Raw genomic sequence first — 55398 nt, forward strand, 5'->3', positions numbered from 1 at the left:
GGTGATCACCGGCGGCGGAGGCAGCGCCGTGTGACGGGGAGACGATGGACCACCGGATCGAGCGGATCGGACGCGAGGACTGGCAGCGCCTGCGGAAGGTACGGCTGGCCCAACTCCTCGACACGCCCCTGGCGTTCGGCGAGACCCACGAGTACGCGAGCCACCAGGGCGAGGGCAACTGGCGGGCCCGCTGCAACTGGGTCAACGAGCCCGACAAGCTCGGCCTGGTCGCGGTGGACGCCACGGGGGAGTGGGTCGCCACCATGCTGTCCGTCCCGAACCGGGAGCAGCCCGGCGCGCTCGACCTGATCGGCGTCTGGGTGGACCCGGCGCACCGCGGCCGCGGGCACGGCGTCGCCGACGCCCTGCTGGACGCGGTGCTCGCCTGGGCGCGGGTCCGCGGCGCCGGGCGGATGCTGCTCGGGGTGCACGAGGCCAACCCCCGCGCCGCCGCCTTCTACCTGCGGCGCGGGTTCGTCCACACCGGCGGGTCCACGCCGTACGTGCTGGACCCCTCGGCGCGGATCCTGGAGATGGCCCTCCCGCTGGACTGACCGGCCCGGCGGGAGGGCCCCGGCTCCGCGCAGGCGCGGCGCGGAGTCGGTACGGCTCAGCCCAGGTACCGGGCCAGCGCCTCGCCGGTCAGCGTGGAGCGAGCGGCGACCAGCTCGGCCGGGGTGCCCTCGAAGACCACCCGACCGCCGTCGTGGCCGGCACCCGGCCCGAGGTCGATGATCCAGTCGGCGTGCGCCATCACCGCCGGGTGGTGCTCGATCACGATGACCGACTTGCCGGACTCGACCAGCCGGTCCAGCAGCCCCAGCAACTGCTCGACGTCGGCCAGGTGCAGGCCGGTGGTCGGCTCGTCCAGCACGTAGACGCCGCCCTTGTCCGCCATGTGGGTGGCCAGCTTGAGCCGCTGCCGCTCGCCGCCGGAGAGCGTGGTCAGCGGCTGGCCGAGGCTCAGGTAGCCGAGCCCGACGTCGGCCAGCCGCTCCAGGATCCGGTGCGCGGCCGGGAGCTTCGCCTCGCCCGAGCCGAAGAACTCCTCCGCCTCGGTCACCGACATCGCCAGCACCTCGGCGATGTCCCGCCCGCCCAGGTGGTACTCCAGCACCGCCGGCTGGTAGCGCTTGCCCTCGCAGTCCTCGCAGGTGGTGGCCACCCCGGCCATCATCGCCAGGTCGGTGTAGACCACCCCGGCGCCGTTGCAGGTCGGGCAGGCGCCCTCGGAGTTGGCGCTGAACAGGGCCGGCTTCACGCCGTTGGCCTTGGCGAAGGCCTTGCGGACGGGTTCGAGCAGCCCGGTGTAGGTGGCCGGGTTGCTGCGCCGGGAGCCCTTGATCGCCCCCTGGTCGACCGAGACCACGCCCTCGTCGGCCGGGATCGAGCCGTGGATCAGCGAGCTCTTGCCGGAGCCCGCCACCCCGGTCACCACCGTGAGCACCCCGAGCGGGACGTCCACGTCCACGTCCCGCAGGTTGTGGGTGCTCGCGCCGCGGATCTCCAGCGCGCCGGTGGGCTTCCGCACGGCCTCGCGCAGCGCCGTCCGGTCGGACAGGTGGCGGCCGGTCACCGTGCCGCCGGCGCGCAGCCCCGCCACGTCGCCCTCGTAGCAGACCGTGCCGCCGGCCGCACCGGCCCCCGGACCGAGGTCGACCACGTGGTCGGCGATCGCGATGGTCTGCGGCTTGTGCTCCACCACCAGCACCGTGTTGCCCTTGTCCCGCAGGCGCAGCAGCAGCCGGTTCATCCGGTCGATGTCGTGCGGGTGCAGGCCGGTGGTGGGCTCGTCGAAGACGTACGTGGTGTCGGTGAGCGAGGAGCCGAGGTGGCGGATCATCTTGACCCGCTGCGCCTCGCCGCCGGACAGCGTGCCGGAGGGGCGGTCCAGCGAGAGGTAGCCGAGGCCGATCTCCACGAAGGAGTCGAGGGCCTGCCGGAGCGTGCCGAGCAGCGGCGCCACCGAGGGCTCGTCGAGGTCGCGGACCCAGGCGGCGAGGTCGCTGATCTGCATCGCGCAGGCGTCGGCGATGCTGATCCCGGCGATCTTCGAGGACCGGGCCGCCGCGCTGAGCCGGGTGCCCTCGCAGTCGGGGCAGGCGGTGAAGGTCACGGCCCGCTCCACGAAGGCCCGGATGTGCGGCTGCAGCGCCTCCTTGTCCTTGGAGAGCATCGACTTCTGGATCTTGGGGATCAGGCCCTCGTAGGTGAGGTTGACGCCGTTGACCTTGACCTTGGTCGGCTCCCGGTACAGGAAGTCCTGCATCTCCTTCTTGGTGAACTTCCGGATCGGCTTGTCCGGGTCGAGGAACCCCGAGTTGGCGTAGACGCCGACCGTCCACCAGCTGTCGGTCTTCCAGCCGGGGATGGTGAACGCGCCCTCGGAGATCGACTTGCTGTCGTCGTACAGCTGGCTGAGGTCGATGTCCGAGACGCTGCCGCGGCCCTCGCAGCGCGGGCACATGCCGCCGGTGATGCTGAAGCTGCGCCGCTCCTTGACCGTCTTGCCGCCGCGCTCGACGGTGACGGCGCCGGCCCCGCTGATCGACGGGACGTTGAAGGAGAAGGCCTTGGGGGAGCCGATGTGCGGGGTGCCGAGGCGGCTGAACAGGATGCGCAGCATCGCGTTGGCGTCGGTGGCGGTGCCGACGGTGGAGCGCGGGTCGGCGCCCATCCGCTGCTGGTCGACGATGATCGCGGTGGTCAGGCCCTCGAGGACGTCCACCTCGGGGCGGGCCAGGGTGGGCATGAAGCCCTGGACGAAGGCGCTGTAGGTCTCGTTGATCAGCCGCTGGGACTCGGCGGCGACGGTGTCGAAGACCAGCGAGCTCTTGCCCGAGCCGGACACCCCGGTGAACACCGTCAGCCGGCGCTTGGGGATGTCGATGCTGACGTCCTTGAGGTTGTTCTCGCGCGCGCCGTGCACGCGGATCAGGTCGTGGCTGTCGGCGACGTGCGGCTGCGCGTCCGTCCGCTTGGGCATCGTTCTCTTCGCTCCCTGGCTCTCGGCGGTCTCTCGGGGGTCTCTCTGAGGCCTCTCCGGGGGAGGGGCCGGCGGGCCCGCCCCGCTGCCGCCGTCGGTGTGCTCGAACCCTTCGATCCAACCATCGATCCGGCCGGGATCGAACGGCTTTCGGGTGCGGCCGACGGCGGGGAGGGCCGGGCCCCGGCGCCCTCGGGCCGGGCCGGGCTTGTCCCGGCCCAGCCGGCTCAGCTCAGCTCGTTGAAGCGGACCATGGTGCCCGCCGGGTCGCGGAAGGCGCAGTCGCGGACGCCGTACGGCTGCCTGGTCGGCTCCTGGACCAGCTCGGCGCCGCCGGACTTCAGCCGGTCGAAGACGCCGTCCAGGTCGCGGGTGCCCAGGACGACCCGGGCGTAGGTGCCCTTGGCCATCATCTCGGTGATGGTCCGCTGCTCCTCCTCGGTGCGGCCCGGGTCGGCGGAGGCCGGCTCCAGCACCAGGGAGACGTCCGGCTGGCCGACCGGGCCGACGGTGATCCAGCGCATCGGGCCGCCGCCGACGTCGCTGCGCACCTCGAAGCCGAGCAGGTCGCGGTAGAAGGCGAGGGAGGCCTCGGGGTCGGTGTGCGGGAGGAAGGTCCAGTGAATGGTGAGGTCGCTCATGACTGCAACGCTAGGCGCGCACCCCGGCCGCGCGCTTCTCGAATCCTGATCGCTTCCCGTCCCTCCCCGCGGCGCTCCCCGCGTCCCTCCCCGGGGCGCTCCTCGGGGAGGAACGACCGCGCCGGCCGCCTCGGGGGAGACGGCCGGCGCGGGGCGGAGGGGGCTTCCTAGCAGTCGGGGATGGTCGTGCCGTTGTTGTCCTTGGCGGTGTCGTTGCCCCAGCGGGAGAGGTAGAACGCGGAGACCCACTGGCCCGTGGGGCCCCCGTCGGCGTCGGTCTTCAGCCACCAGTGGTTGACGCTGCCGCCGTTGGAGACCTCACGGCCCCAGGCCTTGCAGTAGACGTAGTTCGTCCCCTGGTTCAGCGTCCCGGTGGCGTTGGTGGAGGTCGGCGAGGAGTAGACGCTCGCGCTCGCGAAGGTGTCCACCCAGTACTTGCCGGTGGCGGGCGGGGTGCCGCCGCCGGGGCAGGTGGGGATGGTCGTGCCGTTGTTGTCCTTGGCGGTGTCGTTGCCCCAGCGGGACAGGTAGAACGCGGACACCCACTGGCCGCCGGGGCCGGAGTCCGGGTCGGTCTTCAGCCACCAGTGGTTGAAGGCGCTGCCGTTGGAGACCTCGCGGCCCCAGGCCTTGCAGTAGACGTAGTTGGTGCCCTGGTACAGCGTCCCGGTGCTGGTGGTGGAGGTCGGGGAGCCGTACACCGGCGCGTTGGCGAGGGTGTCCACCCAGTACTGGCCGCTGTTCGACGGGGGCGTGGTCGGCGGCGGGGTGGTGGAGCCGGGGCCGTACAGCCGGATGGCGCCGTAGTAGTCGCCGTGCGAGGAGAGCGCCGCCACCTGGACGTAGCCGCCGGAGTAGGGGGCCTCGACTATCCAGCCCTGCCCGAGGTACATCGCGACGTGGTGGATGGTGGAGGCGGTGTTGCCGAAGTACACCAGGTCGCCGGGGAGCAGCGGTGCGGTCCCGTCCGCCCGGTAGTAGCGGGCGACGGCGCGGGAGGTCGGCCACTGGGTCCGGGTGGTGCCGTTGATGACGTCGTCGCCGACCGCCAGGTCGTAGGCGTAGCGGACCATGCCGGAGCAGTCCAGGCCGCGGACGTTGCAGTCGTTGGGGGCGCCGTTGGCGGGGTCGCAGAGGCCGTACGTCGGGCCGGGCTGCGAGCCGTGGCCGCCGCCCCACGAGTACGGGGTGCCGATCAGCCCGCAGGCGGAGCGGACGGCGGCGGTCGCCTGCGGCGCCGCACCGGTGGAGAGCACCCCGCAGGCGGGCGCCGCCTCGGCCGCGCCGGCACCGGCGAAGAACACTCCGACCGACACCAGCAGCGACAGCAGGGCCGCCCACCGCAGCGGGGCGACCAGCCACCGCGACAGAACGTTTACGCGCGTAGTCATGGTCGCGAATACTTCCGGAGCCGCTGACTCCGGGTCAATGGTCCTGTCCCCCATACCTCCTGTGGTCCGCACACTTGCCGGTGTGCAGGTCACGGGCACGACTACCGGCAACAAGGGGGCAGCCCGGCGCGGACGTGCCGCAGCGGCCGCCGGGCCGGGCTGCTCGCCCCCGGGTGGCACCGGGGCGGGCCGTCACACCCCGGCGGCCAGGGCGGGCGTCGGGACGACCCAGAGCTCGGCGGGGCCGTTGATGATGGCGGACTCCAGCCGGGGCGGCGTCGGACGGGACGGGTCCAGGGCGCTGTCGGGGTAGGCGCCGAACAGGCCCTCCAGGGCCACCTCGGTCTCCAGTCGGGCGAGCGGCGCGCCGAGGCAGAAGTGCGGGCCGTAGCCGAAGGCCAGGTGCTCCTTGTCGGGGCGCGTCGGGTCGAAGTCGTCCGGCCGCTCCGGGTGGACCTCCGGGTCCCGGCCGGCCGCGCCGAAGCCGAGCAGGATCGGCTCGCCCCGCCGGATGACCACGCCCTCGCCCAGGTCGACGTCCTCCAGCGGGTAGCGGAGCGGGAGGTGCATCGCCGGGCTCTCGTAGCGCAGGGTCTCCTCGACGACGGCTTCCCAGCCGAGGGTGCCCGCGCGGACCTCGGCCAGGTGGCGGGGGTGGGCGAGGAGGGCCTGGACGGCGCTGGTGATGAGGTTGACCGCGGTCTCGTACCCGGCGCCGAGCATCAGGAAGAGGATGTCGCGGGACTCCTCCTCGCTGCGGCCGGTCCCGTCGCCGGTGTCGACGGCCGCCACGTCGCTGGCGAGGTCCGGGCCGGGGTCGCGCCGCTTGAGCGCCAGCAGCTCGGTCAGCACCACGTTGATCTCCGCGCGGGAGCGCGTCATCTGCTCGTTCGTGGCCGTCGTCGTCAGCAGGGTGTCCATCGCGGTGCCGATGGACGGCCGCATGTCGGCGGGGACGCCGAAGAGGTCGCAGATCACCGTCATGGTCAGCGGACGCGAGAGGGCGTGGCGCAGGTCCACGGCCTCGCCGGGGCCGAGCGTACGGAACGCGCCGACCAGGGCGGCGGTGGTCTTCTCGATGCCGGGCCGCAGCGCGGACACCCGGCGGGGCGCGAACGAGGGCGCCATCCGGCGCCGGGCCGAGCGGTGTTCGCCGCCGTAGAGGTTGAAGAAGTTCTGCTGGAACGCGATCGGCCCCATCGGCCAGCCCTCGGGCACCGAGGCCAGGCCGGGCCAGTGCCTGCGCGGGTCGCGGGAGATCCGCGGATCGCCGGTGAGGGCGCGGATCACCGAGCTGCGGGTCACGGACCAGGCGATGATGCCGCCGGGGAGTTCGACCCGCACGGCGGGTCCGGCGGAGCGGAGCTCGGCGTTCTGTCGGTGCGGGTCCCGGGCGGTCATGTCCAGCACCGGGCAGCGGCTGACGTCTGGATCTGGAGCCATGGTGTTGCTCCTCAGGATCTCTCGGGGTGCCCCGGGCGGGCCGTGCCGGGGCACGGTCCACCGTCTCCGGGGCCTGTGCTCCGTTGTAGAGGGGTACGGCGCGGCCGTCAACGGGGCCGCGGCCCGTCCGTGGCGTTCGGCGCCGGTCGCCGCGCCGGGTCTTTCCCCTTTTCCCGAGCACGGCACGACATCACCGGCGCCCGGGGTGGGCCCGCCCATAAGGCATACGGGCATCGGGAACGCAAATCGGCGATATGCGGAACGGCGGAATGCGTAATGCGCCGTACGGTCGGCCGTCCTGGAATCGGCGGTAAGGCCATGGCTTCACCAGGTAAGTCAAGACTTACCTTCGAGGGGCTTTGACCGTATGGTGTGGCTCGAATCGAAGGAGTCCCCCGTGTCGAATACGAATGATCCCGTTGTCCGCGCGGTTGCGTCGGAGCGGGATTATGTGTCCTCCCTGTATGAATTCCTCACCGAGCGGCTTTCCGAGGCGCGAATGCACCGGGCGGGTCTGCTGAAGGCTCCGGCGGAAAGCGCCGGTGAGGCGTACGAGAGGGAAATCGCCGCCGATCGGCTGGGCAAGGAAATTGGCCGGCTGGCGGGCGCCGAAAAGGGTCTGGTATTCGGGCGGATCGACTGGGCGGACGGCACGGCCCTGCGCATCGGGCGGATCGGACTGCACCGGGAGGAGGACGACCTGCCCCTGCTGGTGGACTGGCGTGCGAACGCGGCGCGGCCGTTCTACGAGGCGACGCCGGTCCACCCGATGGGCCTGCGGCGGCGCCGGCACCTGCGCCTGGAGGAGCGCACGGTCGTCTCGGTGAGCGACGAGCTGCTGGACGGCAGCGCCCCGACCGAGGAGGACGTCGTGGGGGACGGCCCGCTGACCGAGGCGCTGTCGGCACGGCGCACGGGCCGGATGGAGGCGGCCGTCGCCACGCTGCAGGCCGAGCAGGACGAGGTGGTCCGCTCCGCCCACCGCGGGGTGACCGTGGTGCAGGGCGGGCCGGGCACCGGAAAGACGGTGGTCGCCCTGCACCGGGCGGCCTACGTCCTGTACGCGTTCCCGCGCGCCGCGGAGGAGGGCGTCCTGGTGGTGGGCCCGAACGCCCGGTTCCTCGACTACATCTCCCAGGTCCTCCCCTCGCTCGGCGAGAACGACGTCGTCCTGGCGACCTGCCGGGAGCTGGCCGGAGTGTCGCCGGCCGCGGCGGACCGGTTCGACACGGCGCGGCTCAAGGGCGGCGCCGAGCTCGCCGACGCCCTGGCCGGCCTGCTGCGCGCCTACCAGGCCCCCGCCGGCGACTTCACCGTGCGGGTCGGACGGGAGCCGGTCCACCTGTCCGACGAGGAGGTCGCCACGGCACGCGACGCCGCCGCGGCGGCCGTACCGGGGCACAATCCCGCGCGCCAGGTGTTCAAGGAACTCCTGGTCGACGCCGTCACCGACGCGATGCGACGGGACATGGGCGACGTCCTGGAGCAGATCGACGCCGACACCGTCGCGATGACGGGCCTGGACCTCGACCGGTTCACGGGGGCCGGCCGGCACCGCGGCGAGGGCGCGGCCGACACGGGTCCGGCGCACGAGCTGGACCTGGACGCCCTCCGGGCCGATCTCCTCGACGACGCCGGCCTCGACCGGGCGGTCGAGGCGCTGTGGCCGCGGCTGGCACCCGGCGACCTCGTGCGGGCGCTCCTGACGGACGCCGACGCCCTCGCCGAGCAGCTGCCCCGCCTGACCGGGCAGGAGCGGTCCCTGCTGCTGCGCGGTCCGGACGCCCCGTGGACCGACGCCGACGTGCCGCTGCTGGACGAGGCGGCGAGCCTGGTCGACGGCCCCCCGGAGCGGACGTACGGGCACGTCGTCGTCGACGAGGCGCAGGAACTGACCGCCATGCAGTGGCGGATGATCGTCCGCCGCTGCCCGGCGCGGGCGATGACGCTGGTCGGCGACTTCGCCCAGGCGGGCCCGGTCGCGACGGCGCGCGACTGGAAGGAGGCGCTGGCCCCCCACGTCGGACCGCGGTTCAGGCTGCACGACCTGACCGTCAGCTACCGCACCACGCAGGAGATCCTGGAGAGCGTCCGGGGCCTGCTCGCGCGGATCGCCCCGGAGCAGAAGCCCACCCGGTCGCTGCGCGCCGGTGAGAGCCCCCGCACCGTGACCACGCCCCCGGACGGGTTGGCCGCCGCCGTCCTCCGGGAACTCCGGGCCCAGAGCGCCGCACACCCGGGCGAGCTGCTGGGAGTGGTCTGCGCGGACACCAGGGTGGGCGAGCTGACGGCCCGGGGCATCGCCCACCACGCGCGCGTCGTACCGGCCTCCGAGGCGCGCGGCCTGGAGTTCGACGGGGTCCTCGTCGTGGACCCGGAGGAGATCACCGCGGCCCGCCCCGGCGGGGAGCGGGACCTGTACGTGGCCCTGACCAGGGCCACCAAGCGCCTCTGCACGATCACCGTGCAGCCCGCCTGACGCGCCCCGGCGCCCGCGCCGCCGCCGCGGGCGCGCCCGGCGCGGGACGGACACCGGGGCGCGGCGGGGGCGGGGTACACCGGATCGCAGAAAACAAGCAAGCGTGATTGCTTTTTTCTGCGGGCGGTGCCACGCTGCTGGCGGTGGCGCCCGTCGAAGGGTGCGCCCAACTCACCGGCAGGGGAGGCGCATTGGTGCGCGACGGCGCGGTACTGCGGATCGGCAACGCCTCGGGGTTCTACGGGGACCGCTTCGCCGCGGTGCGGGAGATGCTCACCGGCGGGCCCCTGGACGTGCTCACCGGGGACTACCTGGCCGAGCTGACCATGCTGATCCTCGCCCGGGACCGGTTGAAGGACCCGTCGCTGGGCTACGCCCGGACCTTCCTGCGCCAGATGGAGGAGTGCCTCGGCCTGGCCCGCGAGCGCGACGTGAAGATCGTGGTCAACGCGGGCGGCCTCAACCCGGCCCGGCTCGCCGAGGAGCTGCGCGCGCTGGCCCGGCGGCTCGGCGTCGAGGCGGCCGTCGCCCACGTCGAGGGCGACGACCTGCTCCCGCGCCGGGACGAACTCGGCCTGCCGGACGGCCTGTTGGCCGCCAACGCCTACCTCGGCGGGTTCGGCATCGCCGCCTGCCTGAACGGCGGCGCCGACGTGGTGGTGACCGGCCGGGTGACGGACGCGGCGCTGGTCGTCGGCCCCGGGATCGCCCGCTTCGGCTGGACCCCGGAGGACCTGGACGCCCTGGCCGGCGCCGTGGTGGCCGGGCACGTCCTGGAGTGCGGCGCCCAGGCGACCGGCGGCAACTACGCCTTCTTCCACGAGCACGACGTGACCCGCCCCGGCTTCCCGCTGGCCGAACTGCGCGCCGACGGCTCCAGCGTGATCACCAAGCACCCGGGCACCGGCGGCGCCGTCACCACCGGCACCGTCACCGCCCAACTCCTGTACGAGACCGGCGGACCGCGCTACCTCGGCCCGGACGTCACGGCCCGGCTGGACACCGTGCGGCTCACCGAGGAGGGGCCGGACCGGGTCCGGATCGACGGCGTGCGCGGCGAGGCCCCGCCGCCCACCCTGAAGGCGGGCCTCAACCGGCTCGGCGGCCACCTCAACGAGGTGGTGTACGTCCTCACCGGCCTGGACATCGAGGCCAAGGCCGCCCTGGTGCGGCGGCAGTTCGCCGACGCGCTGCCGCCCGCCGCCCGTCCCGCCGAACTGCGCTGGACCCTCGTCCGCACCGACCACCCGGACGCCGCCACCGAGGAGACCGCCTCCGCGCTGCTGCGGCTGACCGCCCGGGACCAGGAGCCGGCCAAGGTCGGGCGCCAACTAGGCAAGGCCGCGGTCGAATCGGGGCTGTCCGGGTACCCGGGCTTCCACCTCACCGCCCCGCCCGGACCGGGCACGCCGTACGGGGTGTTCAGCGCCGTGTCCGTCGACCCGAAGGCCGTCGAGCACACCGCCGTCCTGCCGGACGGCCGCCGGATCGCCGTCCCGCCGGCGCCCGTCACCGGCCACACGGCCCAACCCGACCGGCCCGAAGCCGAGTTGCCCGAACCGCTCCCCGAGGGCCCGACCCGGCGGGCCCCGCTCGGCCTGGTGGTCGGCGCCCGCAGCGGCGACAAGGGCGGGGACGCCAACCTCGGCGTCTGGGCCCGCTCGGAGGACGGCTGGCGCTGGCTGGCGCACGTCTTCACCGTGGAGAAGCTGCGCGAACTCCTGCCCGAGACCGAGGAGTTGCCCGTCGCCAGGCACCTGCTGCCGAACCTGCGGGCGGTCAACTTCACCCTCACCGGCCTGCTCGGCGAGGGCGTCGCCGCCCGGCACCGCTTCGACCCGCAGGCCAAGGCCCTCGGGGAGTGGCTGCGCGCCCGCCACCTCGACATCCCGGAGGTCCTGCTGTGACCGTCCTGCCCACCCGCGTCGACCCGGCCGGGCCCGAGTACGCCGGGCACCGCGCCGCGATGGTCGCCAAGCTCGCCGAGCTCGACGCCGAGCACGCCAAGGCGCTGGCGGGCGGCGGCCCCCGGTACGTGGAGCGCCACCGCGGGCGCGGCAAGCTGCTGGCCCGCGAGCGGATCGAGCTGCTGGTCGACCCGGACTCCCCGTTCCTGGAGCTGTCCCCGCTGGCCGCCTGGGGGAGCGACTACCCGGTGGGCGCGGCCCTGGTCACCGGCATCGGGGTGGTCGAGGGCGTCGAGTGCGTGATCACCGCCAACGACCCGACGGTGCGCGGCGGCGCCAGCAACCCCTGGACCCTCCGCAAGGCCCTGCGGGCCAACGAGATCGCGCTGGAGAACCGCCTCCCGCTGGTCAACCTGGTCGAGTCCGGCGGCGCCGACCTGCCCAGCCAGAAGGAGATCTTCATCCCCGGCGGCGCCCTGTTCCGCGACCTCACCCGGCTCTCCGCCGCCGGAATCCCCACCGTGGCCGTGGTGTTCGGCAACTCGACGGCCGGCGGCGCCTACGTGCCCGGCATGTCCGACCACACCGTGCTGGTCAAGGAGCGCGCCAAGGTCTTCCTCGGCGGCCCGCCGCTGGTGCGGATGGCCACCGGCGAGGAGGCCGACGACGAGTCGCTCGGCGGCGCCGAGATGCACGCCCGGGTCTCCGGGCTGGCCGACCACGTCGCGGCGGACGAGGCGGACGCGCTGCGGATCGCCCGCCGGATCGTCGCCCGGCTCGACCACCGCAAGCCCGGCCCCGGCCCGGACCGGGGCGCCGAGCCGCCCAGGTACGACGAGGAGGAGCTGCTGGGCATCGTCCCGGGCGACCTCAAGGTGCCCTTCGACCCGCGCGAGGTGATCGCCCGGATCGTCGACGGCTCCGACTTCGACGAGTTCAAGCCGCTCTACGGCACCAGCCTGGCCACCGGCTGGGCGCGCCTGCACGGCTACCCGGTCGGCGTCCTGGCCAACGCCCAGGGCGTGCTGTTCAGCCAGGAGTCCCAGAAGGCCGCCCAGTTCATCCAGCTGGCGAACCGGCGGAACACCCCGCTGCTGTTCCTGCACAACACCACCGGCTACATGGTCGGCAAGGACTACGAGCAGGGCGGCATCATCAAGCACGGCGCGATGATGATCAACGCCGTGGCCAACTCCACCGTCCCGCACCTGTCCGTGCTGATGGGCGCCTCCTACGGGGCCGGCCACTACGGCATGTGCGGCCGGGCGTACGAACCGCGCTTCCTCTTCTCCTGGCCGAGCGCCAAGTCCGCCGTGATGGGCCCGCAGCAGCTCGCCGGGGTGCTGTCGATCGTCGCCCGGCAGTCGGCCGCGGCGAAGGGCCGGCCGTACGACGAGGACGCGGACGCGGCGATCCGGGCGATGGTCGAGCAGCAGATCGAGGCCGAGTCCCTGCCGGTGTTCCTGTCCGGCCGGCTCTACGACGACGGCGTCATCGACCCGCGTGACACCCGTACGGTGCTCGGCCTCTGCCTGTCCGCGATCCACAACGCCCCGGTCGAGGGCGCGCGTGGCTACGGCGTCTTCCGGATGTGAGGGACCCCAGACGATGATCACCAACCTGCTGGTCGCCAACCGGGGCGAGATCGCCCGCCGGGTCTTCCGGACCTGCCGGGAACTCGGCATCGCGACCACCGCCGTCCACTCCGACCCGGACGCCGGCGCCCCGCACGTGCGCGAGGCCGACGCCGCCGTCCGGCTGCCCGGCGCCGCGCCCGCCGACACCTACCTCCGCGCCGACCTGCTCGTCCGGGCCGCGCTCGCCGCCGGGGCCGACGCCGTCCACCCCGGGTACGGATTCCTCTCCGAGAACGCCGACTTCGCGCGGGCCGTGCTGGACGCGGGCCTGGCCTGGATCGGCCCGCCGCCCGCCGTGATCGCCGCGATGGGCTCCAAGACCGCCGCCAAACGGCTGATGGCCGAGGCCGGGGTGCCGGTGCTGGGCGCGCTCACCGAGCCCGCCGAGGCCGACCTGCCGCTGCTGGTCAAGGCCGCGGCGGGCGGCGGCGGGCGCGGCATGCGGGTCGTCCGGAGCCTGGCCGAGCTCCCCGGCGAACTGGCCGCCGCCCGCGCGGAGGCGGCCAAGGCCTTCGGCTCGGACGAGGTGTTCTGCGAGCGCTACCTGCCCGCCGGGCGGCACGTCGAGGTCCAGCTGCTGGCCGACGCCCACGGCACCGTCTGGGCGGTCGGCGACCGGGACTGCTCGCTGCAGCGGCGGCACCAGAAGGTGATCGAGGAGGCCCCGGCCCCCGGCCTGCCGCCGGAGGTCCGCGCCGAGCTGCACGCGGCGGCCCGCGCCGCGGCCCGGGCGATCGGCTACACGGGCGCCGGCACCGCCGAGTTCCTGCTCGCCGGGGACGGCCGGTTCTTCTTCCTGGAGATGAACACCCGCCTCCAGGTCGAACACCCGGTCACCGAGGCCGTCACCGGCCTGGACCTGGTGGCCCTGCAACTCGCCGTCGCCGAGGGCGCGGAGCTGCCGCCCGACCCCCCGGCCCCCGCCGGCCACGCGATCGAGGCCCGGCTCTACGCCGAGGACCCGGCCAAGGACTGGCAGCCGGCCACCGGCACCCTGCACCGGTTCGAACTGACGCTCCCGTACCAGGAGTTCACGTGTGCCGAAGCGGGCTCCGGCACCGGCCTCCGGCTGGACTCCGGCGTGGAGTCCGGCAGCGAGATCACCCCGCACTACGACGCGATGCTCGCCAAGGTGATCGCCTGGGGGCCCACCCGCGCGGCCGCCGCCCGCCGGCTCGCCGACGCGCTCGCCCGCGCCCGCGTCCACGGCCCGGCCACCAACCGGGAGCTGCTGGTCCGGGCGCTGCGCCACCCGGCCTTCCTGGCCGCGGACCTGCACACCGGCTTCCTGGCCGAGCACGCCGCCGACCTCACCGCCCCGGACACCAAGGGCGTCGACCGCGCCGCCCTGGCCGCCGCCCTCGCCGACGCCGCCGGCCGCCGCGGCGCGCTGCCCTCCGGCTGGCGCAACCTGCCCTCCCAGCCGCAGCTCAAGCGCTACCGGGCCGAGGACGGCACCGAGGCGGCCGTCCGCTACCGGCACACCCGCACCGGACTGCTGGCCGAGGACCACCCGGACGTCGAGCTCGTCGAGGCCGCGCCGGACCGGGTCGTGCTGTCCGAGGGCGGGCTGCGCCGAACCTACCGCGTCGCCCGGTACGGCGACCGGGTGCACGTCGACACCCCGGCCGGCGGCACCGCGCTCACCGCCCTGCCGCGCTTCCCCGAACCCGTCGTCCGCACCGACCCCGGCGCGCTGCTCGCCCCGATGCCCGGCACCGTCGTCCGGGTCGCCGCCGCCGTCGGGGACACCGTCACCGCCGGCCGGCCGCTGCTGGTGCTGGAGGCGATGAAGATGGAGCACCGCGTCGTCGCCCCGGTCGACGGCACCCTCGTCGAACTGCGCGCCACCCCCGGCCGGCAGGTCGAAACCGGCACCCTGCTGGCCGTCGTCCGGCCCACCGAAGCCTGAGGAAGGACCCCGCATGTCCATCGGCAGTCAGCTCCTGGAGACCCCCGAACGCCAGACCCTGCGCCGGGCCGTCAGCGACCTCGGCCGCCGTTACGGCTCCGCCTACTACCTCGCCAAGGCCCGGGCCGGCGAGCCCGCCGACGAACTGTGGGCGGAGGCCGGCAAGGCCGGCTACCTCGGCGTCAACCTGCCCGCCGAGTACGGCGGCGGGGGCGGCGGCATCACCGACCTCGCCATCGTCCTGGAGGAGCTCGGCGCCGCCGGCTGCCCGCTGCTGATGCTGATCGTCTCCCCGGCGATCTGCGGCACCGTGATCGCCCGCTACGGCACCCCGGAGCAGCAGCGGCGCTGGCTGCCCGGCCTGGCCGACGGCAGCCGCAGGATGGCCTTCGGCATCACCGAACCGGACGCCGGCTCGAACTCGCACCGGATATCCACCGTCGCCCGCCGGGACGGCGAGGACTGGCTGCTGACCGGCCGCAAGGTCTTCGTCTCCGGCATCGACCACTCCGACGCGGTGCTGTTCGTGGCCCGCACCGAGGACGCGCGGACGGGGAAGCTGAAGCCCTGCCTGTTCGTCGTCCCACGCGACACCCCCGGCTTCGAGTACCGGGCGATCCCGATGGAACTCGTCGCCCCGGAGAAGCAGTTCCAGGTCTTCCTGGACGACGTCCGGCTGCCCGCCGACGCCCTGGTCGGCGACGAGAACGCGGGCCTGCTCCAGCTGTTCGCCGGTCTCAACCCCGAGCGCGTCCTCACCGCCGCCTTCTCGCTCGGCCTCGCCCGCCAGGCCCTCGGCAAGGCCGTCGAGTACGCGAAGACCCGCACCGTCTGGTCCACCCCGATCGGCGCCCACCAGGGCCTGGCCCACCCGCTGGCCCAGTGCGCGGTGGAGATCGAACTGGCCCGGCTGATGACCCAGAAGGCCGGGCTGCTCTACGACGCGGGCGAGGACCTCGCCGCCGGGGAGGCCGCCAACATGGCCAAGTACGCGGCGGGGGAGGCCGCCGCCCGGACGGTGGACCAGGCGGTGCAGACCCTCGGCGGCAACGGCCTGACCCAGGAGTACGGGCTGGGCGCGCTGCTGACCGCCACCCGGGTCGGCCGGGTCGCCCCGGTCAGCCGCGAGATGGTGCTCAACTACGTCGCCCAGCACACCCTCGGGCTGCCGAAGTCGTACTGAGCGGCCGCCGCCGGTGGTCCTGAGCAGCCGCCGCCGTACAGGCCACCCCGGTCGGCCACCCGTTCGGTGTCGCCCGCCAGGGTGGTGCCGGCGCAGGCCTTGACGTAGCCGTCGGCGCCGGGCGCGGCCGGAGCGGCAGGAGCGGGACGGGGCCGGACAGGGGCCCCACAGCGGGGAGTTCCGGGGACGGGGCCGCTCCCGGAGGCGGGCGGCCGTGGTGCGCACCCTCCGGTCGGGCGCCCCCCGGGAGCGACCGTGCCACGGATGGTCCATTACGGGTTCCCCACAATGGCCGAGCCAGGCCCCCTACTGTCCGTATGCTCCTGAACGCGCCCCGCACGGAACTGCTAGCCGGTTTTGTTGCTACGTCAACTTCCATACTGGAGGCCCACCTTGGTGTTCCGAAGCGAGTTCCCCGACGTTGCCGTGGTCGACCTGCCGATCCACGAGGCGGTGCTCGGCGCCGCGGCGAAGTACGGCGACCGCCCGGCCCTGATCGACGGCGTCACCGGCGAGACCACCAGCTACGCCCAACTCGCCGACGCCGTCGAGCGGGTGGCCGCCGGACTGGCCGAGACAGGCGTCCGCCGCGGCGACGTCGTCGCCCTCTTCAGCCCCAACTCGACCGCCTACCCGATGGCCTACTACGGCGCGACCAGGGCCGGCGCCACCGTCACCACCGTCTCGTCCTTCGCCACCCCCGCCGACCTCGCCGGCCAGCTGCGCGACAGCGGCGCCCGCTGGCTCGTCACCGTCTCCCGCTTCCTGCCGACCGCCCGTGCGGCCGCCGAACTCCTCGCCGAACAGGGCCGCCCGCTGGCCGAGACCGTCGTCCTGGACGGCGCCGAGGGCCACCGCTCGCTCGCCGACCTGCTGGCCGCCACCGGCCCCGCCCCCGAGGTCGCCATCGACCCGGGCGAGGACATCGCCGTACTGCCGTACTCCAGCGGCACCACCGGCCTGCCCAAGGGCGTGATGCTCACCCACCGCTCGATCGCCACCAACCTCTCCCAGTGCGACGCCCTCTACCGCCCCGCCGAGGGCGAACGGGTCCTCGCCGTCCTGCCGTTCTTCCACATCTACGGACTGGCCGCACTGCTCAACCAGCCGCTGCGCTGCGGCGCCACCGTGGTCGTGCTGCCCCGCTTCGACCTGGAGCAGTTCTGCCGCACCGTCCAGGAGCACCGGGTGCAGGCCCTGGTGGTGGCCCCGCCGATCGCCCTCGCGCTGGCCCGGCACCCCGTCGTCGAGCAGTACGACCTCTCCTCGGTCGAGTACCTGCTGTGCGCCGCCGCCCCGCTCGACCACGAACTCGCCGACGCCTGCGCCCGGCGCCTGGGCCTGCCGCACCTGCTCCAGGGCTACGGCATGACCGAGCTCTCCCCGGTCACCCATGTCGTCTCCCCGCGCGAGGGCGACCCCTCGCCCGGCTCGGTCGGCCGGATGGTCCCCTCCACCGAGCTGCGGATCACCGCCCTGGACGGCTCCGACGGCGACCTCGGGCCCGGCGAGCCCGGCGAGCTGCTGATCCGCGGCCCGCAGGTGATGAAGGGCTACTTCGGCCGCCCCTCCGAGACCGCCGCGGTGGTCGACGCCGAGGGCTGGCTGCACACCGGCGACGTCGGCTTCGTGGACGAGCGCGGCTACCTGTACATCGTCGACCGGGTCAAGGAGCTGATCAAGTACAAGGGCTACCAGGTCGCCCCCGCCGAACTGGAGGCCGTCCTGCTCGGCCACCCGCAGATCACCGACGCCGCCGTGATCGGCGTCCCGGACGCCGAGGGCACCGAGTGCCCCAAGGCCTTCGTGGTCCGCGCCCCGGGCAGCACCCTGACCGCCGAGGAGGTCACCGGGTACGTCGCCGGACAGGTCGCCCCGTACAAGAAGGTCCGCCTGGTGGAGTTCGTCGACACCGTCCCCAAGTCCGCGGCCGGCAAGATCCTGCGCCGCGAACTGCGCGCCCGCGAGGCCGGGCGCGCCGCCGCCCGCTGACCGGCCGGGGCCGCCCCGGCGGCCGGGGACCGGGGCGCGTCTGTGAGGATCGTCCCGCCGCGCCCCGACCGGCACCCGCCGCGCCCCGACCGGAACAGGAACCGCCCGCCGCCATGACCAGCCACCCCGCCGCCCGCACCCCGCAGCAGGACCGCAGCCGAGCGACCAGGGCCCGGCTGCTCGCGGCGGCCGTGGACTGCCTGGCCGAACTCGGCTGGCACGGCTCCACCGTCACCGTCGTCGCCGAACGGGCCGGGGTCTCCCGGGGCGCGGCCCAGCACCACTTCCCGACCCGCGAGGACCTCTTCACCGCGGCCGTCGAGCACGTCACCGCCGAGCGGCTGGCAGCCGTCCGCGCCCACGCGGACGAGCTGCCGACCGCCGGCCCCGACCGCACCGGGGCCGTGGTCGACATGATCGTGCGGCTCTACACCGGCCCGCTGTTCCGCGCCGCCCTGCACCTGTGGACCGCCGCCGCCACCGAGGAGGCGCTGCGCGAGCGGATCATCGCGCTGGAGGGCCACGTCGGCCGGGAGGCCCACCGGGCCGCCGTCGAGTTCCTGGACGCCGACGAGAGCCGCCCCGGGGTGCGCGAATCCGTGCAGGCCACGCTGGACCTCGCCCGCGGACTGGGCCTCGCCAACCTGCTCACCGACGACAGCCACCGACGTTCCGGCGTGATCCGGCAGTGGGCGGGCGTTCTGGAGAGTACGCTGCGGCCGGTACGCCCATGACGCCCGTACACCCGGAGCGACCGGACGCCCCCTGACCAAAGGGGTCGCCGGGCGGCCGATGTCCGTGCAGTCTGGAGAAGAATCCCGGCCGGCACCGACCGCGAGGCCCACCCGGCCGGGCACGAGCCGAACCGGGGTGCTGCCTGATCATGCACGGACACGAGTGGGACGCGACCGCCGCCGACCCGGCACCGGGCCGTGCCCCGGTACGTCCCGAGGGCGCGAACCCCGAAGGCCACCGGCTCGTCCCGCTCGCGACGGCGCTGCTCCAGGACGACGGACTGATCCTGCACTGGAGCGAGGACGCGGAGGCCCTGCTCGGCTACTCCGCCGAGGAGGCCGTCGGCAGCTACGCCGCCCAGCTGCTCACCGACGGCTCCGACCGCTCCGAGGTGCTCGGCCTCTTCCAGCGGATCATGACCGGCAGCGGCTGGTCCGGCGTCTTCCCGGTGCGCCACCGCGACGGCCACAAGGTCGAGCTGGAGTTCCGCACCTACCCGATAGCCGGCCCGGCCGGCACCCTGCTGCTGCTCGCCACCGCCTCCGACACCCGCGCCCTGCACGCCGTCGAGGCCGACCTCGCGGTCCTGGACGGCATCTTCGGCCGCTCGCCGATCGGCATGGCCGTCTACGACACCGGACTGCGCTACATCCGGATCAACGAGGCACTCGCCCGGATGAACGGGGTGCCCGTCGCCGCCCACCTCGGCCGCCGGATATCCGCCGTCCTGCCCGGCATCAACAGCGCCGAGATCGAGCAGATCATGCGCCAGGTGCTCAAGACCGGCAAGCCCGTCGTCGACGCCCGCTCGCACGGCCGGGTCCCCGGCGACCCCCGGCGGGACCGCGCCTGGTCCGCCTCCTACTTCCGGCTCGAGGACTCCACCGGCCGGATCTTCGGGGTCTGTTCCTCGATCATCGACGTCACCGAGCGCTTCCAGGCCGAGGCCCGCGCCGCCCGGGCCCAGGAACGGCTCGCCACCATCGCCGAGGCGACCGCCCGGATCGGCACCACCCTCGACCTCCAGCGCACCGCCGAGGAACTGATCGAGGCCGTCGTCCCCCGGTTCGCCGACTTCGCCACCGTCGACCTGCTGGAGCCGGTGCTGCGCGGCGCCGAGCCCACCGCGATCCCCTCCGACCGGAACGTCACGCTCCGCGCCGTCGCCGTCGGGGAGTCCTACGAGAGCGGCCTCGCGCACGCCGTGGACGTGGTCGGCGAGACCTCCGAGTACGCCCCCGACCGCAGCTACACCCAGTGCCTGCGCGCCGGGAAGCCGCTGCTGCGCACCCACGTGGACGAGGACGTGCTGCGCGGGCTGGTCTCCAGCGAGGACCGGGTGGCCCCCGGGATGGCGGCGGGCATCCACTCGTACCTGATGGTGCCGATCACCGCCCGGGGCATGGTGCTCGGCGGCTCCGAGTTCATCCGGATGCGCAACCCCGAGCCGTTCACCGCCGCCGACGTCGCCCTCGCCGAGGAACTGGTCGCCCGCACCGCGCTGGCCCTCGACAACGCCCGGCTCTACCGCCGCGAGCGGGAGACCGCCCTCACCCTCCAGCGCAGCCTGCTGCCGCAGGAGGTGCACCGCACCCTCGGCCTGGAGATCGCCTACCGCTACCTGCCCAGCAGCGTGGTCAGCGAGGTCGGCGGCGACTGGTTCGACGTGGTGCCGCTGTCCTGCGGGAGAGTCGCCCTGGTGGTCGGCGACGTGATGGGCCACGGCATCCGGGCCGCCGCCACGATGGGCCAGCTGCGCACCGTCGCCCGGACCCTCGCCACCCTCGACATGCCGCCGGAGCAGGTCCTCACCCGGCTGGACGAGACCGCCTCGGGAATCGGCGAGGGCCAGTTCGCCACCTGCATCTGCGCGGTGTACGACCCGCTGGAGCGCACCGTCCAGGTCGCCTCGGCCGGGCACCTGCCGCCGGTCCGGGTCGCCCCCGACGGCACCGCCGCCAGGGTGGACGTGCCGCCCGGGGTGCCGCTGGGCGTCGGCGGGGTGGCCTTCGAGTCGATCGAGTTCACCATCCCCGAGGGCGGCATGGTCACGCTCTACACCGACGGCCTGGTCGAGCGGCGCGGCGAGGACCTGGACACCGGGATCGACCGGCTCGCCAGCACCCTCTCCGGCCCCGGCCGGACCCTGGAGGAGAACTGCGACGCCGTCCTCGCGGCGCTGGTCACCGACGGCACCGAGGACGACATCGCGATGATCATGGCCCGGGTGCTGCCGCTGCCCGCCGACCGGGTCGCCACCCTGCCGCTGTCCGGCGGCGGCCGGCTGCCCGGCAGGGCCCGCCGCTTCACCCGCGCCACCCTGGAGGCCTGGGGCCTGGCCGCGCTCACCGACTACGCCGAACTGCTGGTCAGCGAGCTGGTCACGAACGCCCTGCTGCACGCCGACGCCCCGCGCCGGCTGCGGCTGTTCCGCGACCGGGTGCTCACCCTGGAGGTCGCCGACGCCGGCGGCCAGACCCCGCAGCTGCGCCCGTTCGCCGAGCAGGACGAGGGCGGGCGCGGGATGTTCCTGGTCAGCGAGCTGGCCCAGCGCTGGGGCAGCCGGCTCACCCGGGACGGCAAGGTGGTCTGGGCCGAGCTGGAGCTGCCGTTCGGGGTCTCGTAGGTCCCGTAAGGAACGGTGGTTCCGTACACGAGAACGGCCGTTCCCCCCGGGGGGAACGGCCGTTCTCGGTGCGCTGTTACGCCTTGACGCTCGGCTGCGCGGCCGACACGTCGACGGCGCCCTCCGGGCCGGTCCCGGCGCCCGTCTCCGCCCCGGCCGTCGGCTCGGACAGCCCGCGCAGCAGCCGCCAGGCCATCACGGCCGCGCCGACCAGCAGCGCGGCGGCCAGCAGCCCGGCGCTGTTCATGCCGTGGACGAAGGACTCCCGGGCGCTCGCCAGCAGCGGCTGGGCGAGCTCCGGGGACAGGCCCTGCGCCGTCTCGACGGCCGAGCCCAGCGATTCGCCCGCCCGGGCGGCGGCCGCCGGGTCCGTCCCGGCCGGGACCGCCAGCCCGTTCGCGTAGATCGAGCCGACCACCGAGCCCACCAGCGCGATGCCGAGCGCGGTGCCCAGCTCGTACGCCGTCTCCGAGACCGCCGAGGCGGCGCCGGCCTTGTCGGCGGGCGCGGCGTTCAGCACCAGGTCGGCGCCGAGCGTGTAGACCACGCCCTCGGCCGTCCCGACCAGCAGGAAGGAGGCGGCCAGCAGCAGGTAGGTGGTGTCCTGCTCCAGCCAGCCGAGCGCGCCCACGCCCAGACCCATCGCCAGCAGACAGGCCGTCAGCGCCTTGCGGGCACCGTAGCGGCGGGCGATCAGGGCGGTCAGCAGGCCGCCGACCACCGATCCCGCGAAGGCCGGCAGTTCGGCCAGGCCCGCCTGGAGCGGCTGGTAGCCGCGGACCAGCTGGAGGTACTGCGAGACCACGAAGATCACGCCGGAGAGCCCGATCAGGGAGATCAGCGAGGCCGACACGGCCGCGGTGAACCGCCGGTCGCGGAACAGCCGGACGTCGAGCAGCGGGGTCTCCAGCCGCAGCTGGCGGCGGACGAACACGAACAGCGCGGCGGTGCCCAGGACGAAGGCGACCGGCACGTCCCAGCGGTCCACGCCGTGCGCGGCGGCCTCCTTGACCGCGTACACCGCGCCGATCACGCCGGCCATCGACAGGACGACGCTCAGCACGTCCCAGCGGCCCGGCTTCGGGTCCTTGGACTCCGGCAGCAGCCAGGCTCCGAACACCAGCAGCAGGATCAGCACCGGGATGTTCAGCAGGAACACCGAACCCCACCAGAAGTGCTCCAGCAGCACCCCGCCGACCACCGGCCCGAGGGCGGCCCCGGCGGTGGCGGCCGCACCCCAGATGCCGATCGCGGTGGCCCGCTCCCGGTCGTCCGGGAAGAGGCCGCGGATCAGCGAGAGCGTGGAGGGCATGATCGTCGCCCCGGCCACGCCGAGCAGGGCGCGGGCCACGATCAGCCAGCCGGCGCTCGGCGCGTAGGCGGCCAGCAGCGAGGCGGCGCCGAACGCGGCGGAGCCGGCCAGCAGCAGCTTCTTGCGGCCGATCCGGTCGCTCAGGGCGCCCATGCTGACCAGCAGGCCGGCCAGCACGAAGGAGTAGGAGTCGCCGATCCAGAGCAGCTGGGTGCCGCTGGGGCGCAGCGTCTCGCTGATGGACGGGATGGCGAGGGAGAGGACGGTCGCGTCCAGGGCGACCACGGTCACGGCCAGGACGAGGACGGCGAGGCCGGTCCAGCGCTGGCGGGCGGTCAGGGTGTTCATGGTGTATCGGTGTCCGGCCTGTGGTCGGCGGTGCTGTGGATGGGAGTGTTGCGGTCGGCGGTGCCGACGTTGGCGGCGGCGGGGACGGGCGTCCGCGCGTCCGGTCTGCGCAGCGCGCCGCCGAGGAACAGCTCGGCGAGCGAGAAGGCGGCGTCGCGCGGGGCGAGCCGGCCGTCCTGGATGGACCAGCCGACGCCGGCCACCAGGTCGAAGAAGGCCTCGCTCAGCCAGGCGGCGCTCAGCTCGATGCGGAACACGCCCTGCTGCTGGCCGCGCAGGAAGAGCGCGTGCAGCCGGGCGATCTGGACCTCCCAGAGGTCGTTGATGTCGTCGTTCTCGTAGAGCTGGTTCTCTCCGGCCAGGAAGGCGCAGAGCATGGCGTCCGGCACGGAGGCGTCCACCAGGCGGCGCAGCGCGGCCTCGGCGTCGCCCTCTTCGACCTCGGCGGTGTCCAGCGCGGCGGCGAACCGGCGCAGCCCGAGCAGGCCGACCTCGCGGATCAGCGCGTCGCGCCCCGGGAAGAGCCGGTGCAGCGTGGCGCGGCTGATGCCGGCGGCGCGCGCGATCTCGTCCAGGTGGGCGGTCGGGCGGCGGGAGAGCACGCCGACGGCGGCTTCGAGGACGGTGTCGCGGTCGGTGGCCATGGACCGAGTCTAGTTCATATGAGACACCGATGTCTCATTCTTTTGTTCGAGCTCTCAGGTGAGGCGCAGACCCTCGGCACTCGGACAGCAAAAAACCGGGGACGGTGGGTGTACCGTCCCCGGTTCCGGGGTGCCTGTGCGGTGAGCCCTCGCGGGGCGGCGGCTCAGCTCTGGTTGTAGAAGCCGGTGTCGTCCATCGGGCGGTCGATCACCATGACCTCGACGTCGGCCGGGGTGAGCAGGAAGACCCTCCGGGCGATCCGCTCGATGCCGCCCCGGGTGCCGAAGATCAGCCCGGAGGCGAAGTCGACCATGCGCTTGGCCTCGGCCTCCGACATCTCGGTGAGGTCCATGACCACCGGGATGCTCGCCCGGATGTGCTCACCGACCGTCCGGGCCGCCTCGAAGCCCGTCGGCCGCAGGGAGACGATCTTCGTGGGCGCGGGGGCGGCCGGAACCGTCTCCTGATCGACCCACTCGTCGTCGTACACCGCGGCCGGGTAGTTCCCCGAGGGCATCAGCCACCCGTTGTGGTGCTCGTCGCGAAGTGCTCCCATGCCGCGCCTCCCTGCCTCGTCCCGTCCTGGTCCCCCGGGGGTGCGTGCCGTTCTTGACACGTCATCCACTCGTCGGAACTGTCCGAGTATCGCACTGTTCACCGGTCCCGTGCCCGCTCGCAACCCCCGTACGAGTCGTGCCGCGCCGGAAACCCGGGCGAACCCGGGCACTCCCACTGACGCGGCGCAGCGCCGTACGGTTGCGCGCGTTGACCTTATCGGTCGCGGTCACGGCGTAATTGACCTTCTGTCAACAATGCGGAAACGATTTCACCCGCGGTGTCACCCGCAGGGTCACTCGCCGGTCGATCCGTCGATCAATTCGCGCAGAAGATCCGCGTGGCCGTTGTGTCGGGCGTACTCCTCGATCATGTGGGTGAGGATCCAGCGCAGCGTCACGGGCTGACCGCGGCGCGGCTTCTTGCCGACGGTCTCCAGCGGCAGGCCGGCGGCGGCGCTGCGGGCGGCCTCGACCTCGGCGCGCCAGACGGCGAAGTCGGCCGCGACGTCGGCGGTGTCGACGTCGTCGAAGTCGCCGTCCTCGTTCTCCTTGGTCCAGAAGTGCCCCTCGGGGATCTCCTGGCCGAGCAGGACGGACTGGAACCAGTACTGCTCCACCTCGGCCATGTGTCGGACCAGGCCCAGCAGCGAGAGGTTGGACGGCGGGACGGAGCGCAGCCGCAGCTGGTCGTCCGTCAGGCCCTCGGTCTTCAGCGCGAGGGTGTGGCGGTGGTAGTCGAGGAAGGCGTGCAGGGTGGCGGCCTCGTCGGCCGTCATCGGCGGGTCCACCCGCGGGTCCGGTGCAGTCATGCGCGCCATCCTGGCCTCCGGCGGCGCACCGGCGCGAACGATTTTGTCCTGGTGGGCGGCCGTGGACAGGGTGGCCGGGTTCAGCCGGCCGTCGCCCGGCGGCGGGTCCGGGCCGCCCGCCACAGGCCCACCACGCTGCCCAGCACCAGCAGCGCGATCACCCCCGCCGACAGCAGGAAGGCCGCCGAGCCCGGCCGGCCCGCGCTGGCCGCCGCCGTGACGTACACCGCCGTGGTCGGCACCACGCCGATCGCGGTGGCGAGCACGAAGGGCAGGAAGCGGACCCCGGAGAAGGCCGCGCCGTAGTTGGCCGCCTGGAACGGCATGCCGGGCAGCAGCCGCAGCACCAGCACGCTGCGGAAGCCCTGTTCGGTGAACCGCCGGTCCAGCGCCCCGAGCACCTTCCCGCGCAGGTACGGGCGGAGCGCCTCGCGGCCGAGGCCCCGGCCGAGCACGAAGGCCAGGGCGGCGCCGACCGTGGTGCCGAGCACCGCCAGCAGCACGCCCTGCTGGATGCCGAGCAGCAGCCCGGCCGCGGCGTTCAGGGCCGGCCGGGGCACGAAGGCGAGCGTTCCCACCGCGTAGACCAGGGCGAACAGCGGGCCGAACCAGTAGCCCGGCATCCGGTCCGCCAGCCCGCCGGACAGCAGCTCCGTCGGGCTCCACAGCAGGAGCGAGCCGGCCGCCGCCGCGAGCACCGCGACCAGCAGGGCGAACCGCCACCACGGGGAACGCGGCGCGACGGCGGGCACCTGCGGTGCGAGGGGCGGGACGGGAACGGCATCGGGCTCGAGCACCGCCCGAGCCTAACCGGTCCCGGGCCCCGGCCCCGCCGCCGTCCACGCCCCGGTCCAAGGCCTGGGGCGGGGGCCGGGATCCGGGTTCAGCGCGGCCGGGCGAGGAAGCCCAGCAGGCGCTGCCACGCGTCCCGGGCCGCGTCGGCGTGGTCGACCGCGGCGAGCTCGAAGAAGTTGTGCGGCGCCCCCGGATAGGTGACGAAGGTGTGCGGGCAGCCGGCCGCGGTGAGCGCGGCGTCGAAGGCCTCGACGGCGGCGGCCGGGATGTGCTCGTCCGCGCCGCCCCAGAGGGCGAGGACCGGGGCGGTCAGCTCCGCCGCGAGCTGGGTCGGCCCGGGAGCGCCGTGGAGGGTGTCCGGGTAGCCGTAGAAGCCGACCGCGCCGGCCAGGCCGAAGCGCGGCGCGGCCGTTCGGAAGGCCTGTCGGCCGCCGAAGCAGAAGCCGAGCGCGACCACCTCGGCGGGCCCGGCGGCGCGCAGCCGTTCCAGTGCGGCGGTGATGTCGGCGTCCAGCCCCTCGGGGGTGAGCGCGAGCAGGTGGGGGAGCAGGTCCGGCAGTTCGCCGAATTCCGCCGGGCGCTTTTCCGGGAAGGCTCCGGCGGTGCGGCCGTAATAGTCGAGGACGAGCGCCGGGTGGCCCTGTTCGGCGAGCCGGGCGGCGGTCTGCCGGTAGAACGGGGAAAGGCCCCTGTTGTCCGGCAGGACGAGTACGCCGACTCCGGTGGCGACCTCCGGGCGGGCCAGGAAGGCGCCGAACCGGGTGCCGTCGGCCGAGGTCAGGGTCAGGGGGGCGGCCTCGGCCAGCGGCCACGGGGCGGGACCGGGGGCGGGCGGGGCGGCGTCCGGGTCGTAGCACACGGGGAATCCCTCTCGCGGAGCACGAAAACCGCCGGACGCGGCGCGCCCGGCGGTTCGAGACTTTAGCGGGAAATTCCCTCAGGAATTCATCATCATATCGTGGAGAGATCTTTTCCGGAAGGCTTTTCCGGTGACGTTGCGGTCACGTTTCCGCCGCCGGAATTCCGTTCGGCCAGTCGCAGCGCACCGGCGCTCAGCAGCAGGGCGAAGGCGAGCGCGGTGACCAGTCCGAAGGAGACGGTCAGCGAGGTGGCCTGGGCGAGGGCGCCGATGACCGCGGGGGCGATCAGGCCGGAGGTGTAGGTGACGGTGGCGACGCCCGCGATGGCCTGGCTGGGGTTGCTGCCGATCCGGCCGGCCGCGGCGAAGGCGAGCGGGACGATCACCGCGATGCCGATGCCGAGGAGCGCGAACCCGGGGATGGCCAGCGCCGGGCTGTCGGCGGCGACCACCAGCAGGCCGCCGACGGTGGCCACGGCGCCGCCGACGCGGGTGGTGCGGACGGCGCCGAGCCGGCGGATCGCCGCGTCCCCGGCGAGCCGGCTGACCGCCATGGTGAGCGAGAAGGCGGTGTACGAGGCGGCGGCGACGGTGGCCGAGGCACCGGTGACGTCCCGCAGGTAGACGCCGCTCCAGTCCATCGAGGCGCCCTCGGCGAAGACCGCGCAGAAGCCGACCAGCCCGATCACCAGCGAACTGCGCGGCGGCAGCGCGAACCGCGGCGGCTCCTCCGCGCCCTCGTGCGCCCGGATGTCGGGCAGGCCGCGGCAGACCGGCTGGGCGAGGGCGAGCAGGACCAGCGCGGTGACGGCCAGCTGGAGCCGGGCGTCGAGGTCCAGGTGGGCGGCGAGGATGCCGAAGGCGGAGGCCAGCAGGCCGCCCGCGCTCCACATCCCGTGCAGTCCGGACATGATCGAGCGGCCGAGCCGCTCCTCGATCTCCACGCCCTGGGCGTTCATCGCGACGTCCGCCATCCCGGCCGCGGCGCCGTACACCAGCAGGGCCGCGCACAGCACCGGCAGCGAGGGGGCGAGCGCGGGCAGGGCGAGGGCCAGGCACCAGAGCGAGATCAGCCCGCGCACCGCGGCCCGGCCGCCGTAGCGGTGCACGAAGCGGCCGGCCAGCGGCATGGCGAGGGAGGAGCCGATGGCGGGCATGACCAGGGCCAGGCCGAGCTGGCCGGTGGAGAGGTCGAGGCGGTCCTGGAGCCACGGGATGCGGGTGACGAAGCTGCCGCTGACGGCCCCGTGCACGCAGAAGACCAGGGCGATACTGGCCCGGGCCCGGCGGGGTGCGCTCAGCGGTTCCGGCGGTGGCGGTGGTGGCGCGGTGGTCCCGTTCATGGGGTGTTCCCTCCCGGTCGCGCGGTGTGGGGCGCGACAGTGCCCTGTGACGGTCGATAAACTATCAGGAAGGGACCCTGATAGAAACACTCTGGAAGGATGATCCGCCATGACCATCGCGCGTACGGCCACGCCGAGCACCGCCCGGGCGATCAACGACCGGCTGGCACTCAACCTCCTGCTCGAACAGGGCCCGCTGACCGCGACCGAGCTGCGCGGCCTCACCGGCCTGTCCCGGCCGACCGTCGCGGACCTGCTCGAACGGCTCCAGCGCACCGGCCTGGTGGCCGTCGTCGGCGAGCGCGGGGAACAGCGGCGCGGCCCCAACGCCCGGCTCTACGCGCTGGTCGCCTCCCGGGCCCACCTCGCCGCCTTCGACGTCCGCTCCGGCGGCGTCAGCCTGGTCGTCGCCGACCTGGCCGGGCGCAGCCTGGCCACCGCCGAGGTCCCGGTCGAGGGGGACGGCGGGCCGGACACCGCCGGGGAGATCGTCGCGACCCTGCTGGAGACCGCGCGCGGCGCCGGCGTCGACCGGCTGCACACCGTCGCGGTCGGCGCCCCCGGGCTGGTCGACCCGGCCACCGGGCGGCTGCAGAGCACCGGCAAGCTCCCCGCCTGGCACGCCGAACTCCTCGCCGCGCTGCGGGAGCTGCCCGGTACCGAGGTGATCCTGGAGAACGAGGTCAACCTCGCCGGGCGGGCCGAGTACCGGGTCGGCGCCGCGCGCGACCGCGACACCTTCGTCCTGCTCTGGCTGGGCCACAGCGTCGGCGCCGCCGTGATCCTGGACGGGCGGCTGCGCCGGGGCTTCTCCGGCGGCACCGGCGAGATCTGCTTCCTGCCCGTCCCCGGCACCGTCGGCCTGCCCAGCGCCGACAGCTGCGAGGGCGGCTTCCACGGCCTGGTCGGCAGCGCCGCGATCTGCGCGCTGGCCCGCGCCCACGGGCTGCCCGCCGACCCGGCCGGGGACGCCCCCGCCGCCGAGGCCGCCGTCCGGGCCGCCCTCGTGGCCGGCGAGGCGGGCGGGGGCTTCCTGGACGAGCTGGCCGAGCGGATCGCGATCGGCGCGGCGAGCGTCTGCGTGGTGCTGGACCCCGGCTGCGTGGTGCTCGGCGGCGAGATAGGCCGGGCCGGCGGGCCGGAGCTGGCCGGCCGGGTCGAGCGGCGGCTGGCGCTGCTCTCCCCGCTGAGCACCGAGGTGCGGGCCGGTACGGCGGGCGGCGGCGCGGTGCTCGCCGGGGCGGTGCTCACCGCCGGGGACGCGGCACGGCGCGACCTCTTCGGCGAGCCATAAGGTATGCCGTGGGGCGGCCCTCACATGATCGTCCGTACCGCCGGTACGGCAGGATGGCGCGGGGGCGCCCGCCCCGAGAACCCGAACCACCGTCAGGAGACGCACATGGGCCAGCCCGAGGTGCCGGCCAACCCGTACCGCATCGGCGAGGCCGCGGCGCTGCTCGGCGTCAGCGCCGACACCATGCGGCGCTGGGTGGACGCCGGGCGGGTCGCCGCCGCGCGGGACGAGCACGGGCACCGGATCATCCCGGGGGCCGAACTCGCCGCCTTCGCCCGGGAGTTGGCCCGGCCGGAGAACGCCGAGGCGGAGGGCCGGCCGTCCTCGGCGCGCAACCGCTTCCCGGGGATCGTCACCGACGTGGTGCTGGGCGACGTCGCCGCGCAGGTGGAGATCCAGGCAGGGCCGTTCCGGGTGGTGTCCCTGATCAGCCGGGACTCGGCGGTGGAGCTCAACCTGGTCCCCGGTGCGCCCGCCACGGCGGTCATCAAGTCCACCAATGTGATGATCGAACGCCGCTAGTCGGCCCGGTGGATCCCCGCGGATCCCTCCGCAGCCCCTGTAACCCCCTTCGTACGAGTCCCGGAACGAACCGAGAGGCGCCCGGATGCCACCCCCGCACCTGCCGACCACCCAGAGCGCCGTGCTCGCGATCGAGGCCGTGGCCGCCCGGCACGGCCGCACCGTCCGCGCCCAGCACGACATCGGCCGCGACCGGACCTTCGCCGGGCTGGTCGGCCCGGACGGTCCGGGCGGCTCGGGCGGCTCGCTCGGGGAACTGGACGCCATCCCGCACGAGGCGCTGCTGGAGTTCGACGGCCGCCCCGCCGTCACCGTCCGGCTGTTCACCCACGACGAGGTCGCCGTGACCGTCGAGGGCATCGCCTTCGACGTCGACCGCGACCGCGTCCCCGGCTTCCTGAACGCCGTCTGGTCCGACCTGGTGCACGTCAAGGCGCGCACCTTCCCGCCGTCCACCACGCTGATCGTCACCGTCCCCGGGGAGCCGAGCCACCGCGAGGACATCGGCGTCCACAGCCTCACCCCCTGGCTCGCCGGAAGGATCCGATGAACGCCGCCGCCAAGCCGCTCGCCGCCAGAACGCTCGCCGCCAAGCCGCTGGCCGTCGCCCACCGGGGCGACCCGTACCGGTTCCGCGAGAACACCCTGCCCTCCGTCGAGTCCGCGCTCGCCGCCGGGGCCGACGCCGTCGAGGTGGACGTCCAGCTCACCCGCGACCGGGTGCCCGTCCTGCTGCACGACCGCACCCTGGAGCGGCTCTGGGGCGACGCGCGGTCGATCGACCGGGTCACCGCCGACCAGCTGGAGGAGCTGCGGCAGGGCCCGCTCGCCGTCCCCACCCTGGCCGAGGCGGTCAAGGCGGTGACGGCCGTCGAGGGCCGCCGGCTGCTGATCGACCTGGACGACGCGGGCCCGGCCGCCGCGACCTGGTCGGTCGTCACCGGGCTCGGTGCCGAGGCGGCGGTCGCCTTCTGCGGCCCCACCACCGCCATGCTCGCGGTGCGCGAACTGAGCCCGGACGCCGAGATCGCGCTCACCTGGAAGCAGCCCCGGATGCCCGTGCGCGCCCTGCTGGACGACCTGCGCCCGCGCTACCTCAACCCGCCGTTCGGCCTGGTCACCCCCGAGTTCACGGCCGCCGCGGCGGAGCGGGGGCTCGCCGTCTCTAGCTGGACCGCCGACCTGCGCCGCACCATGCGCCGGCTGCGCGACACCGGGGTCGCCTCCATCACCTCCAACCGGATCGGCGTCCTGCGCTCGGTGCTGGACGGCCGCCGCTGACCGGAGTGGTGCTCGGCCGGAGGGCGCCCGGGTCGCCCGTTCGGGTGCTCCCGGCCGATCCGCCGCGCGGCCCGTCGGAACCTCTGCTGAGCTGGGGCGGTTCGGAATCGTCGACGACCCCCGGCGGAGGTGGCCGTGTCCGTGGAGCGCCCGCCCGACGAGCAGCGGCAGCCGGACGACCGCAGACCGTACCTGATGCTGCCGCCCGGGCTGCGGCAGGCGGCGGCCTGGTCGGTGGCGGTGATCCTGCTGATCGCCGTCGCCTCGCTGGTGGTCTTCGCGCTGGTCGAACTGCGGGCCGCGACCGTGCCGTTCGTCCTGGCGCTGCTCGGGGCCTCGCTGCTCTACCCGGTGGTGCCGTGGCTGGTGGGCCGGGGCGTGAGCCGGAGCCTGGCGGCAGGGCTGACCTGCGTGGTGCTGGTGGTCGCGGTCAGCGGGGTGATCGCGCTGCTGGTCAACTCGCTGGTGCACAGCGCCCCGCAGATCGCCTCCTCGCTCCAGGAGGCCGGGCAGCGGCTGGCCGACTGGCTGGGCCCGCTGGGGGCGAAGATCCGGCACGGCCTGGACAACGCCAAGGGCGAGACCAACTCGCTGGTCTCCACCCTCACCAACGGCGTGCTCTCCGGGCTCGGCCTGCTCACCCAGCTGATCACCGGCGGGGTGCTGGCGCTGGCCCTGGTGTTCTTCTTCCTCCGGGACGGCCACCGCACCGGCGACGCCATCCGCTCCTACCTGCCCGAGCGCAGTGCCACGACGGTGATCGCCTGCGCGGAGCGGGCCTTCGACGCGATGGCCGGGTTCATGCGGGGCACCACCCTGATCGCGCTGATCGACGCGGGCTTCATCACCATCGGCCTGATCGCCCTCGGGGTGCCGGGCGCGCCCGGGCTCGGCGCGCTGGTCTTCATGGGCGCCTACATCCCCTTCGTCGGGGCCTTCCTGTCCGGCACGGTGGCCGTGCTGGTGGCGCTCGCCGACGGCGGCCTGGGTACGGCGCTCTGGGCGCTGGGCGTGGTGCTCGCGGTGCAGATGATCGAGGGCAACGTCCTCCAGCCGGTCATCCAGAGCCGGACGGTGGAGCTGCATCCGGCCACCATCATGGTCGCCGTGGTGGCCGGCTCGGGCATCGCCGGGATCATCGGCGCCCTGCTCGCGGTGCCGGTCTGCGCCGCCGTGATGGGCGTCATCTCGGTGCTGCGGGGGGACCCGGACGCGCGGGAGAAGTCGGTTGCCGGGCCGTGACCCGTTGTGCGAGCATCGCTAATGCGATTTGAGTCGCGATAGTGAGGCGGAGGGGTTGCGTGGAACTGTTCGAGGTGGCCGAGGCGGGGGCCGGGCCGTACGGGGTGGCCGTGGGGCCCGACAGGGGCGTGTGGTTCACCCTGGTGCACACCGGGGAGATCGGGCGGCTGGCCGCGGACGGGACGGTCGAGCGCTTCGGCCTCGGCGCGCCGGAGTGCGGGCCCGCGGTGATCACGGCGGGGCCGGACGGGGCGCTCTGGTTCAGCCGGATGCGGGACCACCGGATCGGACGGATCACGGTGGACGGGACGGCGACGTCCTACGCGCTGCCGACGGAGGAGGCCGGGCCGTACGGGATCGCCGCCGGGCCCGACGGGTCGCTCTGGTTCACCGAGCTGAACGCCGGCCGGATCGGGCGGATCACCGTGGCCGGTGAGGTCACGGAGTTCCCGCTGCCGCTCGCCGGGGCCTTCCCGTCGCTGATCACGGCCGGGCCGGACGGGGCGCTGTGGTGCACGCTCAACCAGGCCGACGCCGTCGCCCGGATCACCGTCGACGGCCGGGTGACCGTCCACGGGCTGCCCACCGGGGGCACCGCGCCGGTCGGCATCACCGCCGGGACGGACGGCGCGCTCTGGTACGTCGGCATCGGCGGCGGGCTGGTCGGGCGGATCACCGTGGACGGCGAGGTGACCGAGTACCCGCTGGCCGACCGCGCGGCCCGCCCGCACGCGATCGCGGCCGGGCCGGACGGCCGGCTCTGGTTCACCGAGTGGGGCGCCGGCCGGATCGGGGTGCTCGGCCCGGACGGGCGGCTCGGCGGCCACCCCCTCCCGGGCGGGGGCGCCGAGCCGCACGGCATCGTCGTCGCCCCGGACGGCGCGGTGTACGCGGCGCTGGAGCGCGGGCAGCTCGCCCGGCTGGACGGCGCGCCCGGTCAGGGCTGACGGCGCAGCAGCTCCTCCAGGTCGGCGAGCAGGCCGAGGGCGGCGGCCCGGTCGGGGGCCGGCTCCGGGGCGGGGGAGCGCTCGGCGATCACCCGCAGGGCGGCGGCGGCCTGACGGGCGAACATGGCCAGCAGGTCCAGCTCGGGCAGGCTGGCGCGGGCCTGCGGGGCCGGGTCCAGCACCTCCAGGACGCCGAGCACCCGGCTGCCGTGGGTGAGCGGGGCGGCCATCAGGGCGGTCGGGACGTACGCGGTGGACTCGGCGAAGTCCCGGTCGAAGGTGCGGTTGGCGCCCAGGTCGTCCACCACCATCGGCTCGCCCGAGGCGGCCACCCAGCCGGCGATCCCCCGGCCGGCCGGGAAGCGGCGCCCCACCAACGACTCCTCGCCCCGGCCGGAGACGGCCTGGAAGACCAGCTCCCCGGCCGCCTCGTCGAGCAGGCACACCGAGCCGGCCTGGGCGCCGAAGATCGCCCGGGCGACGTCCACCACGGACTGGAGCAGCTCGCGGGCCAGCGGGTCGACGGCGGGGTCAGTGCTGAGGGTCATCGGGCGCCTCCGGGGTGGGGGTGGAAGGGACCTGGACGTTGGCCGCGGTGAGGTAGAGCGCGCTCTTCAGCTGGAAGGTGGTCAGCCTCGGCCGCCGGGACAGGATGCGGGCGCAGAGCCCGGCCACGTACGGGGTCGCGAAGCTGTTGCCGGTGGTGCGGATGGTGGCGCCGCCGAGCCAGGGCACCCGGACGTTCTGGCCGGGGGCGAAGAACTCCACCGGCGGCGCCGGGTTGTACAGGTGCAGCTCCGGGTCCTCCTCCTGGTGGCTGCCCACCGAGATGACCGAGGAGAAGCGCCACGGGTAGCTCTCCACCGGGGTGTTGTGGGCGGAGGCGACGATCGCGGTGCGGGCGAAGAAGGCGTCGTCGGCGATCGCGTGCAGCTGCTCCAGGAAGCGGGTCCGGGTGGTGGAGAGGCTGAGGTTGACCACGTCGAAGCCCTGCCCGACGGCCCAGCGCAGCCCGGCGATCAGCATGTCGCCGGTGCCGGTGAAGCGCTCGCCGAGGACCCGGACGCTGTAGAGCTCGCAGTCCGGGGCGGTGCGGCGGATGATGCCCGCGCAGGCGGTGCCGTGCCCGCAGGTGTCGCCGGCGCTGTCGGGGCGGACGGTCAGCTCCCGGGTGACCGGGTCCTTGACCACCGCCCAGGAGCCCTGCACCGGCCCGACCAGCGGGTGGTCGGGCTCGATCCCGGAGTCGACCACGCAGACCCGGACGCCCTTGCCGGTGCCCCCGGCGTCGGATGCCCCGGCGTCGGTGGCGACGGCGTCGGCGAGCACCGGGAGGTCGGCGGGGGTGCGGTCGCGCAGGCTCCAGGTGAGGCCGGCCGGGCCGCTCACCGGGTGCCCCCGAGCCGCTCGGCGCGCCGTACGCCCGGCAGGTGGCCCTTGGCGGCGAACCGGTCCCGCGCGGTGGCGGCGGCCGCCGCGGCCTCGGCGGGGCGGTCGAGCAGCAGCAGGGCGTGCGCCCGGTCGAGCGCGGTCAGCGCCTGGAGCAGCAGCGACTCGGTGGCCTCGGCGGCGGACAGGGCGGCGGCGGTCAGGTCCAGCGCCGGCGCGGCCTCGCCCCGGGCGGCGGCGAGCCGGCCGCGCAGCGCGTCCAGCTCGATCGCGAGCACCGGCGGCAGCGCGGCGACGGCGTCCGCGCCGTCCAGGTGCCGGGCGGCCTGGGCCGGGCGGTCGGTGTCCAGCAGGACCCGGGCGGTGGTCAGGGCGAGGCGCGGCAGCGGGGCGGCGCTGCCCTGGTGGCGGGCGATCTCGGCGGCGTCGGCGAGCAGGTCCAGCGCCTGGCCGCCCTGCCCGAGCGCGGCCGCCGCCTGGGCGGTCAGCGCGGGCAGCGCGATCATCGCCTCGGCCAGCGACAGCTCCCCGGCCAGGCCGTTGGCCTCGGCGAGCAGCAGCTCGGCCTCCTCGGGGCGGTCGCGCAGCGCCAGCAGGACGGCCAGCGGGCCGTTCAGCGCGACCCGGACGGTCCGCCGGCCGGTGCCGTGCTCGGCGAGCAGGGCGCGCAGTCGGAAGGTCGCGTTCGGGACGGGCTCGGGGCCGGCCAGCAGCGAGGCGGCCAGCGCGGCCAGCACGGCGGCCCGGTCCAGCTCGGCGTCGGTGCGGGAGACCTGGCCGAGCGCCCGGTCCAGCAGCTGCTCGGCCTCGGTGTGGCGGCCGGCCAGCAGGTGCTCCTCGGCCAGCCGCAGCCCGGCCCGGGCCTGGCCGAGGTCGTCCCCGGTGTCGGTGAACAGCGGCAGCACGGCCCGGGCCGTCGCGGCGGGCTGGTCCTGGCCGGGCGGCAGGCCGCGGGCGGCCAGCGCGAGCCGGGCGTGCGCGGCGTCCAGCGGGTCGGCGGCCGCGTCCCGCACCTGGGCGAGGACGGGCAGCGCCTCCTCGGCGCGGCCGAGCGCCAGCCGGGCCTCGCCGAGGCGGCGCAGCACCGGGCCGGTGGCGCGCTCGCCCGGGTAGTGCAGCCGCACCGCGCGCTCCAGCAGGTCGGTGGCGGCGGGCAGGTCGGCACGGGCCAGCGCACCGGCCCCGGCGGTGCCGAGGGCGGTGGCCGCGCGGGTGCGCAGCACGTCGGTGCGGGTGTCCAGCAGGCCGAGTTCCAGCCGGTAGCGGTGGGCGCGCTCCAGGTGGCCGCCGACGGCGGCGTCCCCGGTGGAGCGGACGGCCGGCAGGTCGGCGGCGCGCTCGTGGCGCTCGGCGCGGGCCCGCTTGGACATGGACTGGTAGACCGACTCCTGGACCAGGCCGCTGCTGAACCGGTAGCCGGTGCCGGTCGGTTCGACCAGCCGCAGCTCGGCCAGCCGGGCCAGCGCGGCGTGCAGCCGCGGCGGGGTGTCGTCGACCCAGGTGGACGGGCCGGCCGGCAGGCCGTCGATCGGGCCGGTGAAGACGTCGTCCTGCGGGTCGGCGAAGGCGTCCTGGTCGCTGCCGCCGTGGGCGAGTTCGGCGAGTTCGGCGGCGGTGAAGGCGCGGCCGAGGACGGCGGCGAGGTCGAGGGTGGCGCGCTCGTCGCGCTCCAGCCCGTCGATCTGGGCGCTGAGCAACGCCCGTCCGGTGGGCGGCAGTTCGTCCGTCAGTGCGGGGCCCTCGGTCTCGGTGAGGGCGGCCAGCAGCTCCTCCAGGTGCAGCGGGTTGCCCTCGGCGCGCTCCAGCAGCCTGGTGGGCACCGCGTCCTGGTGGGCGCTCAGCTCGGTCAACTGGGCGGCCAGCAGGGCGGATTCGTCCCAGGACAGGCCGCCGACCGGCAGCGTCGGCAGCTCCGGGCGGGCGGCCGGGAGCTCGGGGCGGGTCAGGCAGAGCAGCAGCACGGGGGCCGCGCCGAGTTCGGCGGCCAGCCGCTCGACGGCGTCCAGCAGCACCGGGCCGGCCCACTGGCAGTCGTCCAGGACCAGGACGGCCGGGCGCTCGACGGTGCGGCCGCGCAGGATCGCGGCCAGCAGCTCCAGCGAGCGGCCGGCGTCGATGCCCGGCGCCGTCGCCTCGTCCAGCCGGGCCAGCGCCTCGGCGGGGGCGGCGCCCTCGGGCTCGTCCAGCAGGGTCCGGACCGCCTCGGCGAGCGGCGCCAGCACGCCCTGCCCGCCGAAGCTGCGGCAGCGGGCGGTGCCGCAGCGCGCGGTGCGCCGGCCCACCCGCTCGCGCCAGTCCCGCACCAGCCGGGTCTTGCCGATGCCCGCCTCGCCGGCCACCAGCAGCAGCTCGGCCCCCTGGCCGCCCGCCACCCGGGCCAACGCGGCGTCCAGCAGGGCCAGTTCGCGCTCCCGGCCGACCAGCGGGACGTCGAAGCGGCGCAGCAGCTCCGGGTCGTCCTCGTCCAGGCCGACCAGGCGGTAGGCGGTGACCGGCTCGGCCTTGCCCTTGAGGTGCAGCGGGCCGACCTCGTCCACCTGGGCGGCCGGGCCGGCCGCGCGCAGCGTCTGCGGGCCGATCAGCACCTGGCCGGGGGCGGCCCGGGTCTGCAGCCGGGCGGCGATGTTCACGGTCTCGCCGGAGATCAGCGCCTGGCGCGCCGAGGCGTCCGAACCCGCCACCACCTGGCCGGTGTTGACACCGATCCGGACGTCCAGCCGGACGCCGAGGGTGGCGTCCAGCTCGGTGTTGAGGTCCTCCACGTCCTCCAGCATGGCGAGCGCGGCGGCCAGCGCCCGGTGGGCGTCGTCCTCGCGGATCACCGGGACGCCGAAGACGGCCATCACGGCGTCCCCGATGAACTTCTCCAGGGTGCCGCCGTGCGCCTCGATCCGGTGGTGCATCCGCTCGAAGTAGCGCAGGACCACCTCGCGCAGGGTCTCCGGGTCGAGCGCGCCGGACAGGGCGGTGGAGTCGACCAGGTCGCAGAAGACCACCGTGACCAGCTTGCGCTCCTCGGCGGCCAGGTCGAGGGCGGCGGCCCGGGGGGTGCCGCAGGAGGGGCAGAACTGGTCGTTGGTGCCGACGAGTTGGGCGCAGAGTGGGCAGGGCATGGTGGCCGTCCTTCGGTCGTCCTTCGCGGTGCGGGGCGTGCGCGGCGAAGCGGAACGGGTGTGCGCGGCGGGGCGGTTGGCGCGGCCCGGTGGTGCGGGCTGGGCGGTGGTGCGGGGGCGCGAGCGTTCCGGGCCAGGGTCGCGGGCGCGGCTTCGGGCCCGGTTCGGGAACGCCTGGTAGGCGGTATGGCCGCAGGTGGGACGGGGTGCGGGCGCCTACCGGGCGGGCCCGCCCGGGGCCCGGCGGGCCGGCGCGGCCGCTCCGACCTGCGGCCATACCGGTTTCCAGCCGGCCCCGAAGCCGGGCGCAGGCGGCTCGGGCCACGGTGGTCGGCAACGGCGGGCAGCCGCCCGCCGGAGCCGTAACCACCCCCGTGCGGAAGGGAGTTCGACCATGGCCGAGAACATGGAGCAGCAGAACGTCGGCGAGAGCGGCGAGGAGACCCCGGAGGTCGAGGCGCACGTCGCCAACATCCTGGACCTCCAGGCGATGAAGGTCCTGAGCGAGTCCTCGGACGGCCTCTGCTTCAGCCTGATCAGCTACGTCCACGGCGCCGAGACCACGGTCTGACCGGAGTCCGGACACCGGGCCGTGCGCGGGGGCGGACGCACCGCCGCCCCCGGCCGCCGACACCCGGTCGCCGGCCGCCGGTTCCCGGTCGCTGGTTCACCGGTCACCGGCCACCGGCATTCGGTCACCGCAAGGCTTCCGGGGCGGTCCCGCCGAGACGGGGCCGCCCCGGCCCGATCCGCACCCCCGGGTGCCCCCCCGCCGACCACGGAGGACGGCCATGGACCCCACCCCGCTCTCCCGCAACCGGGACTTCCGGCTGCTCTGGGCCGGCGGCCTGCTGGCCTCCCTCGGCTCCCAACTCGCCTCGATCGCCCTGCCGTTGCTGGTCCTGCGGGAGACCGGGTCGGCGGCCCGGGCGGGCGCCATCGGCACCGTCTCGGTCGGCGCGCTGCTGATCACCACGCTGCCCGGCGGGGTGCTCGCCGACCGGATCGAGCGGCGCCGGCTGATGCGGATCTGCGACGTCCTCAGCCTGCTCGCGGTCGCCGCCCTGGTCGTCGCGGTGCTGCGCGGGCACACCCCGCTGCCGCTGGTCCTGCTGGTCGCCGCCGCCGGGGCGCTGATCTCCAGCGTCTACGGGCCGGCCGCCGGCGCCCTGCTGCGCGCGGTGGTGCCCACCGGGCAGGCCCGCGAGGCCTCCTCCCGGATGCAGGCGCGCGGCGCCGCCGCCCGGCTGGCCGGACCGCTCGGCGGCGGGGCGCTGTTCGCCTGGCACCCGGTGCTGCCGTTCCTCGCCGAGGGCGTCGGCCTGCTGCTGTCCACCGTCTGCGTGGCGCTGATCCGGACCCGCGCGAAGCCCGCCACGACGGGCGGACCGGCGTTCAGCCGGGCCGAACTGACCGCCGGACTGGCCTTCGTCTGGCACCGGCCCTACCTGCGCACCCTGCTGCTGGTCTTCGGCCTCGGGATGAACTTCGCGTTCAGCGCGCTGATGTTCACCACCCTGGCCGTCGCCTCCGACGGCGGCCGCTCCGGCCTCGGCGGCGGCACCGTCGTCTCCTGCACCGCGGCCGGTGCCCTGGCCGGGGCGCTGCTCGCCCCGAGGCTCGCCGCCCGGGCCCGCGACGGCAGCCTGGTCGCGCTCGCCTGCTGGGCCTGCGCGCTCACCGCCGGGGTGCTGGTGCTGACCAGGGCCCCGCTGGTGATCGGACTGCTCTGCGCCGTCTGCATGTGCCTGTCCACCGTCGCCAGCATCGGCTTCGTCTCCGGCATGCTGACCGCCGCGCCGCCCGACCGGATCGGCCGGGTGCAGAGCGCGGCCGGCTTCCTGTCCACCCTGGTCCAGCCGTTCGGCCCGCTGGTCGGCGGCGTCCTGCTCGCCTCGCTCGGCGGCACCCGGACCTTCGCCCTGCTGGCCCTCGCCATCGCGCTCTGCGCGGCCGTGGTCACCTGGGCGCCGCCGGTGCGGCGCGGACCGGTGCTCAGCCCCGCCGTCTGACGCACCGACCGCTGCCGCGCCGCCCGCCGACGCACCGCCCGCTCCCGGACGACCCCGGAAGACTTCGGAACAGGAGGCCCACGATGGCCGACGTCCACGAGACCCAGCTCTACTGCCTCGCCGACCCGACGTACTACGACACCCCCGGACGGCTGCGGGACGGGGACAGCCGCTACCCGCTGGGCCTCGGCGAGCCGCCCGAGGGCTGGCGGCGGGAGCAGCGCGGGCTGTGGACGGTGCTGCGGCCCGACGGCGGCCACCTGCCCGAGCAGGGCTGGAAGCTGCACGTGTCGGCGGCGCAGGACGGCGCCGAGCGGACGCTGGCCGTCGTCGCGGGGATCTGCACCGCCCGCCAGGTGGCGTTCAAGTTCCTGCGCAGCCCGGCGGCGCTGCGGGTGGCCAACGGCAAGTACGCGGGGCGCGGCGGCAGCGGCAAGTTCGTCACCGTCTACCCGGCCACGGACGGTGAGTTCCTCTCCCTGGCGGAGGAGTTGGCCGAGGCGCTGGCGGGCTTCCCCGGGCCGTACGTGCTCACCGACCTGCGGATCGGCGACGCCCCGGTGTACGCCCGCTACGGGGCCTTCGTCGAGCTGTGGTGCCGGGACGCGGAGGGCAGGACCGTCCCGGCCCTGCGGGACCCCGCCGGCGCACTGGTGCCGGACCCGCGCGAGCCGGCCTTCCGGCTGCCTGCCTGGGTCGAGCCGCCGGCGGCGCTGCGCCCGCACCTGGCCGCCCGGGAGGCGGCCGGCGGGGAGCTGCCGTACCGGATCGTCGACGTGCTCCAGGTCTCCAACGCGGGCGGGATCTACCTGGCGGAGAAGCACGGCACGGGCGAGCGGGTGGTGCTGCGCGAGGCCCGCCCGTACGCCGGGCTGGACGGCACCGGGGCGGACGCCCTGACCCGGCTGCGGCGCGAGCGGTGGGCGCTGGAGCGGCTGGCCGGGCTGGCGTGCGTGCCCCGGCTGCACGAGGTGCGCACGGTGTGGGAGCACACCTTCCTGGTGCAGGAGCACATCGAGGGCGTCCAGCTGTTCGCCGAGGCGATCCGGCGCTACCCGCTGGTGCACCAGAACTGCACCGCCGAGCAGCGCGCCGCGTACGCGCGGTGGGTGGGCGGGGTGGTGGACGGGCTGGCGGAGGCGCTCGACGCCCTGCACGCGCGGGGCGTGCGGTTCGGGGACCTCCACCCGGCCAACGTGGTGCTCCGGCCGGACGGGTCGGTGGTGCTGGTGGACTTCGAGTACGCGGCCGAGCTGGACGACCGGCGGGTGCCGACGGCCGGCGCCGCCGGGCAGCACGTCCCGCCCGGGCTGGGCGGCGCCGAGGCCGACCGCTACCTGCTGTGGGCCACCTGGCTGATGCTGCTGATGCCGGTGATGGAGCTCGCCGACTGCGACCCGGGCAAGCTCCCGGCGCTGGAACGGCGGGCGCGGGAGTGGTTCGGACTGGGGCCGGAGGAGGGGCCGGTGCGGCCCGCGGCGGTGGCGCGGGTGGAGTCGGCGAGCGAGCGGCGCGGCCGGGAGCTGCTGGCCGGGCCCTCGCTCGACCCGGTGTGCCGGGAACTGGTCGCGGGCATCCACGCGGGCGCCACCCCGGACCGCCCGGACCGGCTCTTCCCCGGGGACGTGGCCGGCTTCGCCGACGGCGGGACGGGCGTGTCGCACGGCGCGGCCGGGGTGCTGTACGCGTTGCACCGCGCCGGGGCCGACTGGCCGCAGGAGTACGCGGACTGGCTGGTCGCGGCGGTGCGCCGGCGGGCCGACCGCCCGGCCGCCGGCGGGCTGTACGACGGCCCGCTCGGCATCGCGCTGGCGCTGGCCCGGATCGGCCGGACGGAGGCGGCCGAGGAGCTGGCCGGGCGCGCCCGTACCGCCCTCCCGGCGCGCGCGGCGGGCCTGTTCGGCGGCCGGGCCGGCGCGGCGCTGGCCCGGCTGCGGCTGGCGGACGCGCTGGACAGCCCCCGGGAGCTGGCCCACGCGCTGGACGACGCACGGGAGTTGGCCGCGGTGCTGGGCGGCGATCCGGTGCCCGGGCTGGACGAGCCCGCGGCCGCCGGGCTGCTGTACGGGCTGGCGGGCGTCGCGCTGCTCCAGCTGCGGCTGTACCGGCGGACCGGGGAGCGGTGGCTGCTGGACTCCGGGCGGGTGGCGCTGGAGCGGGCGGTGGCGCGGTGCGTCCGGGTGCCCGACGGGTCCGCGCAGGTGCTGGAGTCCGGGCGCAGGCTGGCCTACCTGGACCGGGGCAGCAGCGGGATCGCGCTGGTGCTGCGCGAGTACCTGGAGCACGGCGAACTGCCGGGCGGGGAGGCCTTCCTGGCCGACGTGCGGAAGGTCTGCGCGCCCGGGTTCATCCGGGAGCCGGGGCTGTTCCGGGGCCGGGTCGGGCTGACGCTGGCGCTGGACCGGCTGGGCGGGGCGCCGGCCCGGGAGGCGGTGCTCGGCCAGGTGGGCAGGCTCCAGTGGCACCTGGTGGCCCGGCCGGAGGGGCTGCTGGTGCCGGGGATGCGGCTGCGGCGCTTCTCGGCGGACCTGCACACGGGGGCGGCCGGGGTGCTGCTGGCGCTGTCCGGGCTGACGGAGGGGCGCGGGGCGGAGCGGGCGGACGTGCTGGACCTGCTGACCCTGGGGTGAGCGGCTCCTGGGGCTGTCACACGGGTTCCGGGGACCGCGCGGGCGCCGCGACGGCGGTCTGCGGTGCCCCGACGGTCTCCGGTGCCCCGACGGTCTCCGGTGCCCCGACGGCGGTCCGCACCGCCCGCTCCCGGGCGTGCAGATGGGTGAGCCGGGGCAGGGCGTACAGCGCGGCGTGGGCGGTGACCTCGCCGGTGGGGGAGGTGACCGCCCCGGTGTCGGTGAGCGCCTCCAGGGTCCGCAGGGCGAGCCGCTCGGGCCGGCCGAGGGCGGCGGCGGCCTCCGGGAGGGTGAAGAGCAGGGCGAGCGGCAGGGCGGCGAGCCGGGCCAGGGCGAGCCGGCCCTGGTCGGTGAGGTCGCGCCAGCCGGAGTCCAGCCGGGCCCGGACGGTGACGTCCCCGGCGACCAGTTCGTCCAGGGCGCCCGCCGGGTCCTCCAGCCGGGCCGCGTACTCGGCCAGCGGGAGGTGGCGCAGCACGGCCAGCCGGGTGCCCGCGACCCGTACGGCGAGCGGCAGCAGCCCGCAGGCGGCCGCGATCCGGGCGGCGGCGGCGCGGTCGGCGCCGGTCCGGCCGGTGCCGACGATGCGGCCGAGCAGGTCCAGGGCCTCGGCGGGGGCGAGCGGCGGGACGGCGATGCGGCGCACCGAGGCGAGGCCGGCCAGCTGGCCGCGGGAGGTGACCAGGACGGCGCTCGGGCCGAAGCCCGGCAGCAGCTCGCGGACCACGGCCTCGCCGGGGGCGTCGTCCAGGACCAGCAGCAGGCGACGGCCGGCGAGCGAGGCGCGCCAGAGCGCGGCGGCCCGGGCGGTGTCGGCCGGGGCGGTGTCGGGCTGGGTCGGGTCGGCGGGGCCGGGGCCGGTCCGGTCGGCCCCGGTCGGTGCGGCGCCCGGGCGGCTGGTGAGGGCGGCGAGTTCGGCGAGCACCTCGGGCAGCGGGCGGGCGGCGCCGTCCTCGGTGCGCAGCCGGACCAGTACCCGGCCGTCCGGGAAGCGGTCGGCGAGCAGGTGGCCGGCGTGTACGGCGAGCGCGGTCTTGCCGCTGCCGGCCGGGCCGGTGAGCACCGCGACGCGTCCGCCGCCGGAGCCCAACTCGTCGACGAGCTGGCGTAGTTCGTCGGTTCTTCCGGTGAAGTCGGCGGTGTCGGCGGGCAGCAGGGAGCCGCCCGGGCCGGTGCCGCGGTCCGGGCGGGCGGCGGTGGGCAGGGAGCGGCCGCGGGCCAGCAGTTCGCGGTAGCGGGCGGTCAGCGCGGGGCTCGGCTCCAGGCCCAACTCCCGGGCGAGCAGCTGGCGGTGGGTGTCGTAGACGGCGAGCGCCTCGGCCTGCCGGCCGGAGAGGTGGAGGGCGTTCATCCGGGCGGCCTGGAGGCGCTCGCGCAGCGGGTGGCGCTCGGCGAGTTCGGCCAGGTCCTCGGCGACGGCGCCGGCGTTGCCGAGCTCCAACTCGGTCTCCGCCCAGTCCTCGTGGACACCCAGGCAGCGGGCCTCCAGCCGGTCGGCCTCCGCCGCGACGGCGGGGGAGCGGCGCAGGTCGGCGAGCGGCGGGCCCTGCCAGAGGTCGAGGGCCTGGCGCAGCAGCCGGGCGGCGGGGGCGAGCGCCCCGCCGTCGGCGGCGGCCCGGCCGGCCCGGGCGAGGGCCCGGAACCGGAGCAGGTCCAGCTCGGGCTCGGCGACCCGCAGCAGGTAGCCGGCCGCCGAGTGCGACAGCCGGTCGGGCCCCTCCTCGCGGCCGAGCAGGGTGCGCAGGGTGCAGATGTAGACCTGGAGGTTCTTCCGGGCGGTGCGCGGCGGCTCCTCGGGCCAGACCGCGTCGGTGAGCAGGTCGACCGGGACGGCGGTGTTGGCGCGGCTCAGCAGGACGGCCAGGACCAGCCGCTGCTTCAGCGGGCCGAGGGCCAGCGGGCGGCCGCCGGCCTCGCCGGTGAGCGGGCCGAGGACGGCGAAGCGCAGCCGGGTGGGGGTGGCGGGCTGGGCCAGGGGCATCGGCGTACCTCCGGGGCGTGGGCGGCGGTAGTGCGGCGGTGTAGCAGGTGGCAGGGGCCGTGCGGTGGTGGGCGCAGGCTACTTGACGGCCGATCGGCGCTGAAGACCACGGAATCGACCGGCTTCGGTCACATCGGCCGCACAACCGGGGTGCCGGGAGGTGGGATCGACGGGGGGTTTCGTACGGCTGTGCGGACGGCGTTCCGGCAGGTCGGGCGCGGTGGCGGGGGCCGGCCGGACCGGGCGGACGGAGGGCGCGCGGGGCGCCGCCGGACGGGTGCGCGGGGCGGTGGGGAGGGGCGCGTTCCGGCGGTTCTCGACCCGGGCTCAGCGCCGCGGCGAGCGCGGCCCGAGCGGGCGGCGCGGTCGCGGGCGGCGGCCCGACGGCCGGTCAGGAGGCGGCGTACGCGCGGACGGCAGGCGGTGGCCGAGCGGACAGGAGGTCCCGGTCGCGCGGTCGGGAGGTCCCGGTCGGAGGCCGGGAACTCGGGCCCAGCGGCCCCGGACGGGCGGGCCGAAGGGCCCTGGGGCGCGGAGGCGGCCTGTTCGGATCATGGAGCGCCACCCATTCGCACGACGTTCCGAAGGAGTGCGTCCTTGAGCGCCACCCAGGCACAGGGCGACCCCACCTCACCGCCGACGACCCTCCCCGCAGGGGCGGTCAGGGCCAGGAGGCCCGGTTCGGCCCTGGTCAGACTGCTGACCACCACCGACCACAAGACGATCGGCACCATGTACCTGGTGTCCTCGTTCGCGTTCTTCCTGATCGGCGGCATCCTCGCCCTGGTCATGCGCGCCGAACTCGCCCGGCCCGGAACGCAGATCCTCTCCAACGAGCAGTTCAACCAGGCGTTCACCATGCACGGCTCGGTGATGCTGCTGCTGTTCGCGATGCCGCTGTTCACCGGCTTCGCCAACTGGATCATGCCGCTCCAGCTCGGCGCGCCGGACGTCGCCTTCCCGCGGCTGAACATGCTGTCCTACTGGCTGTTCATGTTCGGCTCGCTGATCGCCGCGGCCGGCTTCGCGACCCCGCAGGGCGCCGCCGACTTCGGCTGGTTCCTCTACGCGCCGCTGTCCGACGCGATCCACTCGCCCGGCGTCGGCGCCGACATGTGGATCATGGGCGTGACGCTGTCCGGCTTCGGCAGCATCTTCGGCGCCGTCAACTTCATCACCACCATCATCTGCATGCGCGCGCCCGGCATGACCATGTTCCGGATGTCCATCTTCTGCTGGAACGTGCTGCTGACCTCGGTGCTGGTGCTGCTGGTCTTCCCGGTGCTGGCCGCCGCGCTGCTGGCGCTGGAGTGCGACCGCAAGTTCGGCTCGCACGTCTTCGACCCGGCCAACGGCGGGGCGATGCTCTGGCAACACCTGTTCTGGTTCTTCGGCCATCCCGAGGTGTACATCCTGGCGCTGCCGTTCTTCGGCATCGTCTCGGAGGTCATCCCGGTCTTCAGCCGCAAGCCGATGTTCGGCTACTCCGGCCTGATCGCGGCCACCATCGCGATCGCCGGCCTGTCGGTGACGGTGTGGGCGCACCATATGTACGTCACCGGGCAGGTCCTGCTGCCGTTCTTCTCCTTCATGACCTTCCTGATCGCGGTCCCGACCGGGGTGAAGTTCTTCAACTGGGTCGGCACCATGTGGAGGGGCTCACTGAGCTTCGAGACCCCGATGCTCTGGACGGTCGGCTTCCTGGTCACCTTCCTCTTCGGCGGCCTGACCGGCGTGCTGCTCGCGGCCCCGCCGATCGACTTCCACGTCTCCGACTCGTACTTCGTGGTCGCGCACTTCCACTACACGCTGTTCGGCACCGTGGTCTACGCGATGTTCGCCGGCTTCCACTTCTGGTGGCCGAAGATGACCGGCAAGAAGCTCGACGAGCGGCTCGGCCGGATCACCTTCTGGACCCTGACCGTCGGCTTCCACGCGACCTTCCTGGTCCAGCACTGGCTGGGCGCCCAGGGCATGCCGCGCCGCTACGCCGACTACCTGGCCTCGGACGGCTTCACCACCCTGAACACCGTCTCCACCATCGGCTCGTTCCTGCTCGGCCTGTCGATCCTGCCGTTCCTCTACAACGTCTGGAAGACCGCCAAGTACGGCGAGAAGGTCACCGAGGACGACCCGTGGGGCTGGGGCCGCTCGCTGGAATGGGCGACCTCCTGCCCGCCGCCGCGGCACAACTTCGTCAAGCTGCCGCGGATCCGCTCCGAATCCCCGGCCTTCGACCTCCACCACCCGGACATCGCGGCCCGGGACGTCCTGGAGCACAGCGGCAAGCCCGCCACGCACCTGGGCGACGTGGAGCCGGCGAAGTACGACCGGCCGCTGAGCCGGGCCGACCGGGCGCGGGTGGCGTCCGCCTCCACCGACTCGCCCTCCTCGGACGGCTGAGTCCGCTCCCCCCGAACGCCGTCCCCGCCCGCGTCGCTGCCCCCGGGCGGGCGGGGACGGCCCCGTCCGCTCCGCTCCTCACCCTCCTCACCAACCCCTTCGTGACCAGGAAGGCCGGGTCGTGAACCACACCGTTCTCGCCATCGGCACCGCCGCCCTCACCGCGAGCGGCTGTGTCTGGTACCTGCCCGCCATCGCCGACCTCCAGGCCGGCGCCGACCGGCCCCGCTCCACCCGTACGGCCGCCGCGGCCTGCGTGCTCTGGTGGGCCGGGCTCGCGCTCGCGGGCGGGCTGCTGCTCGTCCTGTCGGACTGGCGGCCCGCCGCCCAGATCGCGCTCGCCGGACTGGTGGGCGGCGCGGCGCTGCGGGTGCGGGCCCTGGTGGACCGCCGCCGGGAGGTACGGGAGACGGCGGTCCGCTGGGCCGCCCTGGACGCGGGGCCCGCCCCGCGCTCCAACCGGCCGCCGGCGCTGGCCCTGGCGGGCTGGCTGGTGGTCGGTGCGGCCGTCGCCCTGCTCGGAGCGGCGGCCATCCTGCTGTCCGGCGGCGGCGAGGTCGTGCCCCGGGTGGTGCTCGCGGCGGTCAGCGGCGCGGGCGTCGCGCTCGCCTTCCTGCTGATGGGGCTGGGGAACGTCCGGCGGCAGGGGCGCTGAGGGCGCCCGGACCGGCCCGGTCGGGGGCGGGGCCCGTACGGGTCCTGCGGCCCGGTCCGAATGGGGCCGTTGGGCCCTGGGCCCGCGGCCGGTCGCGGGGGGATGATGCCCTGGGCCCCGCTGGGAGTGTGCGGGGGTGACGAAGGTGGAGCCGCGTGATGGCGACCAAGACGGAGGGTGCCGAGGCCTCGGCACCGGTCCGGGTGTTCCTGCTGGACGACCACGAGGTGGTGCGCCGCGGGGTGCACGACCTGCTGGACGGCGAGCCGGACCTGGAGGTGGTCGGCGAGGCGGCGACGGCCGAGCAGGCGCTCGTCCGGGTGCCGGCCCTGCGGCCCGACGTGGCCGTGCTGGACGTCCGGCTGGGCGACGGCGACGGCGTCTCGGTCTGCCGTGAGCTGCGCTCGCGGATGCCCGGGCTGGCCTGCCTGATGCTGACCTCCTTCGACGACGAGGAGGCACTGCTGGACGCCGTGATGGCGGGCGCCGCCGGGTACGTGCTCAAGCAGATCAGCGGGACCGACCTGGTCGCCGCCGTCCGCACCGTCGCCTCCGGGCGCTCGATGCTCGACCCCGGCGCCGCGACCCGCCTGCTGAACCGCCTGCGCAGCGACGCCGAGCCCGCCCAGCCGGTCACCACCGGACCGGGCCTGACCGTACGTGAGCAGGAGGTCCTCGAACTCATCGGCGAGGGCCTGACCAACCGGCAGATCGGCGAGCGGCTCTATCTCGCTGAGAAGACCGTCAAGAACCACGTCTCGCGGCTGCTCGCCAAGCTCGGCGTCGAGCGCCGGGTGCAGGCCGCCCTGATCGCCACCGAGCTGCGCCAGGCCTCCGCCGCTCCGCAGCCCTCCGTGCTGCGCTCCGGACGATATTGATCCCGGGCCCCGCCCGGCGGGTCCTCCGGGTCCTGTCGGGCAGGGCCGTGGGCCGTGGGGCCCGGGGCCGACGGCCCGCCGGGCGGGGCCCTCGCCGGGCCCCGCCGGGACCATCGGCCCTCGCGGCCCGGCCCGGGCCCGGGCGAGCATCGCTCGCATGAACCGCGACCACGTCCCGTCTCCCCGGCCCGTTCCGTCCCCCCGGCCCGTCCCGTCTCCCCGGCCCGTCCCGCACGATCGCCCCGTCCCGGCCGACCGTCCCGACCTTCCGGAACTGCGCGAACTCGACCGGAAGCGGTCGCTGGAGCTGCTGGCCCGGGCCGACGTCGGCCGGGTGGTCTACACCGTGGACGCCCTCCCGGCCGTCCTGCCGGTGCCGTTCCGGCTGGCCCCCGGCGGCGTGCTGCTCTCGGCCCCGGCCGGCTCCGAACTGGCCCGGGCGGTGGACGGCGCCGTGATCGCCTTCGAGGCCGACGAGGTGGACGGCCGGGACGGCTCCGGCTGGTTCGTCACCGTCCTCGGCCGCGCCCAGGTCCGCCCAGCCACCAGGGCGGCCGACCCGGGCGGCACGGTCCGCATCCGTATCCGCCCGGAACTCGTCATCGGCCGCCGCCTGGCCTGAAAGGGCCTACGGGCCCAGCAACGCCCCGGCGGTGCGCAGGAGTTCGGCGTCCGCCGCCGCGTCCGCGGTGCCGGCCAGACCGGAGCGGAAGAGCGAGGCGCCCTCGATCAGCATCACGAACACCCGGGCGCGAGACCGCCGTTCCTCCTCCGTCAGGGCCGGGCGGCGTTCGGCGAGGAAGCAGGCGACCAGCTCCTGGTAGCGGTCGTAGAAGGCCCGGACGGCGGCGGCCACCGAGGGGTCGCGGGCGGCCAGCGCCCACAGTTCGGCGAACAGGCGGACCAGGCGCATGTCCTGCTGCTCGGCGAGCAGTTCGCGGAGCAGGGCGTCCTCGTCGCGGCCCGGGTCGAGCAGCGGCGCGAGCCGTTCCACCGAGCGGGCGAGGACGCGCTCCAGCACGGCGGCCACCAGCTCGGCGTGGGTCGGGAAGTAGTGCTGGAGGTGCCCGAGGCGGACGCCCGCGGCGGCGGCCACCGCCCGCATGGACAGCTCGCCGCTGCCCGTGGTGACCAGCAACTCCTCCGCCGTGTCCAGCAGTTGCTCCCGCTTCTGGGCACCCTTGCCGCTCAGGCCCCGGACGCTGCTCATGCCGCCGCCTCCCCGCCGCGCGCTCCGTCCGCCGCGGTGACCGTGACGGTGACGCCGAGGGCCGCCAGGTCCTCCAGCACCCGCCCGGGGCGCGGGGTCTGCTCCGGGAAGGCCACCCCGGCGGGCGGCGGGGCGCCGTCTGTGCCGAGCGCCCGGCGCAGCGCCAGCAGGGCGCCGACGGCGGTGAGTCTGGCCTGGCCGGCCCGGTCCTCGACGGTGGCGGTGAGGGTGCGTCCGCCGGAGGTGACGTCGGTGCGCAGCAGGGCGGTGCCGCCCTCGCCGGGGGAGTAGAGCAGGGCGCGGCGGGCCGGCTCCCACCGGTCGCCGCGGCCCCAGCGGAAGAAGCCGGCGTGCCGGGCCGCGAGCAGGGCGGTGGTGGAGGAGCGCGAGCTGAAGCCGATCCGGGTGGCGGCGGTGGTGGTGCCCAGGGTGAGCGGGAGGGTGAACTGCTCGGGGGTGTCGATCCCGGCGACCAGCGTCGGGGCGTCGCCGATCCGGACGGTCCGCGGGCGGCTGAGCGGGACGACGGAGCGGCGCCGGCCGTCCTGCACCACCTCGTAGTCGAGCCCCAGGCGGTCCATGAACTCGACCGAGTCGGCGCCGGCCCGGTCCGCGAGGTCCCAGCGGATGGCGGTCTCGATCCGCTCGGCCCCGCCCAGCCGGTCCGCCAGGGCGGCGGCGACCAGGCTGGTCACCCCGCCCATCCAGGCCGAGGAGAGCAGCACCGGGGCGGTCGGGCGCAGCAGGGCGGCGAGCGTGGCGGCCCGCTGGAGCCGGGCGGTCCAGCGGGTGACGTCCACGTACGGGACGCCCGCGCGGACGGCGGCCCGCAGCACCCGGTCGTCCGGGTCGTTGACCACCCCGACCACCGCCCGTACGGCGGCGGTGAACGGCTCGGGGTCGGCGAGGTCCCAGCGGCGGGCGGTGGCGTCGTCCAGTTCGGCGGCGAGGGCGCCGCCGCGCTGCTCGGAGCGGCCGGTGAGCAGCAGCGGCCAGGAGGGGGAGGCGAGCCGGGCGAGTTCGGTGCCGACGGTGCCGTAGCCGCCGACCAGCAGGACGGGGCCGTCGGGGTTGTGACGGAGGCGGTCGGAGGGGAAGGTGGGGTGCACGGGGATGCCGCCGGAAACGGGTTCGGTGCTCATGGAGACAAATATAGGTCACACGACCTAAAATTGTCGTCATGACTGAATCCACTGTTACCGGTTCCACCGATGACCTGTGCTTCTTCGACAGCGGCCACGGCCGCCTCGCCTACCTCGACGCCGGTACGGGCGAGCCGCTGGTGCTGCTGCACGGCGGCCTGCTGGACCACCGGAGCTGGGCGGACCAGCTCCCCGCCCTGCTGCCCGCGTTCCGGGTGATCGCGTTGGACACCCGCGGCCACGGCGCCTCCGACAACGCGAGCCGGCCGTTCCGGCCCGCCGACGACCTGGCGGCCCTGCTGCGCCACCTCGGCCTCGGCCCGCTGACGGTGATCGGGCTGTCCATGGGCGGGACGATCGCCCTCGACCTGGCGCTCGAACACCCGGAGCTGGTCCGCGCGTTGGTGATCAGCGGCAACGGCACCAGCGAGTCCGAGTTCACCGACCCGTGGCTCGGCGAACTCGCCGCCGACCAGACCGCGGCCCTCGCCGAGGGCGACGGCGAGGGCTGGATCGACTCCTTCACCCGGCTCGCCTCCGGGCCGCACCGCCGCCTGGACGAGGTCGACCCGGAGGTGGTGCGCCGGCTCAAGGAGATGACCCGGAACACCATTTCCAAGCACACCCCCGACGACCCCCAGTACCTGGTGCCGGTCACCGACACCTGGAAGCGGCTGACCGGGATCACCGTCCCGCTGCTGGCGATCAACGGCGGCATCGACTCGGCGGACCACGTCAACCTGGCCGAACGGGTCGTCCGCACCGTCGTCGACGGCCGCGCGGTGACCGTCGAGGGCACCGGGCACTACCCGAACATGGAGCGGCCGGCGGAGTTCAACGCCCACCTGCTCGCCTTCCTGGGCGCCCTGCGGGGCTGACCGCCCCGCGGGGAGCAGGCCTCAGGACCCGACCGGGGCCTCCCACGCCAGCCGGGTGCCGCCGCCCTCGGCCGGGTCGACGGTGAACGAGCCGCCGACCCGGTCGGCGCGCTCGGCCAGGTTGCGCAGCCCGCTGCGCCGCCCGCCCTCGGGCACGCCGACGCCGTCGTCCGTCACGGTCAGCGCCACCCGCCCGGCCAGCGCGCGCAGCGTCACCTCGACCCGGGACGCCCCGGCGTGCCGGGCGGCGTTGCTGAGCGCCTCGGCGAGGACCGCGACCACGTGCCCGGCCAGCTCCTGCGGCACGTCGGTGTCCAGCAGGCCCTCCATGCTCAGCCGGGGCGCGAAGCCGAGCGGCCCCTGGGCCTCGGTGACCACCCGGGTGGCCCGGGCGCGCAGGCCGCGGTCCGGCTCGCTGTGGGCGCGCAGGCCGAAGATGGTCGAGCGGATGATCTTGATGGTCTCGTCCAGGTCGGCCACCGCCCGGGCCACCCGGTCCGCCGCGGCCTGGCTCTCGATCAGCCGGCCCGCGCTCTGCAGCGTCATCCCGGTCGCGAACAGCCGCTGGATCGCCAGGTCGTGCAGGTCCCGGGCGATCCGGTCACGGTCCTCCAGCAGGTTCAACTGCTCGGCGTCGCGCCGCCGTTCGGCCAGCTCCAGGGCCAGCGCGGCCTGGTCGGCGAAGCCCAGCAGCGGGCCCGTCTCCTCCGGCCCGAAGGCCGGCTGCCCCTGCGCCCGGGCCAGCAGCAGCACGCCCCGCCCGTACCCGGCACCGGTGCCCAGCGGCACCGCCACCGCCGCGCCCAGCCCGTCGAAACGGCCCGCCGGACCGGCCGGGAAACGGGTGTCGGAGGCCAGCTCGTCACTGGTGGCCGGCGAACCGGAGGCGTACGCGGCGCCGGACAGCGTGCCGTTCACCGGCACCGTCACGCCCAGCCGCGCGGAGGGATCGGCGCCGAGCGCCACCTCCACCGTCAGCTCCTCGGCCCGCTCCTCCGGGCCGGCCAGCGCCACCGAGACGTCCGCCAGCTCGGCACCGGAGATCTCCCGGGCCCGGCGGGCGATCAGCTCGACCACCTCCAGTCGCGGCGCCCCCGACAGCAGGCTGCGGGTGATCTCGGTGCTCGCCCGCAGCCAGCGCTGGCGCAGCTGCGCCTCCTCGTACAGCCGGGCGTTGTCGATCGCCACCCCGGCCGCGACCGCCAGGGTCGAGATCACCGCCTCGTCGTCCTCGTCGAAGTCCAGCCCGCCGCGCTTGTCGGTCAGGTAGAGGTTGCCGAACACCTCGCCGTGCACCCGCACCGGCACCCCCAGGAAGGTGTGCATCGGCGGGTGGTTCGCCGGGAAGCCGGCCGAGGCCGGGTGGTCGGACAGCACCGGGCAGCGCAGCGGCCGCGGCTCGCGGATCAGCTCGCCCAGGATGCCCCGGCCCGACGGCGGCGGGCCGATCTCGGCGATCTCCTCCTCGCTCAGGCCCACCGTCAGGAACTGCGACAGGGTGTGCCCGTCCGGCCCGATCACCCCGAGCGCCCCGTACCGGGCGTCCACCAGGTCGGCGGCGGCCTCCACGATCCGGTGCAGCGCCTGCGCCAGGTCCAGCTCACGCCCGACCGCCAGCACCGCCTCCAACAGGCTGTGCACCCGGTTCTGCGTGCCGCGCGCCGCGTCGATCCGCCACTGGAGCTCCTCCAGCAGCTCGTCCAGGCGCAGCCGTGGCATCCGCGCGCCGCCACCCGCCGCGCCGCCGTCCGCTCCGCCCACCGCTGTCCTCCTCGTCGTCCTGCCCTGACCAGCCCGTCCACCGTCCGGACGCACCCCGCCCACCGTCCGGACGGCCCCCGCCGCCCGACCCGACTCGGGTGCCGTCCGACCAGCGGGATTGCCGTGTTCAAGGTAGTGCCCCGGTGTCGGTGGCCGGGACGGCGGGGTCGGCCGTAGGCTCCGTCGGGCGGGCCTTTCGTCCCGTCGCGGAGGGTCCTGCGGCCTCTGCCGCCGGGCCGTGTGCGGGTGCCAGGGTGGGGGAGGAGCGGACGGGGCGTCAGAGCGCACCGCGGCCCGCACCGAACCGCCGAGCGTCGACAGCGTGTCGACAGTGTGGAGGAAGAGACATGACGTCAACCGTGCTGGCCGGGGTCGACGGGTCGCCGCAGAGCACCGCGGCCGTTCACTGGGCCGCCGCCGAGGCGGAGCGCCGGGGCACCTCGCTGCGCCTGGTGCACGCCTGGCCGTGGCTGACCGACGGGGTGTCCTCCTTCGCCGAGTCGGACGACCTGCCCGAGGCCGTCCGCCGCACCCTGGCCGAGGCCGCCGAGGACGTCCGCGGCCTGCACCCGGAGCTGACCGTGGAGACCGACGCCGTCCTGGACGCGCCGGTGGACGGTCTGCTGGCCGCCGCCGCGGAGGCGGAGCTGCTGGTGCTCGGCTCGCGCGGCCGCGGCGGCTTCACCGGGCTGCTGCTGGGCTCGGTCAGCATCTCGGTGGCCGGGCGCAGCACCGTGCCGCTGGTCGTGGTGCGCGAGGCCGGAACGGCGGGCGAGAGCGGCAAGGGCGAGGTGGTGGTCGGCGTGGACGCCCACACCCCGGAGCCGGAGGTGCTCGACTTCGCCTTCCGCGCGGCGGCCCTGCGCGGCGCCCGGGTCCGGGCGGTGCACGGCTGGGACCTGCCGCCGGTGTTCGGCTACGCGGGCGGCGCCGTCCCGGCCGCCGAGCTCGGCCAGCTGGAGGCGCTGGAGGCCGAGCTGCTCTCGCTCGCCCTGGCCGGAGCGCGCGAGCGGTACCCGGACGTCGAGGTGGTCGAGGACGTGCAGCTCGGGGCCGCCCGCGCCCTGGTCGAGGCCTCCGCGGGCGCCGCCCTGGTGGTGGTCGGCCGGGGCCGCCGCCCGATCGAGTTCGGCCCCCGGCTCGGCCGGGTCGCGCACGCCGTCCTGCACCACGCCGAGGCTCCCGTCGCGGTCGTCCCGCACGGGTGACGGAGGCCCGTCCGGTGGATCCGCCCCCGTCCCGATCCACCGGACGGGCCTGTGCCCGCCAAGGCCCCCCGCCCGGCCTTCGTGAGGACGGGCCCAAGGGCCCTGTCGTCCGCGCGGCCGGGCGCGCACGCTCGGAAGCAGCGGGACCTCCGGGCCCGTCCTGACCCCGCGGTTGATGCCGAAGCCCAGCGGCTGAAGGAGTGGATCGCCATGACGCTCGACCCGGCTCTCACCCAGATGCTCAGCGCGGCCGACCTGCGCCTGCTCGCCGCCGCCGGCGGCGCGGCGCCGTCGCTGCACAACAGCCAGCCCTGGCGCTTCGTGCCGACGCCGGACGGGCGCGGGCTCGCCGTGTACGCCGACACCGGTCGTTCCGTACCGCTGGCCGACCCGGCCGGCGCCGCCGTGCACATCGCGGTCGGCGCGGCCGTGTTCAACCTGCGGGTGGCGGCCGGGCGGCTGGACCGGGAACCGCTGGTCCGGCTGCTGCCGGACGTCGCCGAGCCCGGGCTGCTCGCCGTCCTCGACCTCTCCCGCCCGGCCGTCGCGGAGGCGCCCTTCGGCCGCGACCTCTACCCTGCCATCGCCGCCCGGCACTCCAGCCGCGAGCCCTTCACCCAGCGCGACGTGCCCGAGGCGGTGATCGGCGAGCTGATGGCCGCCGCCCGGGAGGAGGGCGTCACCCTGGCCGCGCTGGAGGAGGAGGGCGTACGGCGGGTGCAGGAGCTCACCGCCGACGCCGAGCGCCGCAACGCCGCCGACCCGGCCAGGGCCGCCGAGTCCCGCGCCTGGCTGCGGCCCGACGACGGCACCGCCGAGGACGGCATCCCGCGGTCGGCGCTCGGCCCGCAGGACCACGACGCCCGGGTGCCGATGCGCGAGTTCGGCGGCCGCCCGCCGGAGGCCCCCGAGCAGCCGCCCTCGCAGCGCTTCGAGGCACTGCCCCAGCTGTGCACCCTCAGCACCCGCGGCGACGGCCCGCCGGACTGGCTGCGCACCGGGCAGGCGCTGGAGCGGGTCTGGCTGCTGGCCACGCTGCACGGCGTCCGGCTCACGGTCTGGCACCAGGCGATCGAGTGGCCGGACACCCGCTGGGCGCTGCGAGACCCGGCCGCCGGGCCGGGCCACGTCCAGCTGGTCCTGCGGGCCGGGTACGGCCCGCCCGGGGCGGCCACCCCGCGCCGGGCGGTCGAGGAGACGCTCGGGGAGCGGCCTTCCTGAGCCGATGAGGTCAGGGCGTGTCCCGCGGATC

The 55398-nt window shown here is 75.3% G+C and carries 41 protein-coding genes and 2 pseudogenes; 25 read left to right on the plus strand and 18 right to left on the minus strand.

What is annotated here, in order from left to right:
* The first annotated feature begins 44 nt into the window (after window positions 1–44).
* Window positions 45–554: a GNAT family N-acetyltransferase gene (locus ACFRQN_RS09890; protein WP_049650436.1), complete on the plus strand. Its 510-nt coding sequence runs from the start codon at window positions 45–47 to the stop codon at window positions 552–554.
* 56 nt (window positions 555–610) lie between these two features.
* Here ACFRQN_RS09890 and ACFRQN_RS09895 read toward each other — a convergent pair whose 3' ends face one another.
* From ACFRQN_RS09895 to ACFRQN_RS09910, 4 genes are all read right to left on the minus strand, one after another.
* Window positions 611–2986, minus strand: a complete 2376-nt coding sequence (locus tag ACFRQN_RS09895; RefSeq protein ID WP_380739550.1) for an ATP-binding cassette domain-containing protein — start codon at window positions 2984–2986, stop codon at window positions 611–613.
* A gap of 227 nt (window positions 2987–3213) precedes the next feature.
* Entirely contained in the window at window positions 3214–3627 is a 414-nt protein-coding gene (locus ACFRQN_RS09900; RefSeq protein WP_074003736.1) for a VOC family protein, read from the minus strand.
* 167 nt (window positions 3628–3794) lie between these two features.
* Window positions 3795–5018 carry a C40 family peptidase gene (locus ACFRQN_RS09905; protein WP_380739552.1) on the minus strand — a complete coding sequence of 408 codons (1224 nt, stop codon included), beginning with the start codon at window positions 5016–5018 and terminating at the stop codon, window positions 3795–3797.
* Window positions 5019–5210: 192 nt separating this feature from the next.
* Complete coding sequence (locus tag ACFRQN_RS09910) at window positions 5211–6461, minus strand: cytochrome P450 (RefSeq protein WP_380739554.1); 1251 nt, start codon at window positions 6459–6461, stop codon at window positions 5211–5213.
* Between the two features lie 451 nt (window positions 6462–6912).
* On the opposite strand from ACFRQN_RS09910, the gene ACFRQN_RS09915 reads away from it, so the two are divergent.
* The 8 genes from ACFRQN_RS09915 (at window position 6913) to ACFRQN_RS09950 (ending at window position 20932) form a co-directional block, all read left to right on the plus strand.
* Entirely contained in the window at window positions 6913–8940 is a 2028-nt protein-coding gene (locus ACFRQN_RS09915) for a HelD family protein (RefSeq protein ID WP_380739556.1), read from the plus strand.
* 269 nt (window positions 8941–9209) lie between these two features.
* Window positions 9210–10847 (plus strand): acyclic terpene utilization AtuA family protein, encoded by a 1638-nt coding sequence (locus ACFRQN_RS09920; RefSeq protein ID WP_241853000.1) that lies wholly within the window; start codon window positions 9210–9212, stop codon window positions 10845–10847.
* Window positions 10844–12442: an acyl-CoA carboxylase subunit beta gene (locus ACFRQN_RS09925; protein ID WP_049650431.1), complete on the plus strand. Its 1599-nt coding sequence runs from the start codon at window positions 10844–10846 to the stop codon at window positions 12440–12442. The genes ACFRQN_RS09920 and ACFRQN_RS09925 overlap by 4 nt, the downstream gene beginning before the upstream one ends.
* A gap of 13 nt (window positions 12443–12455) precedes the next feature.
* Window positions 12456–14396 carry an acetyl/propionyl/methylcrotonyl-CoA carboxylase subunit alpha gene (locus ACFRQN_RS09930; protein WP_380739558.1) on the plus strand — a complete coding sequence of 647 codons (1941 nt, stop codon included), beginning with the start codon at window positions 12456–12458 and terminating at the stop codon, window positions 14394–14396.
* Between the two features lie 13 nt (window positions 14397–14409).
* The gene (locus ACFRQN_RS09935) at window positions 14410–15579 is read left to right on the plus strand and encodes an acyl-CoA dehydrogenase family protein (protein WP_380739560.1); all 1170 of its coding nucleotides are present in this window, start codon (window positions 14410–14412) and stop codon (window positions 15577–15579) included.
* A 393-nt stretch (window positions 15580–15972) separates the two neighbouring features.
* Window positions 15973–17571 (plus strand): 4-coumarate--CoA ligase family protein, encoded by a 1599-nt coding sequence (locus ACFRQN_RS09940; protein WP_049659698.1) that lies wholly within the window; start codon window positions 15973–15975, stop codon window positions 17569–17571.
* A 113-nt stretch (window positions 17572–17684) separates the two neighbouring features.
* On the plus strand, window positions 17685–18305 hold the full coding sequence (locus ACFRQN_RS09945; protein WP_049655195.1) for a TetR/AcrR family transcriptional regulator: 621 nt from the start codon (window positions 17685–17687) through the stop codon (window positions 18303–18305).
* Window positions 18306–18454: 149 nt separating this feature from the next.
* A complete protein-coding gene (locus ACFRQN_RS09950) occupies window positions 18455–20932 on the plus strand; it encodes a SpoIIE family protein phosphatase (protein ID WP_074003730.1) in 2478 nt (825 codons plus the stop codon).
* A gap of 76 nt (window positions 20933–21008) precedes the next feature.
* Here ACFRQN_RS09950 and ACFRQN_RS09955 read toward each other — a convergent pair whose 3' ends face one another.
* The 7 genes and pseudogenes from ACFRQN_RS09955 to ACFRQN_RS09985 form a co-directional block, all read right to left on the minus strand.
* The gene (locus tag ACFRQN_RS09955) at window positions 21009–22592 is read right to left on the minus strand and encodes an MFS transporter (RefSeq protein WP_380739562.1); all 1584 of its coding nucleotides are present in this window, start codon (window positions 22590–22592) and stop codon (window positions 21009–21011) included.
* A 107-nt stretch (window positions 22593–22699) separates the two neighbouring features.
* A pseudogene (locus ACFRQN_RS09960) lies at window positions 22700–23236 on the minus strand (TetR/AcrR family transcriptional regulator); the annotation flags it as partial.
* Between the two features lie 164 nt (window positions 23237–23400).
* Window positions 23401–23793, minus strand: a complete 393-nt coding sequence (locus ACFRQN_RS09965; protein WP_053112231.1) for a cell division protein SepF — start codon at window positions 23791–23793, stop codon at window positions 23401–23403.
* A gap of 294 nt (window positions 23794–24087) precedes the next feature.
* Window positions 24088–24612 carry a DinB family protein gene (locus ACFRQN_RS09970; protein WP_380739564.1) on the minus strand — a complete coding sequence of 175 codons (525 nt, stop codon included), beginning with the start codon at window positions 24610–24612 and terminating at the stop codon, window positions 24088–24090.
* Window positions 24613–24683: 71 nt separating this feature from the next.
* Window positions 24684–25400 (minus strand): TVP38/TMEM64 family protein, encoded by a 717-nt coding sequence (locus ACFRQN_RS09975; RefSeq protein WP_079272338.1) that lies wholly within the window; start codon window positions 25398–25400, stop codon window positions 24684–24686.
* 86 nt (window positions 25401–25486) lie between these two features.
* Window positions 25487–26257 carry a dienelactone hydrolase family protein gene (locus ACFRQN_RS09980; protein WP_375873648.1) on the minus strand — a complete coding sequence of 257 codons (771 nt, stop codon included), beginning with the start codon at window positions 26255–26257 and terminating at the stop codon, window positions 25487–25489.
* Between the two features lie 92 nt (window positions 26258–26349).
* Window positions 26350–27600: an MFS transporter gene (locus ACFRQN_RS09985; RefSeq protein WP_380739566.1), complete on the minus strand. Its 1251-nt coding sequence runs from the start codon at window positions 27598–27600 to the stop codon at window positions 26350–26352.
* Between the two features lie 109 nt (window positions 27601–27709).
* Here ACFRQN_RS09985 and ACFRQN_RS09990 point away from each other — a divergent pair, with 109 nt between their 5' ends.
* The 6 genes from ACFRQN_RS09990 to ACFRQN_RS10015 all read left to right on the plus strand — a co-directional run bounded on the left by ACFRQN_RS09990 (window position 27710) and on the right by ACFRQN_RS10015 (window position 32886).
* Window positions 27710–28894: an ROK family transcriptional regulator gene (locus ACFRQN_RS09990; RefSeq protein ID WP_380739568.1), complete on the plus strand. Its 1185-nt coding sequence runs from the start codon at window positions 27710–27712 to the stop codon at window positions 28892–28894.
* A gap of 105 nt (window positions 28895–28999) precedes the next feature.
* The gene (locus ACFRQN_RS09995) at window positions 29000–29416 is read left to right on the plus strand and encodes a molybdopterin-binding protein (RefSeq protein WP_181970475.1); all 417 of its coding nucleotides are present in this window, start codon (window positions 29000–29002) and stop codon (window positions 29414–29416) included.
* 85 nt (window positions 29417–29501) lie between these two features.
* The gene (locus tag ACFRQN_RS10000; protein WP_380739570.1) at window positions 29502–29966 is read left to right on the plus strand and encodes a hypothetical protein; all 465 of its coding nucleotides are present in this window, start codon (window positions 29502–29504) and stop codon (window positions 29964–29966) included.
* Window positions 29963–30697 (plus strand): glycerophosphodiester phosphodiesterase, encoded by a 735-nt coding sequence (locus tag ACFRQN_RS10005; protein WP_380739572.1) that lies wholly within the window; start codon window positions 29963–29965, stop codon window positions 30695–30697. Before ACFRQN_RS10000 ends, ACFRQN_RS10005 begins: the two co-directional genes overlap by 4 nt.
* A gap of 135 nt (window positions 30698–30832) precedes the next feature.
* Complete coding sequence (locus ACFRQN_RS10010) at window positions 30833–31939, plus strand: AI-2E family transporter (RefSeq protein WP_380739574.1); 1107 nt, start codon at window positions 30833–30835, stop codon at window positions 31937–31939.
* 59 nt (window positions 31940–31998) lie between these two features.
* Entirely contained in the window at window positions 31999–32886 is an 888-nt protein-coding gene (locus ACFRQN_RS10015) for a virginiamycin B lyase (protein WP_380739576.1), read from the plus strand.
* On the opposite strand, the gene ACFRQN_RS10020 is transcribed toward ACFRQN_RS10015, so the two are convergent.
* The 3 genes from ACFRQN_RS10020 to ACFRQN_RS10030 are packed head-to-tail and all read right to left on the minus strand — an operon-like array spanning window position 32877 to window position 37388.
* Entirely contained in the window at window positions 32877–33434 is a 558-nt protein-coding gene (locus ACFRQN_RS10020; protein WP_049661076.1) for a GAF domain-containing protein, read from the minus strand. The genes ACFRQN_RS10015 and ACFRQN_RS10020 overlap by 10 nt on opposite strands.
* Window positions 33418–34275, minus strand: coding sequence for a S8 family serine peptidase (locus ACFRQN_RS10025; RefSeq protein ID WP_049661078.1), 858 nt, complete (start codon window positions 34273–34275; stop codon window positions 33418–33420). The genes ACFRQN_RS10020 and ACFRQN_RS10025 overlap by 17 nt, the downstream gene beginning before the upstream one ends.
* Window positions 34272–37388 carry an adenylate/guanylate cyclase domain-containing protein gene (locus ACFRQN_RS10030; protein WP_380739578.1) on the minus strand — a complete coding sequence of 1039 codons (3117 nt, stop codon included), beginning with the start codon at window positions 37386–37388 and terminating at the stop codon, window positions 34272–34274. Before ACFRQN_RS10030 ends, ACFRQN_RS10025 begins: the two co-directional genes overlap by 4 nt.
* Before the next feature lie 394 nt (window positions 37389–37782).
* Here ACFRQN_RS10030 and ACFRQN_RS10035 point away from each other — a divergent pair, with 394 nt between their 5' ends.
* The 3 genes and pseudogenes from ACFRQN_RS10035 (at window position 37783) to lanKC (ending at window position 42030) form a co-directional block, all read left to right on the plus strand.
* The gene (locus ACFRQN_RS10035) at window positions 37783–37959 is read left to right on the plus strand and encodes a hypothetical protein (RefSeq protein ID WP_158077737.1); all 177 of its coding nucleotides are present in this window, start codon (window positions 37783–37785) and stop codon (window positions 37957–37959) included.
* Window positions 37960–38179: 220 nt separating this feature from the next.
* Window positions 38180–39449: pseudogene (locus tag ACFRQN_RS10040) on the plus strand (MFS transporter); the annotation flags it as partial.
* A 34-nt stretch (window positions 39450–39483) separates the two neighbouring features.
* On the plus strand, window positions 39484–42030 hold the full coding sequence (gene lanKC / locus ACFRQN_RS10045; protein WP_380739580.1) for a class III lanthionine synthetase LanKC: 2547 nt from the start codon (window positions 39484–39486) through the stop codon (window positions 42028–42030).
* Between the two features lie 16 nt (window positions 42031–42046).
* Here the strand turns inward: lanKC and ACFRQN_RS10050 are convergent, their stop codons facing one another.
* The gene (locus ACFRQN_RS10050) at window positions 42047–44011 is read right to left on the minus strand and encodes a BTAD domain-containing putative transcriptional regulator (RefSeq protein ID WP_380739582.1); all 1965 of its coding nucleotides are present in this window, start codon (window positions 44009–44011) and stop codon (window positions 42047–42049) included.
* Window positions 44012–44608: 597 nt separating this feature from the next.
* On the opposite strand from ACFRQN_RS10050, the gene ctaD reads away from it, so the two are divergent.
* From ctaD to ACFRQN_RS10070, 4 genes are all read left to right on the plus strand, one after another.
* On the plus strand, window positions 44609–46414 hold the full coding sequence (gene ctaD / locus ACFRQN_RS10055) for a cytochrome c oxidase subunit I (RefSeq protein ID WP_079272337.1): 1806 nt from the start codon (window positions 44609–44611) through the stop codon (window positions 46412–46414).
* A 121-nt stretch (window positions 46415–46535) separates the two neighbouring features.
* Window positions 46536–47069 carry a hypothetical protein gene (locus ACFRQN_RS10060; RefSeq protein ID WP_074003717.1) on the plus strand — a complete coding sequence of 178 codons (534 nt, stop codon included), beginning with the start codon at window positions 46536–46538 and terminating at the stop codon, window positions 47067–47069.
* A gap of 158 nt (window positions 47070–47227) precedes the next feature.
* Complete coding sequence (locus ACFRQN_RS10065; RefSeq protein WP_074003716.1) at window positions 47228–47947, plus strand: response regulator transcription factor; 720 nt, start codon at window positions 47228–47230, stop codon at window positions 47945–47947.
* 157 nt (window positions 47948–48104) lie between these two features.
* Window positions 48105–48569 (plus strand): pyridoxamine 5'-phosphate oxidase family protein, encoded by a 465-nt coding sequence (locus ACFRQN_RS10070; protein WP_082346202.1) that lies wholly within the window; start codon window positions 48105–48107, stop codon window positions 48567–48569.
* 6 nt (window positions 48570–48575) lie between these two features.
* On the opposite strand, the gene ACFRQN_RS10075 is transcribed toward ACFRQN_RS10070, so the two are convergent.
* Window positions 48576–49157 (minus strand): TetR/AcrR family transcriptional regulator, encoded by a 582-nt coding sequence (locus tag ACFRQN_RS10075; protein WP_049659243.1) that lies wholly within the window; start codon window positions 49155–49157, stop codon window positions 48576–48578.
* The gene (locus ACFRQN_RS10080; protein WP_117486648.1) at window positions 49154–50299 is read right to left on the minus strand and encodes a saccharopine dehydrogenase; all 1146 of its coding nucleotides are present in this window, start codon (window positions 50297–50299) and stop codon (window positions 49154–49156) included. Before ACFRQN_RS10080 ends, ACFRQN_RS10075 begins: the two co-directional genes overlap by 4 nt.
* 38 nt (window positions 50300–50337) lie before the next feature.
* On the opposite strand from ACFRQN_RS10080, the gene ACFRQN_RS10085 reads away from it, so the two are divergent.
* Window positions 50338–51177, plus strand: coding sequence for an alpha/beta fold hydrolase (locus tag ACFRQN_RS10085; protein ID WP_380739585.1), 840 nt, complete (start codon window positions 50338–50340; stop codon window positions 51175–51177).
* 21 nt (window positions 51178–51198) lie between these two features.
* On the opposite strand, the gene ACFRQN_RS10090 is transcribed toward ACFRQN_RS10085, so the two are convergent.
* Window positions 51199–52896 carry a GAF domain-containing protein gene (locus ACFRQN_RS10090; RefSeq protein ID WP_380739591.1) on the minus strand — a complete coding sequence of 566 codons (1698 nt, stop codon included), beginning with the start codon at window positions 52894–52896 and terminating at the stop codon, window positions 51199–51201.
* A gap of 389 nt (window positions 52897–53285) precedes the next feature.
* On the opposite strand from ACFRQN_RS10090, the gene ACFRQN_RS10095 reads away from it, so the two are divergent.
* Together ACFRQN_RS10095 and ACFRQN_RS10100 are read left to right on the plus strand one after the other, a co-directional pair.
* Window positions 53286–54146: a universal stress protein gene (locus tag ACFRQN_RS10095; protein WP_380739587.1), complete on the plus strand. Its 861-nt coding sequence runs from the start codon at window positions 53286–53288 to the stop codon at window positions 54144–54146.
* 210 nt (window positions 54147–54356) lie between these two features.
* Window positions 54357–55367, plus strand: coding sequence for an Acg family FMN-binding oxidoreductase (locus tag ACFRQN_RS10100; RefSeq protein WP_380739589.1), 1011 nt, complete (start codon window positions 54357–54359; stop codon window positions 55365–55367).
* Window positions 55368–55398 lie beyond the last annotated feature (31 nt).

Origin of the sequence: Kitasatospora sp. NPDC056800, from assembly GCF_042789775.1 — a bacterium.
Taxonomy (GTDB): domain Bacteria; phylum Actinomycetota; class Actinomycetes; order Streptomycetales; family Streptomycetaceae; genus Kitasatospora.

What these genes read in the sequence shown, in the direction of transcription:
- ACFRQN_RS09890 (WP_049650436.1), top strand. Translation starts at nt 45, where the DNA reads ATGGACCACCGGATCGAGCGGATCGGACGCGAGGACTGGCAGCGCCTG.
- ACFRQN_RS09895 (WP_380739550.1), bottom strand. Translation starts at nt 2,986, where the DNA reads ATGCCCAAGCGGACGGACGCGCAGCCGCACGTCGCCGACAGCCACGAC.
- ACFRQN_RS09900 (WP_074003736.1), bottom strand. Translation starts at nt 3,627, where the DNA reads ATGAGCGACCTCACCATTCACTGGACCTTCCTCCCGCACACCGACCCC.
- ACFRQN_RS09905 (WP_380739552.1), bottom strand. Translation starts at nt 5,018, where the DNA reads ATGACTACGCGCGTAAACGTTCTGTCGCGGTGGCTGGTCGCCCCGCTG.
- ACFRQN_RS09910 (WP_380739554.1), bottom strand. Translation starts at nt 6,461, where the DNA reads ATGGCTCCAGATCCAGACGTCAGCCGCTGCCCGGTGCTGGACATGACC.
- ACFRQN_RS09920 (WP_241853000.1), top strand. Translation starts at nt 9,210, where the DNA reads ATGCTCACCGGCGGGCCCCTGGACGTGCTCACCGGGGACTACCTGGCC.
- ACFRQN_RS09930 (WP_380739558.1), top strand. Translation starts at nt 12,456, where the DNA reads ATGATCACCAACCTGCTGGTCGCCAACCGGGGCGAGATCGCCCGCCGG.
- ACFRQN_RS09935 (WP_380739560.1), top strand. Translation starts at nt 14,410, where the DNA reads ATGTCCATCGGCAGTCAGCTCCTGGAGACCCCCGAACGCCAGACCCTG.
- ACFRQN_RS09945 (WP_049655195.1), top strand. Translation starts at nt 17,685, where the DNA reads ATGACCAGCCACCCCGCCGCCCGCACCCCGCAGCAGGACCGCAGCCGA.
- ACFRQN_RS09950 (WP_074003730.1), top strand. Translation starts at nt 18,455, where the DNA reads ATGCACGGACACGAGTGGGACGCGACCGCCGCCGACCCGGCACCGGGC.
- ACFRQN_RS09955 (WP_380739562.1), bottom strand. Translation starts at nt 22,592, where the DNA reads ATGAACACCCTGACCGCCCGCCAGCGCTGGACCGGCCTCGCCGTCCTC.
- ACFRQN_RS09965 (WP_053112231.1), bottom strand. Translation starts at nt 23,793, where the DNA reads ATGGGAGCACTTCGCGACGAGCACCACAACGGGTGGCTGATGCCCTCG.
- ACFRQN_RS09970 (WP_380739564.1), bottom strand. Translation starts at nt 24,612, where the DNA reads ATGGCGCGCATGACTGCACCGGACCCGCGGGTGGACCCGCCGATGACG.
- ACFRQN_RS09985 (WP_380739566.1), bottom strand. Translation starts at nt 27,600, where the DNA reads ATGAACGGGACCACCGCGCCACCACCGCCACCGCCGGAACCGCTGAGC.
- ACFRQN_RS09990 (WP_380739568.1), top strand. Translation starts at nt 27,710, where the DNA reads ATGACCATCGCGCGTACGGCCACGCCGAGCACCGCCCGGGCGATCAAC.
- ACFRQN_RS09995 (WP_181970475.1), top strand. Translation starts at nt 29,000, where the DNA reads ATGGGCCAGCCCGAGGTGCCGGCCAACCCGTACCGCATCGGCGAGGCC.
- ACFRQN_RS10000 (WP_380739570.1), top strand. Translation starts at nt 29,502, where the DNA reads ATGCCACCCCCGCACCTGCCGACCACCCAGAGCGCCGTGCTCGCGATC.
- ACFRQN_RS10005 (WP_380739572.1), top strand. Translation starts at nt 29,963, where the DNA reads ATGAACGCCGCCGCCAAGCCGCTCGCCGCCAGAACGCTCGCCGCCAAG.
- ACFRQN_RS10020 (WP_049661076.1), bottom strand. Translation starts at nt 33,434, where the DNA reads ATGACCCTCAGCACTGACCCCGCCGTCGACCCGCTGGCCCGCGAGCTG.
- ACFRQN_RS10030 (WP_380739578.1), bottom strand. Translation starts at nt 37,388, where the DNA reads ATGCCCTGCCCACTCTGCGCCCAACTCGTCGGCACCAACGACCAGTTC.
- ACFRQN_RS10035 (WP_158077737.1), top strand. Translation starts at nt 37,783, where the DNA reads ATGGCCGAGAACATGGAGCAGCAGAACGTCGGCGAGAGCGGCGAGGAG.
- lanKC (WP_380739580.1), top strand. Translation starts at nt 39,484, where the DNA reads ATGGCCGACGTCCACGAGACCCAGCTCTACTGCCTCGCCGACCCGACG.
- ACFRQN_RS10050 (WP_380739582.1), bottom strand. Translation starts at nt 44,011, where the DNA reads ATGCCCCTGGCCCAGCCCGCCACCCCCACCCGGCTGCGCTTCGCCGTC.
- ACFRQN_RS10065 (WP_074003716.1), top strand. Translation starts at nt 47,228, where the DNA reads ATGGCGACCAAGACGGAGGGTGCCGAGGCCTCGGCACCGGTCCGGGTG.
- ACFRQN_RS10070 (WP_082346202.1), top strand. Translation starts at nt 48,105, where the DNA reads ATGAACCGCGACCACGTCCCGTCTCCCCGGCCCGTTCCGTCCCCCCGG.
- ACFRQN_RS10075 (WP_049659243.1), bottom strand. Translation starts at nt 49,157, where the DNA reads ATGAGCAGCGTCCGGGGCCTGAGCGGCAAGGGTGCCCAGAAGCGGGAG.
- ACFRQN_RS10080 (WP_117486648.1), bottom strand. Translation starts at nt 50,299, where the DNA reads ATGAGCACCGAACCCGTTTCCGGCGGCATCCCCGTGCACCCCACCTTC.
- ACFRQN_RS10085 (WP_380739585.1), top strand. Translation starts at nt 50,338, where the DNA reads ATGACTGAATCCACTGTTACCGGTTCCACCGATGACCTGTGCTTCTTC.
- ACFRQN_RS10090 (WP_380739591.1), bottom strand. Translation starts at nt 52,896, where the DNA reads ATGCCACGGCTGCGCCTGGACGAGCTGCTGGAGGAGCTCCAGTGGCGG.
- ACFRQN_RS10095 (WP_380739587.1), top strand. Translation starts at nt 53,286, where the DNA reads ATGACGTCAACCGTGCTGGCCGGGGTCGACGGGTCGCCGCAGAGCACC.
- ACFRQN_RS10100 (WP_380739589.1), top strand. Translation starts at nt 54,357, where the DNA reads ATGACGCTCGACCCGGCTCTCACCCAGATGCTCAGCGCGGCCGACCTG.